Annotated in this window: 53 protein-coding genes and 2 pseudogenes (1 of these 55 only partly in view); 21 read left to right on the top strand and 34 right to left on the bottom strand. The window is 61.9% G+C overall.

Annotation, left to right across the window (positions count from 1 at the left end; translation table 11 throughout):
- On the top strand, positions 1–1,090 hold the 3' portion of the coding sequence (gene lysS, locus CO666_RS17295; RefSeq protein WP_097613322.1) for a lysine--tRNA ligase. It extends 404 nt beyond the left edge of the window; 1,090 of the gene's 1,494 nt are visible here — the last part of the coding sequence; the start codon falls outside the window, past its left edge; its stop codon occupies positions 1,088–1,090.
- 168 nt (positions 1,091–1,258) lie between these two features.
- On the opposite strand, the gene CO666_RS17290 is transcribed toward lysS, so the two are convergent.
- Positions 1,259–2,008, bottom strand: coding sequence for a hypothetical protein (locus CO666_RS17290; RefSeq protein ID WP_097613321.1), 750 nt, complete (start codon positions 2,006–2,008; stop codon positions 1,259–1,261).
- A 180-nt stretch (positions 2,009–2,188) separates the two neighbouring features.
- On the opposite strand from CO666_RS17290, the gene CO666_RS17285 reads away from it, so the two are divergent.
- The 7 genes from CO666_RS17285 (at position 2,189) to CO666_RS17255 (ending at position 9,070) form a co-directional block, all read left to right on the top strand.
- Entirely contained in the window at positions 2,189–3,097 is a 909-nt protein-coding gene (locus CO666_RS17285; protein ID WP_008533397.1) for a LysR family transcriptional regulator, read from the top strand.
- A gap of 119 nt (positions 3,098–3,216) precedes the next feature.
- Entirely contained in the window at positions 3,217–4,377 is a 1,161-nt protein-coding gene (locus CO666_RS17280) for an ABC transporter substrate-binding protein (protein WP_097613320.1), read from the top strand.
- Between the two features lie 212 nt (positions 4,378–4,589).
- Complete coding sequence (locus CO666_RS17275; RefSeq protein WP_097613318.1) at positions 4,590–5,576, top strand: ABC transporter ATP-binding protein; 987 nt, start codon at positions 4,590–4,592, stop codon at positions 5,574–5,576.
- Positions 5,573–6,535, top strand: coding sequence for an ABC transporter permease (locus CO666_RS17270; protein ID WP_097613316.1), 963 nt, complete (start codon positions 5,573–5,575; stop codon positions 6,533–6,535). Before CO666_RS17275 ends, CO666_RS17270 begins: the two co-directional genes overlap by 4 nt.
- Entirely contained in the window at positions 6,525–7,337 is an 813-nt protein-coding gene (locus CO666_RS17265) for an ABC transporter permease (RefSeq protein ID WP_097613314.1), read from the top strand. The genes CO666_RS17270 and CO666_RS17265 overlap by 11 nt, the downstream gene beginning before the upstream one ends.
- Positions 7,338–7,351: 14 nt before the next feature.
- Positions 7,352–8,779, top strand: coding sequence for a gamma-aminobutyraldehyde dehydrogenase (locus CO666_RS17260; RefSeq protein WP_097613312.1), 1,428 nt, complete (start codon positions 7,352–7,354; stop codon positions 8,777–8,779).
- 117 nt (positions 8,780–8,896) lie between these two features.
- Positions 8,897–9,070, top strand: coding sequence for a DUF1328 domain-containing protein (locus CO666_RS17255; protein WP_097613310.1), 174 nt, complete (start codon positions 8,897–8,899; stop codon positions 9,068–9,070).
- Between the two features lie 58 nt (positions 9,071–9,128).
- Here CO666_RS17255 and CO666_RS17250 read toward each other — a convergent pair whose 3' ends face one another.
- The 8 genes and pseudogenes from CO666_RS17250 to CO666_RS17215 all read right to left on the bottom strand — a co-directional run bounded on the left by CO666_RS17250 (position 9,129) and on the right by CO666_RS17215 (position 15,219).
- Positions 9,129–9,788, bottom strand: coding sequence for a DUF3313 domain-containing protein (locus CO666_RS17250; protein WP_097613464.1), 660 nt, complete (start codon positions 9,786–9,788; stop codon positions 9,129–9,131).
- A 165-nt stretch (positions 9,789–9,953) separates the two neighbouring features.
- Positions 9,954–11,326, bottom strand: a pseudogene (locus CO666_RS17245) (ATP-binding protein).
- The gene (locus CO666_RS17240) at positions 11,323–12,045 is read right to left on the bottom strand and encodes a response regulator (protein WP_179869702.1); all 723 of its coding nucleotides are present in this window, start codon (positions 12,043–12,045) and stop codon (positions 11,323–11,325) included. Before CO666_RS17240 ends, CO666_RS17245 begins: the two are co-directional and overlap by 4 nt.
- 156 nt (positions 12,046–12,201) lie before the next feature.
- Positions 12,202–12,480, bottom strand: a complete 279-nt coding sequence (locus CO666_RS17235) for a hypothetical protein (protein ID WP_097613307.1) — start codon at positions 12,478–12,480, stop codon at positions 12,202–12,204.
- A gap of 157 nt (positions 12,481–12,637) precedes the next feature.
- Positions 12,638–13,123, bottom strand: coding sequence for a hypothetical protein (locus tag CO666_RS17230; RefSeq protein WP_097613306.1), 486 nt, complete (start codon positions 13,121–13,123; stop codon positions 12,638–12,640).
- Between the two features lie 130 nt (positions 13,124–13,253).
- Positions 13,254–13,703, bottom strand: coding sequence for a DoxX family protein (locus CO666_RS17225; RefSeq protein WP_179869706.1), 450 nt, complete (start codon positions 13,701–13,703; stop codon positions 13,254–13,256).
- A 59-nt stretch (positions 13,704–13,762) separates the two neighbouring features.
- Complete coding sequence (locus CO666_RS17220; protein ID WP_179869705.1) at positions 13,763–14,227, bottom strand: tetratricopeptide repeat protein; 465 nt, start codon at positions 14,225–14,227, stop codon at positions 13,763–13,765.
- A gap of 17 nt (positions 14,228–14,244) precedes the next feature.
- A complete protein-coding gene (locus tag CO666_RS17215; RefSeq protein ID WP_097613303.1) occupies positions 14,245–15,219 on the bottom strand; it encodes an MBL fold metallo-hydrolase in 975 nt (324 codons plus the stop codon).
- 300 nt (positions 15,220–15,519) lie between these two features.
- On the opposite strand from CO666_RS17215, the gene CO666_RS17210 reads away from it, so the two are divergent.
- On the top strand, positions 15,520–16,272 hold the full coding sequence (locus tag CO666_RS17210) for a sigma-70 family RNA polymerase sigma factor (RefSeq protein ID WP_179869704.1): 753 nt from the start codon (positions 15,520–15,522) through the stop codon (positions 16,270–16,272).
- Positions 16,269–17,063, top strand: a complete 795-nt coding sequence (locus CO666_RS17205) for an anti-sigma factor family protein (protein WP_097613299.1) — start codon at positions 16,269–16,271, stop codon at positions 17,061–17,063. The genes CO666_RS17210 and CO666_RS17205 overlap by 4 nt, the downstream gene beginning before the upstream one ends.
- Positions 17,064–17,067: 4 nt before the next feature.
- Here the strand turns inward: CO666_RS17205 and CO666_RS17200 are convergent, their stop codons facing one another.
- The gene (locus CO666_RS17200; RefSeq protein ID WP_097613298.1) at positions 17,068–17,736 is read right to left on the bottom strand and encodes a DUF1345 domain-containing protein; all 669 of its coding nucleotides are present in this window, start codon (positions 17,734–17,736) and stop codon (positions 17,068–17,070) included.
- Positions 17,737–17,829: 93 nt separating this feature from the next.
- On the bottom strand, positions 17,830–18,795 hold the full coding sequence (tal, locus tag CO666_RS17195) for a transaldolase (protein WP_097613297.1): 966 nt from the start codon (positions 18,793–18,795) through the stop codon (positions 17,830–17,832).
- 421 nt (positions 18,796–19,216) lie between these two features.
- On the opposite strand from tal, the gene CO666_RS17190 reads away from it, so the two are divergent.
- Positions 19,217–20,242 (top strand): sugar-binding transcriptional regulator, encoded by a 1,026-nt coding sequence (locus CO666_RS17190; RefSeq protein WP_097613296.1) that lies wholly within the window; start codon positions 19,217–19,219, stop codon positions 20,240–20,242.
- A 19-nt stretch (positions 20,243–20,261) separates the two neighbouring features.
- Here CO666_RS17190 and CO666_RS17185 read toward each other — a convergent pair whose 3' ends face one another.
- Together CO666_RS17185 and CO666_RS17180 are read right to left on the bottom strand one after the other, a co-directional pair.
- Positions 20,262–21,134, bottom strand: a complete 873-nt coding sequence (locus CO666_RS17185; protein ID WP_097613295.1) for a methylated-DNA--[protein]-cysteine S-methyltransferase — start codon at positions 21,132–21,134, stop codon at positions 20,262–20,264.
- 200 nt (positions 21,135–21,334) lie between these two features.
- Positions 21,335–21,832 (bottom strand): DUF2244 domain-containing protein, encoded by a 498-nt coding sequence (locus CO666_RS17180; protein ID WP_097613293.1) that lies wholly within the window; start codon positions 21,830–21,832, stop codon positions 21,335–21,337.
- A 22-nt stretch (positions 21,833–21,854) separates the two neighbouring features.
- Here CO666_RS17180 and nth point away from each other — a divergent pair, with 22 nt between their 5' ends.
- Positions 21,855–22,637, top strand: coding sequence for an endonuclease III (gene nth, locus CO666_RS17175; RefSeq protein ID WP_097613292.1), 783 nt, complete (start codon positions 21,855–21,857; stop codon positions 22,635–22,637).
- Positions 22,638–22,669: 32 nt separating this feature from the next.
- Here the strand turns inward: nth and CO666_RS17170 are convergent, their stop codons facing one another.
- Positions 22,670–23,383: a sulfate transporter family protein gene (locus CO666_RS17170; protein WP_097613290.1), complete on the bottom strand. Its 714-nt coding sequence runs from the start codon at positions 23,381–23,383 to the stop codon at positions 22,670–22,672.
- Positions 23,384–23,617: 234 nt separating this feature from the next.
- Between CO666_RS17170 and CO666_RS17165 the strand changes: the two genes are divergently transcribed.
- Positions 23,618–24,472 (top strand): MurR/RpiR family transcriptional regulator, encoded by an 855-nt coding sequence (locus tag CO666_RS17165; protein WP_097613288.1) that lies wholly within the window; start codon positions 23,618–23,620, stop codon positions 24,470–24,472.
- Positions 24,473–24,475: 3 nt separating this feature from the next.
- Here CO666_RS17165 and CO666_RS17160 read toward each other — a convergent pair whose 3' ends face one another.
- From CO666_RS17160 to CO666_RS17120, 9 genes are all read right to left on the bottom strand, one after another.
- Positions 24,476–26,059, bottom strand: coding sequence for an FGGY-family carbohydrate kinase (locus CO666_RS17160; RefSeq protein WP_097613287.1), 1,584 nt, complete (start codon positions 26,057–26,059; stop codon positions 24,476–24,478).
- Positions 26,059–26,748 (bottom strand): HAD family hydrolase, encoded by a 690-nt coding sequence (locus tag CO666_RS17155; RefSeq protein ID WP_097613285.1) that lies wholly within the window; start codon positions 26,746–26,748, stop codon positions 26,059–26,061. The genes CO666_RS17160 and CO666_RS17155 overlap by 1 nt, the downstream gene beginning before the upstream one ends.
- A gap of 96 nt (positions 26,749–26,844) precedes the next feature.
- Positions 26,845–28,326, bottom strand: coding sequence for a mannitol dehydrogenase family protein (locus tag CO666_RS17150; RefSeq protein ID WP_097613284.1), 1,482 nt, complete (start codon positions 28,324–28,326; stop codon positions 26,845–26,847).
- Positions 28,327–28,410: 84 nt separating this feature from the next.
- Positions 28,411–29,409: an ABC transporter ATP-binding protein gene (locus CO666_RS17145; RefSeq protein ID WP_097613282.1), complete on the bottom strand. Its 999-nt coding sequence runs from the start codon at positions 29,407–29,409 to the stop codon at positions 28,411–28,413.
- Positions 29,410–29,428: 19 nt separating this feature from the next.
- Positions 29,429–30,259 carry a carbohydrate ABC transporter permease gene (locus CO666_RS17140; RefSeq protein WP_097613280.1) on the bottom strand — a complete coding sequence of 277 codons (831 nt, stop codon included), beginning with the start codon at positions 30,257–30,259 and terminating at the stop codon, positions 29,429–29,431.
- A 3-nt stretch (positions 30,260–30,262) separates the two neighbouring features.
- Positions 30,263–31,135 (bottom strand): carbohydrate ABC transporter permease, encoded by an 873-nt coding sequence (locus tag CO666_RS17135; protein WP_097613279.1) that lies wholly within the window; start codon positions 31,133–31,135, stop codon positions 30,263–30,265.
- A gap of 138 nt (positions 31,136–31,273) precedes the next feature.
- Positions 31,274–32,584 (bottom strand): ABC transporter substrate-binding protein, encoded by a 1,311-nt coding sequence (locus CO666_RS17130; protein WP_097613277.1) that lies wholly within the window; start codon positions 32,582–32,584, stop codon positions 31,274–31,276.
- 145 nt (positions 32,585–32,729) lie between these two features.
- Positions 32,730–33,683 carry a sugar-binding transcriptional regulator gene (locus CO666_RS17125; protein WP_085738458.1) on the bottom strand — a complete coding sequence of 318 codons (954 nt, stop codon included), beginning with the start codon at positions 33,681–33,683 and terminating at the stop codon, positions 32,730–32,732.
- 161 nt (positions 33,684–33,844) lie between these two features.
- Complete coding sequence (locus tag CO666_RS17120; RefSeq protein ID WP_179869703.1) at positions 33,845–34,423, bottom strand: exopolysaccharide biosynthesis protein; 579 nt, start codon at positions 34,421–34,423, stop codon at positions 33,845–33,847.
- A gap of 218 nt (positions 34,424–34,641) precedes the next feature.
- Here CO666_RS17120 and CO666_RS17115 point away from each other — a divergent pair, with 218 nt between their 5' ends.
- Positions 34,642–35,559: an ROK family protein gene (locus CO666_RS17115; RefSeq protein WP_097613276.1), complete on the top strand. Its 918-nt coding sequence runs from the start codon at positions 34,642–34,644 to the stop codon at positions 35,557–35,559.
- Here CO666_RS17115 and CO666_RS17110 read toward each other — a convergent pair.
- The 8 genes and pseudogenes from CO666_RS17110 to araH form a co-directional block, all read right to left on the bottom strand.
- Positions 35,556–37,448, bottom strand: a complete 1,893-nt coding sequence (locus CO666_RS17110; protein ID WP_097613274.1) for a beta-N-acetylhexosaminidase — start codon at positions 37,446–37,448, stop codon at positions 35,556–35,558. The two genes, CO666_RS17115 and CO666_RS17110, sit on opposite strands and share 4 nt — an antisense overlap.
- 218 nt (positions 37,449–37,666) lie before the next feature.
- The gene (locus CO666_RS17105) at positions 37,667–40,810 is read right to left on the bottom strand and encodes an efflux RND transporter permease subunit (protein ID WP_097613273.1); all 3,144 of its coding nucleotides are present in this window, start codon (positions 40,808–40,810) and stop codon (positions 37,667–37,669) included.
- A gap of 25 nt (positions 40,811–40,835) precedes the next feature.
- Complete coding sequence (locus tag CO666_RS17100; protein WP_097613271.1) at positions 40,836–41,975, bottom strand: efflux RND transporter periplasmic adaptor subunit; 1,140 nt, start codon at positions 41,973–41,975, stop codon at positions 40,836–40,838.
- Positions 41,976–42,025: 50 nt separating this feature from the next.
- Entirely contained in the window at positions 42,026–42,634 is a 609-nt protein-coding gene (locus CO666_RS17095) for a TetR/AcrR family transcriptional regulator (RefSeq protein WP_097613270.1), read from the bottom strand.
- Positions 42,635–42,875: 241 nt separating this feature from the next.
- Positions 42,876–43,307, bottom strand: a complete 432-nt coding sequence (locus tag CO666_RS17090) for an OsmC family protein (protein ID WP_097613269.1) — start codon at positions 43,305–43,307, stop codon at positions 42,876–42,878.
- A gap of 146 nt (positions 43,308–43,453) precedes the next feature.
- Positions 43,454–44,233 (bottom strand): SDR family oxidoreductase, encoded by a 780-nt coding sequence (locus tag CO666_RS17085; RefSeq protein WP_097613268.1) that lies wholly within the window; start codon positions 44,231–44,233, stop codon positions 43,454–43,456.
- A 3-nt stretch (positions 44,234–44,236) separates the two neighbouring features.
- On the bottom strand, positions 44,237–45,124 hold the full coding sequence (locus CO666_RS17080; protein WP_097613267.1) for an aldose 1-epimerase: 888 nt from the start codon (positions 45,122–45,124) through the stop codon (positions 44,237–44,239).
- A pseudogene (gene araH / locus CO666_RS17075) lies at positions 45,121–45,276 on the bottom strand (L-arabinose ABC transporter permease AraH); the annotation flags it as partial. The pseudogene araH and the gene CO666_RS17080, both read right to left, overlap by 4 nt.
- Before the next feature lie 107 nt (positions 45,277–45,383).
- Here araH and dgoD point away from each other — a divergent pair.
- From dgoD to CO666_RS17060, 3 genes are all read left to right on the top strand, one after another.
- Positions 45,384–46,532, top strand: a complete 1,149-nt coding sequence (gene dgoD, locus CO666_RS17070; RefSeq protein WP_097613266.1) for a galactonate dehydratase — start codon at positions 45,384–45,386, stop codon at positions 46,530–46,532.
- A gap of 95 nt (positions 46,533–46,627) precedes the next feature.
- The gene (locus tag CO666_RS17065) at positions 46,628–47,023 is read left to right on the top strand and encodes a DoxX family protein (protein ID WP_097613265.1); all 396 of its coding nucleotides are present in this window, start codon (positions 46,628–46,630) and stop codon (positions 47,021–47,023) included.
- 79 nt (positions 47,024–47,102) lie between these two features.
- Entirely contained in the window at positions 47,103–47,882 is a 780-nt protein-coding gene (locus CO666_RS17060) for an SDR family oxidoreductase (protein ID WP_097613264.1), read from the top strand.
- A gap of 18 nt (positions 47,883–47,900) precedes the next feature.
- On the opposite strand, the gene CO666_RS17055 is transcribed toward CO666_RS17060, so the two are convergent.
- Complete coding sequence (locus tag CO666_RS17055) at positions 47,901–49,118, bottom strand: adenylate/guanylate cyclase domain-containing protein (protein WP_097613263.1); 1,218 nt, start codon at positions 49,116–49,118, stop codon at positions 47,901–47,903.
- A gap of 65 nt (positions 49,119–49,183) precedes the next feature.
- Positions 49,184–50,209 carry a LacI family DNA-binding transcriptional regulator gene (locus CO666_RS17050; RefSeq protein ID WP_097613262.1) on the bottom strand — a complete coding sequence of 342 codons (1,026 nt, stop codon included), beginning with the start codon at positions 50,207–50,209 and terminating at the stop codon, positions 49,184–49,186.
- Between the two features lie 89 nt (positions 50,210–50,298).
- Between CO666_RS17050 and CO666_RS17045 the strand changes: the two genes are divergently transcribed.
- From CO666_RS17045 to CO666_RS17030, 4 genes are all read left to right on the top strand, one after another.
- The gene (locus tag CO666_RS17045) at positions 50,299–51,486 is read left to right on the top strand and encodes a phytanoyl-CoA dioxygenase family protein (protein WP_097613261.1); all 1,188 of its coding nucleotides are present in this window, start codon (positions 50,299–50,301) and stop codon (positions 51,484–51,486) included.
- A gap of 77 nt (positions 51,487–51,563) precedes the next feature.
- The gene (locus tag CO666_RS17040; protein WP_097613260.1) at positions 51,564–52,385 is read left to right on the top strand and encodes an SDR family oxidoreductase; all 822 of its coding nucleotides are present in this window, start codon (positions 51,564–51,566) and stop codon (positions 52,383–52,385) included.
- A gap of 94 nt (positions 52,386–52,479) precedes the next feature.
- Entirely contained in the window at positions 52,480–53,391 is a 912-nt protein-coding gene (locus CO666_RS17035) for an SMP-30/gluconolactonase/LRE family protein (RefSeq protein WP_097613259.1), read from the top strand.
- A 263-nt stretch (positions 53,392–53,654) separates the two neighbouring features.
- Positions 53,655–55,901 (top strand): glycoside hydrolase family 2 protein, encoded by a 2,247-nt coding sequence (locus CO666_RS17030; RefSeq protein WP_097613258.1) that lies wholly within the window; start codon positions 53,655–53,657, stop codon positions 55,899–55,901.
- Between the two features lie 43 nt (positions 55,902–55,944).
- Here CO666_RS17030 and CO666_RS17025 read toward each other — a convergent pair.
- Positions 55,945–56,655 (bottom strand): ABC transporter ATP-binding protein (locus CO666_RS17025; RefSeq protein ID WP_425352413.1); only part of this gene is annotated, 711 nt, incomplete at its 5' end.

The following is a 56,655-nucleotide window of genomic DNA, read 5'->3' as shown; positions in this document are numbered from 1 at the left end:
AATGCTGACCAAGTCGCTGCTGCCGATGCCCGAGAAGTGGCACGGCCTCTCCGACATCGAGCTGCGTTATCGCAAGCGCCATCTCGACATCATGACCAATGAGGATTCAAAGCTTCGTTTCCAGCAGCGCTCGAAGATCGTCTCCGGCATCCGCCGCTTCATGGAGAACGACGGCTTCATGGAAGTCGAAACGCCGATGCTGCAATCGATCTATGGCGGCGCCACCGCCGAGCCGTTCAAGACGCATCACAACACGCTGAAACTCGACATGTATCTGCGCATCGCGCCGGAACTGTTCCTGAAGCGCACGCTGGTGTCGGGCCTGACCGACAAGGTCTTCGAGATCAACCGGAACTTCCGCAACGAAGGCGTCTCCACCCGGCACAATCCCGAATTCACCATGATGGAATGTTACTGGGCCTATGCCGATTACGAGGACATGATGGACCTCGTCGAGCGGTTGTTCGAGGGTCTGGCGCTTTCCATTCACGGCACGACGGAATTCGACTTCGGCGACAAGCGCTTGTCGTTCAAGGGACCGTTCAAGCGCGTGCCGATGCCCGCCGCCGTCAAGGAAGCGACCGGCATCGATTTCCTTGCGATCAAGACCGACGAGGAAGCGCGCGCCGCCGCCAAGGCTGCCGGCTTTGCGGTCGAGAAGGATTGGACCTGGGGCGAATGCCTCGCCTTCATCTTCGAGGAAAAGGTTGAATCGACGCTGATCCAACCGTCGCACGTCACGCACTTCCCGAAGGACATCTCGCCCTTCGCCAAGGAAGTGCCGGGCGAGCCGCGCCTGGTCGAGCGCTTCGAGACCTATTGCAACGCCTGGGAACTCGGCAACGCCTTCTCCGAACTCAACGATCCGGAAGAGCAGCGCCGCCGCATGGTCGAGCAGCTCGAGCAGGCGCATGCCCGCGGTGAAAAGGAAAAGCAGCTGGACGAGGAATTCCTCGATGCGATCGACCAGGGCATGCCGCCGGCGGGTGGCCTCGGCATCGGCGTCGACCGCCTGATCATGCTTCTGACCAATGCGCCGTCGATCCGCGACGTCATCCTCTTCCCGGCCCGCCGCAACAAGGCCGACTGACGGAAGAAACATAAGAAAAACGAAGCGGAGTGTCGCTGCATAATTCCTTAAATCGGAATCGATTTAAGGATAAAATTATGCAGCCATTCAAAGTGCTAGAGCGTCCTTTGCGCGTCTGAAAGAGGCGCGGCGCTGTAGCCGGCGCTCCGCTTTTTTCATGCCGGTGCTTCAGTGAGTCTTGGCGCCTTCCGCCGGCGCCTCCGCCACCACATCGGCACCCGCGCCGTCTTTGGCTGGCGCAGCTTCCTTCGCTGGCGCGGCTTCGCCTTCGGCCGCCGGCGCTGCGCCATGCGCGCCGCCTGCGGCCTTCGTTTCCTTGCCCTTTTCGCCGTTCTTCGTCGAACCCACAGCGACCGGGTCGACGCAATCCTCAGGATCCTTGAAGGCGTTGCTGATCATCGCGATCTCATCGAGAGGCAACTCTATCCGCTCGCCGAAGAACAGCCCGTTCTCGCTGGCCTTGCCGTCATAATAGCGCGCCGTATAGGTCTTGTCGTCGAGGCCGGGAACGGCCTTGTCGGGATGCGGGATATAGACGACGTCGGCGCCGATGGCCCGGCCGCGGATGTCGGAGCGCAGGGTCGGGCCGTTCTCGTCGAGCACCACCACCTGCACCAGATCCGGCTTCTGCGCGGCATAAACGGCCTGGGCGACACGAAGCGCCGTCTTGACGCGTGTCATTCCGTCGGTCGGTTCGGTTTTAATGTATTTGCGCACCCAGACGTGATCCTGCTTCCGGATCGTCACCAGGTTGACGTCGCTGCATTCGAGCCCGTAGCCGCCACCGGCAGCACTCATCAGTCTGTCCTTGCCGACAAAGACGGCCGCACCGCCGGAAACGCCCGCCAGAAGAGCGACTCCACCGATGATCATTGCCAATTTCCGGGAAGGCCGGAACATGCGCAGTAAGGCCTTCACGCCAACTGCTCCGCCATCTGAAACTCCAACGCAGGACAAGTGCTGAGAACGTTAAGGAAATCACGTTTCCGAATGTTTAAGTGGGCGTGCGAAGCCTGCGCCCTTTTGAGAAAACACCAAAAAAGGTCCGCTTTTTTTCAGCCGCTTGCCAGGGGCTGTTGCGCCATGCTCTAAACGCTGATGGCCTTCACGCTTCGCCAGATCCAGTATTTCGTCGCTGTCGCCGAACAAGGGTCGGTGACGCGCGCCGCACAAAACCTCTCGATCTCGCAATCCTCGGTGACCGAGGCGCTGAAAGAGCTCGAAACCGACCTCGGCGTCGCGCTGTTCGAGCGCCATCCGCGCGGCCTGACGATCACTCACAACGGCCACCAGTTCCTGCGTCACGCCACGAAGATTCTCGCCTCCGTCTCTGACGCGCGTACCAGCTTCTCCGGCCAGCAGAGCGCCCTCTCAGGCACATTGAACATCGGCGTCACCTCTCTCGTCGCCGGCTACGTGCTCTCCGATCTCCTGGCGCGATATCGCCGCGCCTGTCCGGGCATCGAAGTCAGCGCCATCGAGGATAATGGCGGTTATCTCGAACATCTCCTGGTCGGCGGCGAACTCGATGTCGCCGTCATGGTGATATCGAACCTGCGCGACCGCATGGCGCTGCAGGCCGAGATCCTCGAAACCTCGCCCTACCGTCTATGGCTGCCGATGGGCCATCCGCTGGTATCGGCCGACATCATCTCGGTCGCCGATATCGCCCGTGAACCGCTGATCATGCTGACCGTCGACGAAATCGAGGAGAATACCGGCAAGCTGCTCTCCGCACTCGGCGCCCGCCCGCATGTCGCCTTCCGCACCCGCTCGGTCGAAGCGGTGCGCAGCCTGGTGGCAACCGGCGCCGGCGTGGCGCTGCTTCCCGATCTCGTCTATCGCCCCTGGTCGCTCGAAGGCGACCGTATCGAAAGCCGCGACGTCTCCGGCTCGCTGCCGGTCGTCCAGGTCGGCATGGTCTGGCGCAAGGGCTCCAGCCTGCCGCAGGCGGCGCGCGATTTCGTCGGCATCGCCGAAAGTCTGCGCTCCGGCCGCGTCCGCTGATATCGGATTTTCCGATATCGCCTTTCTGATAAATGAATTTGCGAAAGCGGCCTTTTCGCGTCACCTTCTTCACAGGGAACAAACGCCACAAAAGTGGCACCAAAACCGGGAGACGGATGATGACCAATCTCTTGAAATCCTGCACGGCAGCACTCGCCTGCCTGAGCTTCGCGACGCAGGGGATCGCCGCCGAAACGCTGAAGGCGCTCGGCAAAGGCGAAGGCGCGGTCAGCATCGTCGCCTGGGCCGGCTACATCGAACGCGGCGAAACCGACAAGAACTACGATTGGGTCACCGATTTCGAAAAGGAGACCGGCTGCAAGGTTTCCGTCAAAACCGCCGCCACCTCGGATGAAATGGTCTCGCTGATGAACGAGGGCGGCTTCGATCTCGTCACCGCATCGGGCGACGCGTCGCTGCGCCTCATCGCCGGCAAGCGCGTCCAGCCGATCAACACCGACCTGATCCCGAGCTTCAAGACCGTCGACGAGCGCCTGCAGAACGGCCCGTGGTATACAGTCGGCGGCGTGCATTACGGCGTACCCTATCTCTGGGGGCCGAACGTGCTGATGTATAATACCGATGCCTTCAAGGATAAGGCGCCGACCAGCTGGAACGTCGTCTTCGAGGAGGAGACGCTGCCCGACGGCAAGTCGAACAAGGGCCGCGTCCAGGCCTATGACGGCGCGATCTATATTGCCGACGCCGCCATGTATCTGATGGCGCACAAGCCGGATCTCGGCATCAAGGACCCCTACGAACTGACCGAGGACCAGTATAAGGCCGCCCTCGACCTTTTGCGCGGCCAGCGCAAGCTGGTCTCGCGCTACTGGCACGACGCGATGATCCAGATCGACGACTTCAAGAACGAAGGCGTCGTCGCCTCCGGCTCCTGGCCTTTCCAGGTCAACCTGCTGCAGACCGACAAGCAGAAGATCGCCTCCACCTTCCCGGAAGAAGGCGTCACCGGCTGGGCCGACACCACCATGCTGCATGCCGACAGCGAACATCCGAACTGCGCCTATATGTGGATGGAACATTCGCTGAAGGCCAAGGTCCAGGGTGACGCCGCCGCCTGGTTCGGCGCCGTGCCCTCCGTTCCCGCCGCCTGCAAGGGTAACGAACTGATGGGCGACGCCGGCTGCGCCACCAACGGCTTCGATCACTTCGACAAGATCAAGTTTTGGAAGACCCCGGTCGCCAAATGCGCGACGCAAAGCGAATGCGTGCCCTATCATCGCTGGGTGTCGGATTATATCGGCGTGATCGGCGGAAGGTGAGCCGATCCGCTCATATGCGTAAAATCCCCTCCCCAACCCCTCCCCACAAGGGGGAGGGGGCAAGAGTGGCACCGCCGAAACCTGCCGAAACGCCAAGGTATTTGCGAAAGGGTACGGCAGGTTAAGCCCCTCCCCCTTGTGGGGAGGGGTTTGGGGCGGGGTTTTTGAAACCAAGCCCTCTCTTGAATGACAGAGACCTGGAGCCGCCAACAATGACACCCGCCGTCCGTTTCCAGCAGGTATCGCGCCATTTCGGCCAGGTTCGCGCCGTCGACGGCGTCGACCTCGAAATCGCGCCGGGCGAGTTCTTCGCCATGCTTGGGCCCTCCGGTTCCGGCAAGACGACCTGCCTTCGATTGATCGCCGGTTTCGAGCAGCCGACATCAGGCCATATCCAGATCTTCGGCGAAACGGCCGACGGTGTTCCGCCCTATCGCCGCAACGTCAACACCGTGTTCCAGGACTACGCGCTGTTTCCGCATCTCAACATTCTCGACAACGTCGCCTACGGGCTGATGGTCAAGGGCGTCGGCAAGGCGGAGCGGATGAAGGCGGCGGGCGATGCGCTCGAGCTCGTCAAGCTGCCGGGTTACGGCGCCCGCCGCCCAGGGCAATTGTCCGGCGGCCAGCGGCAACGCGTGGCGCTCGCCCGCGCCCTCGTCAACAAGCCGAAGGTGCTGCTGCTCGACGAACCGCTCGGCGCGCTCGACCTGAAACTGCGCGAGCAGATGCAGGAAGAATTGAAGAGCCTGCAGCGCGCGCTCGGCATCACCTTCGTCTTCGTGACGCACGATCAGGGCGAGGCGCTGTCGATGGCCGATCGCGTCGCCGTCTTCAACGACGGCAACATCGTCCAGCACGGCACGCCGCAGGATATCTACCGCTGCCCGAAGACCCGTTTCGTCGCCGATTTTGTCGGCTCCTCGAACGTCATCGCCCCTGACCTGATGGCCTCGCTCGGCGGCGAGAAACGTTGGGCGAGCCTGCGCCCCGAGGCGATCCGGCTGGCCAGCGACGGCATCGAGGCGAAAGTCGAACATGCAAGCTTCCTCGGCGCGGCCACCCGTCTCAGCGTCGATCTCAAGGGCAACCGGCTGCATGTCATGCTGCCGGCAGGCGCGCCGGTGCCGGATGTCGGCGCCGGCATCCGTCTCGCCTGGCAGCCGGCCGATATCCACTACATGGACGACGCGGCATGACGGCGCTCACCATGTCAGACAGCAAAACATCGATCCTTCCGGGGCGTAGTGGGTTTTTCGGCCGAATGTCGGATGCCTTCTGGCGGCACCCGAAGCTCTTACTCTTTCTGATGCTGACGCCGCCGCTGCTCTGGCTCGGCATCATCTATATCGGCTCGCTGATCGCCCTGCTTCTGCAGAGCTTCTTCTCGATCGACGATTTTTCCGGGCTGGTGAATTACGAATTCACCCTTGCGACCTACGCCCAGCTTTTGAGCCCGACGAATTTCGACATCATCATCCGCACCGTCGTCATGGCGGCGCTGGTCACCGTCGCTTCGGCGCTGATCGCCTTCCCGATCGCCTATTATGCGGCCCGTTATGCGCAAGGCAAATGGAAGGTGCTCTTCTATCTCGGCGTCATGCTGCCGCTGTGGTCGAGCTATCTCGTCAAGATCTACGCCTGGAAGCTGATCCTCGCCAAGGAGGGCATCCTCACTTGGATCTTCGAGAAGCTCCATCTCTCCTGGCTGCTCGACGGCGTCCTGAACCTGCCCGTCGTCGGCGGCAATTCGCTCTCGGTGAGCTACCTCGGCACCTTCATCGTCTTCGTCTATGTCTGGCTGCCCTATATGATCCTGCCGACGCAGGCGGCCCTCGAGCGTGTGCCCGGCAACCTGATCGAGGCATCGGCCGATCTGGGCGCCACACCGCACCAGACCTTCCGCACCGTGCTGTTGCCCTTGGCGCTGCCGGGCATCGTCGCCGGCTCGATCTTCACTTTCTCGCTGACCTTGGGCGATTACATCATTCCGCAGATCATCGGCTCGTCCAGGCTGTTCATCGGCCAGGCCGTCTATGCCCAGCAGGGAACGGCCGGCAACGTGCCGCTCGCCGCCGCTTTCTCCGTCGTGCCGATCGTCATCATGGCGCTCTATCTCTCGCTCGCCAAGAAGCTGGGGGCTTTCGATGCGCTCTGATCTCAAGACCTCGCCGCTGCCGCTAAAGATCGCCGCTGCCGTCGGGCTGCTCTTCCTGCATCTGCCGATCCTCCTGATCTTCGTCTATGCCTTCACCACCGAGGAGAAGAGCTATCAATGGCCGCCGCCCGGCCTGACGCTGCAGTGGTTCGCTGTTGCCTGGAACCGGCCGGACGTCTGGGCGGCGCTCGGGCTTTCCGTGCAGGTCGCCGTCATCGCCACCGCGATCGCGCTCATCCTCGGCACGCTTTGCGCGGCCGCTGTCAGCCAGACGAAATTCTTCGGTCGCGAGGCAATCTCGCTGCTGGTCATCCTGCCGATCGCCCTTCCCGGCATCATTACCGGCATAGCGCTGCGTTCGGCCTTCAGCCTGTTCGACATCCCGTTTTCGGTCTGGACCATCGTGCTCGGCCACGCCACTTTCTGCGTGGTCGTCGTCTACAACAATGCGGTCGCCCGATTCCGCCGCACCTCCGGCTCGCTGATCGAGGCCTCGATGGACCTCGGCGCCGACGGCTTCCAGACCTTCCGTCATATCATCCTGCCGAATATCGGCACCGCCCTTCTTGCCGGCGGCATGCTCGCCTTCGCACTGTCCTTCGACGAGGTCATCGTCACCACCTTCACCGGCGGCCAGCAATCGACCTTGCCGATCTGGATGCTCGAAGAACTCATCCGCCCGCGCCAGCGCCCGGTCACCAATGTGGTCGCCATGGTCGTGGTGCTCGTCACCTTCCTGCCGATCCTGGCAGCCTATTACCTCACCCGCGACGGCGACCAGATCGCCGGCGCCGGCAAATAACAGGGAGAACATTCATGGATATCCAGATGCTGATCGGGTCCCGTTTCGAAAAAGGCACGGAGACGGAAGAGCACATCCTGAATCCGAAGACCGGCGAGACGGTGATCGACCTTCCAGAGGCCTCGCTCTCCCAAGTCGATGCCGCCGTCGACGCCGCCGAAAAAGCCTTCAAGAGCTGGTCGCAGACGACGCCGGGCGAGCGCTCCGCTTACCTGCTGAAGATCGCCGACGCGATCGAGAAGGACGCTGCCGGTTTCGCCGCGCTGGAAGCGTTGAACTGCGGCAAGCCGATCAACTCAGTGCTGAATGACGAAATCCCGGCGATCGTCGATTGTTATCGCTTCTTCGCCGGCGCCGTGCGCAACCTGCACGCGCCGGCCGCCGGCGAATATCTGCCCGGCCACACCTCGATGATCCGCCGCGATCCGATCGGCATCGTCGGCTCGATCGCGCCGTGGAACTATCCGCTGATGATGATGGCCTGGAAACTGGCGCCGGCGATCGCCGGCGGCAACACCGTCGTCTTCAAGCCTTCCGAGCAGACGCCTCTGACGGCGTTGAAAATGGCGAAATTGCTCTCCGACATCCTTCCCGAAGGCGTCGTCAACGTCATCCTCGGCCGCGGCGAAAGCGTCGGCAACGCCCTGATCAACCATGCCAAGATCGGCATGATCTCGATCACCGGCGATGTTGCCACCGGTAAAAAGGTGCTGCAGGCCGCCGCCAAGACGGTCAAGCGCACCCATCTTGAACTCGGCGGCAAGGCCCCGGTCATCGTCTTCGACGATGCCGATATCGATGCCGTCGTATCCGGCATCCGCACCTTCGGCTATTACAATGCCGGCCAGGATTGCACCGCCGCCTGTCGGATCTATGCCGATGCCAAGGTCTACGACAATTTCGTCGCCGACCTCTCCTCGGCCGTCGCGAGCATCCGCTTCAACCAGGCAGACGATACCGAAAACGAAATCGGCCCGCTGATCTCCAGACGCCAGCGCGACCGCGTCGAAAGCTTCGTCGCCCGCGCCTCCGAACACAAGCACATGGAGATCACCACCGGAGGCAAGGTCTCCGGCGACAAGGGTTTCTTCTTCACCCCGACCGTCATAGCAGGCGCCCTGCAGGACGACGAGATCGTCCGCCGCGAGGTCTTCGGCCCGGTCGTCTCGGTCACCCGCTTTTCCGATACTGACGACGCCATCGCCTGGGCAAACGACAGCGATTACGGCCTGGCCTCCTCCGTCTGGACCAAGGATATCAGCCGCGGCATGAAGACCGCCGCCCGGCTGCAATATGGCTGCACCTGGATCAACACGCATTTCATGCTGGCCAACGAGATGCCGCATGGCGGCCTCAAACAGTCGGGCTACGGCAAGGACATGTCGGCCTACGCGCTGGAGGACTACACCGCCGTGCGCCACGTGATGATCAATCACGGCTGATCGGGGAACACCCATCAGCACCGGGAGGGGCACGCGAAGATCAGTGCTTCCATTCCGACGACCGGGAACATTTTCCCGGTTGCCGCGTCTTCCCAGGCACAAGCAAAGGATGACGCCATGCTGAAATGGGCTCTGATATTCTTCGTGATTTCGATCATCGCCGGGTTCTTCGGCTTCACCGGCGTGTCCGCGGCCACCGCCACGGTTGCCCGCGTTCTCTTCGGCATCGCGCTGGTGATCTTCCTGATCTTCCTCGTCCTTGCGCTGATAGCCGGCCAGGCGATCTTGTAAGCGGAATAGTGCGGCAGCGAGCGTGGACGTGGAACATGTCCACGCTCTTTGACTCCGGCTATTTCAACTCCGCAAGGAGCGCATCGGCGCCTTTCCGCACGCCGACCATCGAGGCATCCATCGCCGTGAAGCTTGCACCGATATTCATCGCATTCGGATATTGCTTGGTGACGTAGGAAGACAGGAGACGGTTGCTCGCAGCATCATAGATCTCCACGGCATAATTCACCGAGCCGGTCATCGAGCCTTCGCGGCCGCGCACCGCTTGGACGGTGTTGTACAATCCGCCGGCAACGTCGATGCGCGTGACCGTTCCGAGCACCGCCGTCGTTGATTTCGCGCCCGTCAGCGTCAGATGCAATCTCAGCGTTGCCGGAGCAGGGGTGCTGACGACGGCAAAGCGCGTCTTCAATTTCTCCGTGAATTGCTCCTGCATATAATTGGCGAGGAAGATCCTGTCCTTTTCGGAGACCTTGCCGAACTGATTGTCAGGGCCGCTATAGACGGTGACCGGATCGACGATGATCCTGTTGTACTGGCTCCAGTTGACATTCGTCTGATAGCGATACGGCACGCGGCCGGTTTTATCCCCAGTGTTCGGTTGAAGCTGCGATGCCGAAGCAAGTCCGGCATACACCGTGGGGTCAGGGGTCGTGCATGCGGCCACGCTCAAGCAGGCGAGCAGCAATGTCGCACCGATTTTCAAACTTTCTATCAATGACTTGGCTCCAGCTTCGGAAATGCCGAACGGCATCGGCTGGCACCGGTTTTATGGAATTCGAATGTTGCTGTGTTTGTTATGATATGCGGAAATGTTCGTAAGCCGCCTTTGCGGCGAAGCGGCGCGGCGCGACGTGTGACAGCGCCATCGTCCGGCCGGCAGTCAGTGTGATGAAGAAACCGGCGGCGAGCCTTCGGCTTGGATCAGTTGAGGGGCGGAAGATCGATGACGACGATCAGGCCGCGTGGGTTCCCGTCCACCAATGTCAATTGTCCGTTGTGCGCTTTGGTGACGATCCCTTGGGCGATCGGAAGGCCAAGCCCAAGCCCCGAACCGCCTTTGGCGCCGATCTGCCGCGATTTGTCGGCTTTGAAGAATGGCTCCAAAACCTTCGCCTTCAGTTCGTCCGTCAGGCCGGGACCATTGTCCCTCACCTCTATCCTGATCCCGCCATCGGCACGGCATTGTAAATCGATTTCGACTTGCGTTGCGTAGCGGGACGCGTTTTCGACCAGATTGGTAATCGCCCGGGTCAGCGCCTGCGGTTTGCAGACAAATGCCAGTCGCCGCGGACCGGTGAACCGCGCATCGACGCCGGTGTCGGAGAAATCGGTCGCAATCGTCTGCAACAGGCTTGAGATATCGACCTTTCGATCGACCGCCCGCACCGACGGATCTTTGAAATAGGCCAGGCACTCGTCGATCATGAAATTCAAAGTGGCGATATCGGCGAGCATCAGGCTGCGCAGTTCCGGCTCGGAGGAACGCTCGGCACGCATCCGCAATCTTGTCAGCGGTGTCCTGAGATCATGCCCCACGCCGCTCAACACTCTTGTTCGATCTTCCGCCATGCTCTGGATGCGATCGCTCATGACATTGAGCGATTCCGCCAGGCTGCGGATCTCGGCTGCGCCATCCGGTTCGAAAGGCTTTTCCAGGCTGCCCTCTATGCTCGCGCGTTTGGCAGCGGCGGCAAAGCGCCTCAGAGGTTCGGTAATGAGCCGGCTGCTGAAATATGCGAGCAGCACCAACGGGATGACGATTTTCAAAAATCCGCTGGCAGCGGCCGGAACGAACCACAGATAACTGGGAAAGATCGGCAGTTGAAAGCTGAGAGCACGCTTCTCGTCAATTCCGACCGTCAGCACATCGGGATGCGATTGCCCCATGACGAACCGATGCAATGCCGTCAAAACATTGTCGGCGAGCATCGCGTCGATACGCGCCACGAGGTCGCCGGGAGACAGGCGTTGTTCCCTTGCGCGAGGCCGATCCGGGGACGTCCGTTCGACCGCAACGCCGAGTGCCGCAGCTCTCTCGAGGACGGCGTCTTCGTCTTGCGCCGAACCTGCCTGGGCAAATTGCTCCGCAATCGTCGCCGCTCTGGCAGCAAACAGGCCGTTTTGAAACCCGCGATCATGACGGCCGTAAATATAGGGCTCCATCGCGGTCGCCACCACGGAAACCAGCACGACAAGAAAGGTCGCCAGGATGAGAATCTGGTTTTGGATCGAAGCGCGCCGAAAATTTCTCACGAGAGGCGCTCCACCTTGGATGCGAAAAGATAGCCCCCCAGCCGCACCGTCTTGATGAACGTCGGGTCTTTCAAATTAGGCTCTATCTTTTGCCTGACCCGGCTGATGTGGGCGTCGATGCTGCGCTCCACCGGCCCCGCCGATCCGGCATGTGTCATCGACAGGAGCTGTTCGCGCGTCAGAACCTTGTTCGGATTGCAGCAGAAGGCCAGGAGAATATCGAACTCCGCCGTTGTCATCGAAACCTGGGCGCCGTCCGCATCGAGAAGTTGACGGCTTTTGGGATCGATGCGCCATCCCGAGAAGGTCATCGGCGCAAGCGTTTCCTCGTGATGGTGGGCATAGGACGATCTGCGGAGAATGCTCTTGATCCGGGCCAAGAGCTCGCGGGAGTTGAAGGGTTTCGTCACATAGTCGTCCGCACCGAGCTCCAGACCCAGAATACGGTCGATATCCTCCTGGAGCGCCGTCAGCATCAGGATCGGCACCGAGCCCGACGTACGAAGCCGCCTGCAGATGCTGAAGCCGTCCTCCCCCGGCAACATCGCATCGAGGACGATGAGATCGAATTGCTGCCGCGCCATCATCCGGTCCATCGCCGCGCCGGTCTCCACCGACGAGGCCGCGAAGCCGCTGCTCCGCACAAGATCCACCAGCATGCCGGCGATCGCCGGATCGTCTTCGACGATGAGAATATGAGCCTGATTGGGAACTGCCATTTCATACGCCATCGTCGTTCACTCGTGCCGGAAGATATCCCGTCGGCGCGCAACTATCACATTTCACCGCGCCGACACGGCTCCGCCTTCAGGATATCAACGATCGTGCAATGCTACATTTCATAATGTTGCGATATGTTGCGGGCAACCGTCCGGTCAAAACTGGCTTCGGGGGTCGCCGCTGATTTTCACATCATGATCTCCGATCGCGCTATCGATGATGACGGTGGCGATGAAACACATCCGAATGACCAGCAGGCAAAAGAACATCAAAGAGACGGCCGCCATCGTATAATGTTTCAAAGCCGAGCGCTTGGGGAGCCGTGCGGTGAGCGTATGGAGAGCGTTTCTGATCAGCCGGCCGATTGCCACGAACAGAAACAATGCCGTGATGATATACCCGCTTGCCGCGGCCGCCCCGAGCAGCTGGAACATGAAAAGACACCCGCACCACGTAAAAATTTCCGGCTTCGGAATAATGCTTTCAAGCCGACGTAATCCGGACAGACGCAGGGCGGGCGGGCGAAGAGACCGGGCCGGATCATCTGAATCCGGCAAAGACTGGTCCGTCGGCGATGGGGATGCCGCCACGCTAATCGACCCTTTCCGCACTGGGCGCGGCACGGCGGCTGAGAAGAAGCGATGTGGCAGCGCGCCAGCGGGATGCCTTCGCCGCGCCTGCCATTGTTGCCTCACCGACCGCCGGGGTCGTCTGCACTGCAGGAATCCTGTTCGCCCTTGTTTCGCTCAGCGCGCCGATCCTTCTCAGAAACGCGTCGCTGTCGAATTCCTTCGAAGAGGAAACCGACTTTGCAGTCGATTGGACGGAATGGAAGAACACCTCGATATTGACGACCGGTATCGTCTTGATCTTCCGGATCATATCGATATCCGATCGCATCGTTACCGCCAGGAAATATCGATCCGACCGCAGCGCGTCGAAAAGCTCCGGCACCGAGGATACGGCCGTTGCGGCATGGCCGTTCTCATTCAGTTGCGAGACGATGTCGCCGGCGGCGCCTTTTGCGAGAAAGACGAGGATCGGCTTTTGCTGTTTGCTTTGCACATAAGACGTCATAGCTACACTCCTGACCTGTCGCCGGAAGTCTAGCGCGCATCGACGCTTCGGTTTGTTCGGTTTTATTCGATTTTATTGCGCCGGGGCGTTCACCGGCGCCCGCCCTCGAAGGCGATAAAACTCGCTCGCATCACGACAACACCGCCCCCAGCCAGGGATGCATTCGGTCTGCCCGCTTTCTCAGCAGCCTGTCGATCGATATCGACCCCGCCCCTGAAGCCGAAAGCACGAACATGCCGCCGGCAATCGCCAGGTCCTTTTCGAAATGCAGCAGTTCGTTCTGGCTGGCAAAATTCGTGTGAAAGAGCAAGGCCGTCGCCAGGCAGAAGAAGGCCAGCGCCACTGCGCCAAGCCGGCAGAAGAAGCCTGTCGCCACGCAAAGACCGGCGCCGATCTGAAGGGCGATGACGGCAAGCGCCACCGGCGCCGACAGCCCCAGTTTTGCGAAAGTGTCGATCGTTGCGGTGATATCCGAGGCGAGCACCGAGCCTTCGTGCAGGAAGATCAGCGACAAGAGCAGCCTGCCCAGGAGAAGAATGAGATCGGCCGGTCGGAGCCGGCTTGGGGCATTTTCCATCATATCCTCCCGCTTGAAGAGAGCAGGCGGTTCGGCCACCTGCTCTTGCGTTTATATGCTCGTCAATTGCCATTCTTGGCCGTGATGGCCTTTTGCAGGTCTTCGAGCTCTTCGCAGCCGCTCGGGCAAAGCTGCTTCAGCGATGCCACCTGCTCCTCAGCCTTCGCCATCTCGCCTGTTTCGACAAAGAGTTCGCCGAGATACTCACGTGCCGCCTTGTGATCGGACTGAAGCTCCAGGGCCTTGGTGTAGTAGGTCAGCGACGTTTTGTAGTCACCGGTCTTGCGCAGCGTATATCCCATCAGATTATAGACATCTGCCTGCTGATTGTCCTCGGCGAGGCCGCGAAGCTCCGCTAGGGCGCCGACGTAATCCTTGGCATCGATCTTGGCGCGCACCGACCTCAGGTCGGGAGCATCCGTCGATTGCATGTTGTCGACGGCAAAGGCCGGAAACGCCGTCACCGCGGAAAAGCCGGCGGATATGGCACAAAGCCAGATGAATCCGAGAATTGCATATTTCATGATGATCTCCTTTCGAACTTTCAGGCCTGGATTGTCGGTGTGAAGCCATAGGCGCTTCCGTCCTTGACGAAGGTGCCCGAGCCGGGGAAGGGGAAGTGCGAGCCGCAAATGGCGATATTATCGGCAATGATGCGGTCGATGAGACGGCGCCGCGTGTCGATTGCCATCGGCCCGTCCTGGTCGTAGCTGCCCTGCCATTCGGGATGGGGCGCAAGCAGCGCCGGCACATACATGATATCGGCCGAGACTAGCAGTTGCTTGCTGCCCGAGATGACAAGATAGGTCGAATGACCCGGCGTGTGGCCGGGCGCGGCAAGAAGCCGTATTCCCGGTGCAACCTCGGCCCCGTCATCCACCAATCTCCAGTTCTTCCATTTCGGAAAGACGTCGGCGATGCGCTTGCCGGCCGGCTTGCGGCCTTCGGCAAGCTTCTCGACCCGGCCGGGCTCCGTCCACCAGTTATATTCGACGGCGTTGACGATGAGTTCGGCGTTCGGGAAGACAGGATCGTTCGTTCCCTTTTCCATCAAGCCCCAGACGTGATCCGGGTGGAAATGCGAGAGCATAATCGTGTCGATCTTCTTGTAGTCGATGCCGGCGGCTGCCATGTTCGCCGGGAGGTGCGTGGCATTCGCCTGCCACTGACCGACGCCCGAGCCGGCATCCATCATGATTAAGCGGTCGCCGAGCTTCAGCACGACCACCGTCAGCGGGATCGGCATGAATTCGGTCGTCAACCCCGCCTTGGAAAGCGCCTCCTTGGTGTCTTCGATCGAGGCGTTCTTGATGAAAGTCGGGTCATGCGGTTTTTTCCAGATGCCGTCGTAGATCGCAGTGACCTCGACATCCCCGACCTTGTATTTAAAGAAGCCGACCATCGGCTCCAGCGGCGCTGCGGCGAGCGCCGGCATGACGAATTCGAGCTTCGACGACAGGCCGAATGCCGCCGCAGCAGCAGCCGAGCCCAGCACGGCGCGACGTGACATGGTGAACATGAATATGCCTCCTCTTGTTGATGGCATTTCCGGTCGCGAAGACAGCAATTGCTCAGATGTCCTCGCTGACGAACTAGATCGCCGGCGAAGAGCGCTTATTCCCGACCCCTGGCGCCTTTCCTTCAAGCAATTGAAACTGCTTCATCATTTCTCTTGAACGTGACCGATGCCCATCGGCGCGCAAATAAATTGGCGTCGACATGGAATAAAATCGCGCGCCGACCGGTCTAGACGGCAAGGGACCGCATTGCAGAACTGCGGGTCTCACGCCTAAATTCGGCTGCTCTTGAGGCAGGTAGGATCATGACAAACGCTCAGATCGCCTATCCAGTCGCATCGAACGACTGGTCGTTGCCGGCCCGGCAGGGGTCGCAGCTTCGCATTCGACCCTCACTGCTGGCAGTGCTTCTCGGCGGCGCGGCACGGCTGTTCCATCTCATGGTCTCGGAAAAAACAAACGGCGATCGGGTCGCTCGAGCAGCCGGTGCGACTGCGCAGCACGAGTCCCTACAGCGCTTCCAGCACATGATCGTTCCGCATCTTGACGCCGCCTATAATTTTGCTCGGTTCCTCAGCCGCGACGCCGATGCCGCGCAGGACATTGTTCAGGAAGCGTTCCTTCGCGCCTACCGCAATTTCGAAACCTACCGCGGTGGCGACCCGCGCGCCTGGCTCTTTGCCATCGTCAGGAACTGCTGCCATGCCTGGCGCCAGCAGGATCGGCGCAAAGCGCGGTTCGAGCGGCATCTCGGCGATGACGGTGATGCCCATCTCGACGAAGTCGAAGGGTACCAGGTCGCCTCGGAAGAGGATTCGCCGGAGACGGCGACAATCCGGCGAAGCGAGCAGCAGCGCGTGCGCACTGTTATCAGCCGGCTTCCGGAAGCGATGCGGGAAATCCTCGTCTTGCGCGAACTTGAGGATCTTTCCTATCGGCAGATCGCCGAAATCATCGATGCGCCGATCGGCACCGTCATGTCGCGGCTTGCCAGGGCACGGCGTGAATTTGGCGAAGCCTGGGATGCTTGCAGCAAAAGCGAGACAGCGGGATGAGTGAGGCCCAACAGAACGGCTGCCCCGAATGGCGCGTCATGCTGCACGGCTTTGTCGATGGCGAACTCGATTCCATCAGTGCCGCGCAATTCGAAGATCATCTTGCCACCTGCGCGAATTGCAGGGCTGAGATGGAAGGGGTCCGTGCCGTGAAAAAAATCATCGACCAGGATGGTGTCAAATGGCGACCGCCGGAGGCGCTGCGTTCGCAGGTCTTGTCAATGCTGTCTTTCGAACAGATGGCAACGGCATCCAGCCTGCCGCGCCAGCCGACCGTCTGGCGCCGTGCCCTTGATTTTATAAGGCAATGGAGCTTCGTGCCTTCGCTTGCGGTTCTGGCAACGGGCGCCTTTCTGTTCGCCAACGCACCGTCGCAGACCCTGCTTTTGCAGGACCAGATCATGGCAAGCCATGTCAGATCGATGATGGCCGATCATCTGACTGACGTGCTGACCTCCGATCAGCACGCCGTAAAGCCCTGGTTCAACGGCAGGATCGATTTTTCCCCACCGGTGAGCGATCTCGCCAAGGACGGCTTTCCGCTGGTCGGCGGGCGTGTCGATTATATCGATGGCCGTTCCGTCGCGGCCCTGGTCTACCGGCGCCACGGTCACGTCATCAACCTGTTCATCTGGCCGGCGGCATCGACCGCGCAGGCGACCACCGCGCATGACGGCTACAACATGAAGCGGTGGTCTGATGGCGGGCTGGTATTCTGGGCGATTTCCGATGTCGCCGCGGGCGATCTGGCCGAGTTCGAGTCCTTTTTCAGGGCGGCGGCGAGAGCATGATGATCTAAAGCAGGCTCGCCCCGACGTTGATCGCCAGTGCCAGGATCGTCGTGTTGAACAGGAAGGACAGCACGGCATGCAGCAGCGTCAGCTTGCGCATGCTGGTCGAACTGACCGCAACATCGGCGGTCTGGGCGGCCACGCCGATGGTGAAAGAGAAATAGAGGAAGTCCCAGTAGCCGGGCTCTTCGATCCCGTCGGGAAATTTGAGACCGCCCTCCTCGTCCGCCCCGCCATAGAAATAATGGGCATAATGGATGGTGAAGAGCGTATGAAGGAAGATCCAGGAGATCAGGATCGTCAGCACCGCCGCACCCGCCCGCGCCAGCGCAACGTCGGGCGCCGCCTCCTTGATCGAATGAAGCTCGATGCCGATGCCGGCGATGCTGGCAATGGCAGCGCCGATCGAAAGAGCCAGCAAGACGGTGTCGGAAAAATCGAGATCCGCGGAGCGTTTCCGGATGCTTTCGACCGTCGCCCACAACATCTTGCGCCAGCTGAGCACGACAAAAATGCCGGCGCTGACATTCCAGCCGAACAGGATGTTGCCGGCGCTGACCTCCCGCGAGGTCGCAGCCAGGAAGATCACCAGTCCGGCAACAAGGGCAATGATGAAGCTCGCATGCTTATCGGCAAATGCCGCAAGCGAATTTGCCCGTTCCTCATCCGCCATATCGGTCTCCGACAGCATATGCCCTTGATAACAGCACGAAAAAGGCGCGCCTGCCAGCCGGCAGCCGCGCCTCCGATTCTATGCCGTGCCTTATCAGGCGGCGGCGAGTTGCAGTTCCTTCTGCACCATGGCGCGCAACGTTCCGAGATCCTTGGCGAAGGCGCGGATACCTTCGGCGAGCTTTTCCGTCGCCATCGCATCTTCGTTCATCAGCCAGCGGAAGGTCTTCTCGTCGACCGAGACCTTCGGATCCGGCTTGCGGCTTTCCGGCGAGAGCTTGCGCTCCAGCTTGCCCTCATCCTTGGCGAGCTCGTCGAGCAGGTTCGGGCTGATGGTCAGGCGGTCGCAGCCGGCAAGGGCTTCGATTTCGCCGGCACTGCGGAAGGAGGCGCCCATGACGATCGTCTTGATGTCGTTGGCCTTGTAGTAGTTGTAGATGTCACGGACGGAGATGACGCCCGGATCTTCCTCGGGGCCGAATTCCTTGCCGGTTGACTTCTTGTACCAGTCGAGGATACGGCCGACGAAGGGCGAGATCAGGAATACCTTGGCGTCGGCACAGGCGATCGCCTGGGCCTTGCTGAAGAGAAGCGTCAGGTTGCAGTCAATGCCTTCCTTCTGCAGCACTTCCGCCGCGCGGATGCCTTCCCAGGTGGAAGCGAGCTTGATGAGGATGCGGTCCTGATCGATGCCGCGATCCTTGTAGGCAGCGATGATCGCCCGCGCCTTGGCAAGCGAAGCTTCGGTATCGAAAGACAGATCGGCATCGACTTCGGTCGAGACGCGGCCCGGGACGAGCTTCACAAGTGCTGCGCCGACGGAGATGGCGAGACGGTCGGCAACGGCGGAGGAAACGGCTTCGGGATTGCCGCCCTGCTTTTTGCCCCAGGCGACGGCTTCCTTGATGGCGTCGGCAAACATCGGCGTGCCCAATGCCTTCAGCACGATGCTCGGGTTGGTCGTGCAATCCACAGGCTTCAGGCGGGCGACGGCTTCGATGTCGCCGGTATCGGCGACGACGGTGGTAATCTCGCGGAGTTGGTCAAGCTTGGATGTCATGGTCAATAATCCTTGTTGAACTTGGGCTGCGACCGGTGCGAGTTCCGCCCGGCAAAGGTGATCTACCGAGAGGTAGTTTGCATGCTGCAGGCGAAAATCCGCGCATCCGTCACGGCTGATTCAGAAACGCAAAGGACAGTGGCGGTGTTCCGGCGAACAAACGTCCGCTCGAACGCAGACAACGCCTGCGGCTGGAAGGCCGGTCGTGACTTTCGGCATGCCCGCACTATGTCCTCCTCGGACGGACAGAACGACTTCGTGTCGCCAGGACTATCGCCGTTCGCCCGAGGGAAAGTCAAGGACATTTGTGCATTTCAATTGACATAAGTGTCACACCCGTCATTATCCCCTTCAACAAACGCGCCGCGACAGCCGTTCATCCCAAAAGGGATTTGGGGCCGGGAATTCGGCTGGAGGAAATGTGGTCAAACTCAAACGCGGCACGCACACGGCCTATTCCGAGGCATCCTCACTGCGGCTGAGGGCGGCGTGGCTCTATTACAATGAGGGCCTGACCCAGAAGGACGTCGCCGAACAGCTCGGCATCAGCCGCACCACCGTCATCCGCCTGCTCGACGAGGCGATGAAACGCAGCGAAGTGCAGATCTGGATCAACGATTCGATCGGCGACTGCGTCGAACTGGCTGTGAAGCTGGAGCGCGCCTACGGCCTCGACGAGGCGATCGTGGTGCCGGCATCGATCCATGGCGATGTCAATTCTCTGGCGAGGAATGTCGGCCTGGCGCTTGGCCAGTTCCTTTCCGAAGCCATCCCCGACGACTATACCATCGGCGTCGGCTGGGGCCGCACCATGACCGCCTCGCTGTCGAGCTTCCGGCCGCCGCGCCGCGCCAATTGCAAGGTCGTTTCGCTCTTGGGCGGTATCGTCGCCGTGCACCAGACGAACCCGATCGATTACACATGGCGGCTGGCCAATCAGCTCGGCGCCGAATGTTATATGTTCCTGGCGCCGCTTCTCGTCGATTCCATCGAGACCAAGCGCAATCTGATCGAAAAATGCGGTCTGGACACGATCTACCGTCTGGCCGAGAACCTCGACCTGGCGATCGTCAGCTGCGGCGATATCGGCCCGCATTCGACCTCGCTGTCGGAGGGCTGGATATCGAAGGCCGAGTTGCAGGAGCTGATCGATGCCGGCTGCGTCTGCGACACGATGTTCAACTTCCTCGACAAGGACGGCAATTCCGTCGACCACTCGATCAATCGGCGCGTCATGTCCGTCGATCTCGATACGCTGAAGGAAGCCAAGCACATCGTGCTCTCCTCCGGCGGCGCCCATCGCGCCATCGCCATCCGCGCCACGATCAAGCGCATCGGCTGCAACACGCTGATCACCGATGAAAGTGCCGCCCGGGCCTTGCTGGATTTGGCCGAAACATCACCGCCGGCCTCATCGCCCCAGCGGGGAGAAATGCCGGAGCGATAAGCGACGAACGATCCCCCGCTCAGGCCTGTGCCGATTCCCAGCCAAGCATCGCCCGTTTGCGGGTGAGGCCCCAGTGATATCCGGTCAAAGCGCCGTTCTTGCCGAGCGCCCGGTGGCAGGGCACGACGAAAGAGATCGGATTTGCCCCGACCGCAGCCCCCACGGCGCGCTGCGCCGTCGGCCGGCCGATATCGTTGGCGATATCGGAATAGGTGACCGCCTTGCCGAACGGGATCTTCAGCAGGCTCTGCCAGACACGCACCTGGAAATCGGTGCCGATCAGCACAACGCGCAACGGCTGCTCGGAGGACCATCTGCCGGGTTCGAAAATGCGGGCGGCATAGGGAAGCGTCGCCTGCAGGTCTTCGACATAACAGGCATTCGGCCAGCGGCAGGTCATATCCTCGAGGCATGCCCGCTCGTCGCCGGAATCGCTGAAGGCAAGGCCGGCAAGGCCGCGGTCGGTCACCATGATCAGCGCCATGCCGAAAGGGCAGATGTGGAAACCGTAGCGGATGGTGAGACCGCCGCCCTTGGCTTTCCATTCGCCGGGCGACATCGCTTCGTGGGTAACGAAGAGATCGTGCAGCCGGCTCGGTCCGGAGAGGCCGACCTCGATCGACGTCTCGAGCAATGGCATGTCTTCCTTGCGCAGCAGCCGCTTGGCATGGTCGAGCGTCACCGCCTGTAGGAAGCCCTTCGGCGACAGGCCGGCCCAGCGGGTGAAGGTCTTCTGCAGCTGCGTCGGCGACTGATTGAGCCGCGCGGCGATCGCCTCCAGCGAAGGCTGGTCGCGGTAGTCCTCGGTGATGAGTTCGATGACCCGACGGACGATATCATAATCAGGGCCGTCAGGCGTGATGTCTGTCTGCAGGTTCGCAATCATATCCATGGTCTTTCTCCTTGTCACAAGGAGATAATCAATAGGGGGTGAGCAAACCACCCGATTCTTGCACATCCGCCCGATAGAGCAATGCCAGGAAAAGTGCGAAGCGGTTTTCCCAGGCAAAGCGTGAAACGCTTTTGCCGGGAATTGCGTAAAAACAAAAGCTAGAGCGGTTCTGCGCCTCCGGGAAGAGCTGAACCGCTAGCTCAGATCCGCTGCTTGACCGTCGCCAGCGCCCCCTTGAAGGCCTTGGCGAAGCTTTCGCGATCGTCGGGATTGAGGAAGGAGCCGATATCCGTGCGTCGGCCCTCGCCGAAAATATGCATGGAGAGGATGCCTATCTCCTGGTGGCGGCGAACGCGGAAGCGCGCCCAGAACGGATTGAAATGATGCTCCACCATCCGCCCCGAGGGCGCAAACTTGCGCACCGAAACATCCGTGCGCGACACCGTGACCTCCTCGCGCGCCCTGCCGGAGCGGTAGCTCAGCCAGAAGGCGCCATAGAGAAGCGCGAAGTCCAGACCGAAGAAGAAGCCGATCGGCCAGGCGCCGGTGGCGATGAAGAACATGCCGTAGAGGAAGCAGACGGCACCCGACAAGGCAAGCAGCACCTTGAATCCCCGGCGCCCGAGCGACCGGTGGGGAAAGAGTTCGGCGGCGAAAACAGGCTGCTCGTTGAAGCTGTCGGCGTTGCTTTCCATCATAGCCGGCGAGTATAGATTCCCCATGGCGAATCCGAAACTTAAATCCGTTGGCAAACCGTCGCAAAACTCGAATGTGATCGCCCGCCACAATCCGGCGGCGGCAGTGAAGACCGCTTATTCGCCGGCCGAGCGTGAGGAGATCTTCCGCCGCTTCTCGGTGCAGCGGCCGGAACCGAAGGGCGAACTCGAGCATAGCAACCCCTTCACCCTCGTCGTCGCCGTCGCCCTATCGGCGCAGGCGACCGATGTCGGCGTCAACAAGGCGACACGCGCCCTCTTCAAAATTGCCGATACGCCTGAAAAGATGCTGGAACTCGGTGAGGAGAAGGTTCGAGACTACATCAAGACGATCGGGCTTTATCGCAACAAGGCAAAAAACGTCATTGCACTGTCGCAGATGCTGGTCGATCAATTCGGCGGCACGGTGCCGGAGACGCGCGACGAACTTGTGAGATTGCCGGGCGTCGGCCGCAAGACCGCCAATGTCGTGCTGTCCATGGCCTTCGGCCAGCCGACGATGGCCGTCGATACCCACATCTTCCGCATCGCCAACCGCATCCGGCTTGCCCCCGGCAAAACGCCCGACGAAGTCGAGGCGCGGCTGATGAAGGTGATCCCGAAACATTATCTTTACCACGCCCATCACTGGCTGATCCTGCACGGACGCTATACCTGCAAGGCACGCCGCCCGGAATGCGAGCGCTGCGTCATCGCCGATATCTGCAAATCGCCGGAAAAGAGCTGGGATATGGCGGCGCCGCTCGTCGAGCTACCGCCGCAGGTGATCGGCGAGGCCGTCGAATAGGGCGGGGCGTCTCCGCCCTGCCCGGCTGAACCTCAGGCGCGCACACCGGTTTCACGCGCGGAAATCAGCTTGTGCAGATGCACCATCATGCCGGCGGCAAACAGCGGCGTGAGAAGATTGACGAACGGGATCGCCAGAAACAGCGCGATCACCAGCCCGCCAAGAAAGACGGTGGAGGCGTGTTTGGCGCGGAAGAGCCGCGCCTCGTCCGGCGAACGGAAGCGCATGGCGGCGAATTCGAAAAATTCCCGTCCGAGCAGATAGCCGTTCACCAGAAAGAAGGCGATCAGATTGACGCCGGGGATGAACAGCAGCAGCAAGGCAACGATATTGCCGAGGATCACCACGCCGAGGAACTTGATCGAGCTTGCCATCGCCGGGCCGAGCGGCATGGCAGTGCCCGGCGCATCCGCGGGATAGTCGCGTTTTTCGACGACTTCGGCGACATCATCGAGAAACAGGCCGGCGATCAGCGCCGTCACCGGCGAAAGCAGCAGCGCCAGCATCAGCGCAAGGCCGATACCGGCAACGATCGCGAAGATGAAAGCGAGCCATCCCGCCCAATCCGGCACATCGGGAAAGAAGCTCGTGAGCCAGGGAAAGAGGAAAGCCATGAAGGCCCCGCGCAGCGCGAACCACAGACCGACCAGCACGAGGACTGTCAGGCCGAGCACTTTCCAGAAGACTGCGCGTGTTTCCGGCGCGAACAAATTGGCGAGGGATAGGCGAGCGGCGTCAAGGATCATGTCTCGGGCGTCTCCGGTTGCGCGGAAGATGTAGGAAAGATGGAGACCACCCACAAGAGAGAATAAAATTGCAGGTGATAATAGAAAACTTGTCGAAAATTAAATGCTAATATAGTATTGTCGCGTATCAAATATGCATGAGCCTGAGAAGCAGCTTCCGAAATAGTTGCAAAGACGAGGGGTCGCAACAGCGCGTCCGCGGAACGCCTCTGAGGAAAAACGGGGGAGGCTGATGTGGAAGACTTTGTGCAAAAGCTCAGGCAATACGTAAAAACCGGCACGCCGGCCGAACGCCGTATCGCGAAATATTTTACCGAACATTTGAATGACCTGCCATTCGAGACAGCGGCGTCCGTCGCCGACCGGCTGGATTTGTCGCCGATGACCGTCGGGCGCTTCCTGCGCGCGCTCGGCTATCAGGGATTGGACAGTGTCAAAGTGGAAATTCGCGAGACGGTGACGACATCGCCGGCGCAATTGCAAAGCGCCATGAGCGAACTGCATCACGACGCCGCCGAGGGCAAACCGCTTGCCGTGCTGGTTGCCGAACAGATCCAGGCGCTCCACCATATCTATCATCTGACGGCGCAGCCGCACTGGTCAGAAGCCGTCAGCCTGATCAGCACGGCCCGCGAGGTGTCGATCGCCACGCATGCCCGGCTTGCGAGCCTTGCCCACCATTTCTGTCAACGGCTGACGCAAGCCCGTGACGGCGTGCGCACGCTCGACGGCGCCGACAACCGTTTTGCCGAACTCTTCGCCCGGCTGGCGGTCGACGACGCGCTGCTCGTCATTATCGATTGTCGCCGCTTCGCCAAGGCACGCCTGCTTGCCCGAACCGCACGGCGCTACGGCTATAAGGTCGTGCTCATTTCACCGCAGCAAGCAGATTGGATGGCCGACCAGTCGAATGTCATGCTGCCCCTGCCGCCGGCGCGCGCGCCCGATCTCGACAATCTTCCGCCGCTGATCGCGCTGCTTGATTGCCTGTCGGAATCCGTCATCCTTGAAGTCGGAGAAGAGGCAGGACTTCGCCGCCGCCGCATGATGGAATTCGCGACCGTCCTTGGCGAAACCGCCAATCACTGAAGACTACTCCATCGCCTCCAGCTCGGCGCGATGGCGGTACATCGCGAGAAGGCGGCGATAATCGCGGTCGTAGAGGGCCTGCTTCGCCGTGTCGGGAAGCCGTTCCTCGCCGCCCGGATACATCGCCTCGCCGGCGGCCGCCAAATCCCTGTGCATGCCGCAGGCGACGGATGCGGCAATGGCCGTGCCGAGCAGCACCGCCTCGTTCATCTTCGGCACCACGACCTTACAGCCGGTGGCGTCGCTATAGAGCTCCATCAGCACCGGGTTTTTCACATGCCCGCCGGCAATATGCAGCGTATCCGGCACGTAGCCGTATTCCTTCATCTTCTCCAGGATGTGGCGGATGCCGAGCGCAATCGCCACCGCCGTGCGCCAATAGAGCGCGCAAAGCCCATCGAAAGAAGCATCGAGCGTCAGCCCGCTGACGACGCCGACGGCATGCGGATCGGCCAGCGGCGAGCGGTTGCCGTGAAAATCCGGCAGTACGAAAATCCGCGCGCCGAAGCCATCACCCTCCTCGGCCCGCAATTCGGCGATGCGCGCGACGATCTTTTGATGCAACGCCGAGGTCGGCTCGCCGCCCGCCGCATGCATGCGCACGATGTGATCGAGCAGCGCACCCGTCGCCGATTGCCCGGCCTCGACCAGCCAGCATTGCGGGAAGACCGCCTCATAATAGGGGCCCCACATGCCATGGCTCGGCTTGCGCTCCTGCGAAAAGGCAACGATGCAGCTCGACGTGCCGGCAATCAGCGCCAGCTGGTGTTCGCGTTTGACAGGATCGGCGGCATAACCGCCGAGTGAGCCGAGCGCCCCTGCATAGGCGTCGATCATCCCGGCTGAGACATGGCAGTCCGTGGTCAGCCCGAGCGCTTGCGCCGCATCCGCTGTCAACTGGCCGACACTGCCTCCGACAGCGATCGTCTCATCCGGCAGGTGGCCGCGCGCCTGAAGGTCCTCGAGGCCGATCCGCTCCAGGAAATCCTGCTGCCAGCCCTTTTCGAGATGGGCGAGATAGTTCCATTTCGCCGTCAGCGTGCAGCGCGAACGGGCAAGCGATTCGGTCGACTTCCACGTCATGAAGTCGGCAAGGTCGAAGAAATAACCGGCCTTCTCCCACGTGGTGGGCAGTTTTTTCTTCAGCCACATCAGCTTCGGCATTTCCATCTCGGGCGACATGACGTGCCCGGAATGCTCGAGCACCCGGTGCTCCGTCGCCGTGCAGAAGTCGGCCTCCTTCAGCGCCCGGTGATCGAGCCAGACGATCGTGTCGAAACGGTTCTCGCCGCCTGTGGAAACACTGATCTGCCGCGCCTCGACGTCACGCACGACGAGCGAGCATGTGGCATCGAAGCCGATCGCGCCGACCGAGGCTGGAGCAACACCGGAATGCTCCATCGCCCTACGCACGGCCGTGCAGGCGGCGGACCAGATATCTTCGGAATCGTGCTCGGCATGGTTTTCGCGCGGCCGGTTCATCATGATCGGATGTTCGGCCTTGGCGAGCAGGCGGCCGCGTGCATCGAAGACGCCGGCGCGCGCACTGCCCGTGCCGATATCCACCGCAACCACATGATCACGCATCAAATCTTGGTCCCGTCCAGCTTATGGTTGCGGACAAGGTGTATCAAATCCGGCATGGCGTCAAACACCACGTCAGGCGAAAGACGATCGAGTTCGGCGCGATATCCGGCGAAGTTGGCGTGCGATCCGCCGGTGAAGGCAAAGACCGTCATGCCGGCCGCCTTGGCGGCGGCAATGCCGGCCGGGCTGTCCTCGACGACGAGGCAATGCGCCGGCTCGACCTGCATTTGGCGCGCCGCATGCAGGAAGAGATCGGGCGCCGGTTTGCCGCGCTTAACCATCGTCGCGCTGAAGATGTCGGGCAGCCTGTCGAGGAGCCCGGTCACCGACAGCGACAGCCGAATCCGCTCCATCTGACTGGACGAGGCGACGCAGCAGGGGACACCGAGCCCGTCGATCGTCGCGGCGATACCGTCGATCGGCTTCAGTTCGGTGCGAAAACGAGCGTAAAGGTCGGTGCGAATGCGCTCGAGAAATTCCTCGCTGGCATGGACGTTGAATTCTATTTCCAGCGTATCGATGAGGGTCGACAGGCTGCGGCCGAGAAAGCGCTCATAGGCCTGATCCTCGGTGATCGAGACGCCGAGATCGTTCATCGCCGCGACCAGCACGCTGATCGAGATCGGCTCGCTGTCGACGAGCACGCCGTCGCAATCGAAAATGACCAGCCGTGGTTCAGCATCAGCCATGAAAGACCCAACCTGAGTTCAATTCGCACGCAACCGTCCCGCTTCGCTCGCAAGGCTGGACGGCTGACGGCAGCGCATGCCGCCATCCGGATTCCCTTACACTGCGAGCTTGCCGTCGAGATAGAGTTGCAGGGTTTCCCGCGTGCCCTTTTCCCACAGGCTTTTGAGGGCATGGGCAAAACGCTTGCGGAAAAGGTCTGATTTCGCCACCTCGCCGAAAATATCGTCGAAGGCGAGGAAGGCCGATGGATCGTCCTTTGCCTTCAGCGCCGCCGCATGCAGACGATCGGCGCTGGCGTCGTTGAAGACGATATCCTTGCCGCTGTCGGTCTTGCCGGCGAAATAGCGGCACCACAGCGCCGAGACCAGCGCCAGGCCGACGACATCCCTGCCCTGGCGCAGATTGTCGAGCGTCGACGGCAGAATGAACTTCGGCTGGCGGTTCGAACCGTCCTGCGCCAGACGCGGAATGGTGTCGGCAATTTTCGGATTGAGCAGGCGATGTTCGATCAGCGCGAAATAATCCGTCAGCGACGTGTTCGGTACCGGCGGCACGATTGGGATGATCTCGTCTTTCTCGAGCTTGGCGAGGAAGGCACGGATGAGCGGATCTTCCATGGAATCGTGAACGAAATGAATGTCCATCAGCGCCGCCGGATAGGCGATCGCCGCATGACCGCCGTTGAGGATGCGGATCTTCATATGCTCGTAGGGCGTGACGTCGGGCACGAAGGTCACGCCGACCTTTTCCAGCGCCGGGCGGCCGGCGGTGAATTTGTCCTCCAGCACCCACTGCTTGAATTCCTCGCAATAAACAGGCCAGTTATCTTCGATCTCAAAATTGTCTTTGAGGAAATCGATCTCGCGCTGGCCGGTCGCCGGCGTGATGCGGTCGACCATGGCATTCGGGAAGGCGACGTTTGCCCGGATCCACTCAGCAAAACCGGGATCTGAAAGGGCGGCCGTGCCGACCACCGCATTGGCGGTGACGACGCCGTTATGGGGAATATTGTCGCAGGACATGACTGTGAACGGACCGATGCCCCTAGCCTTGCGGGCCTTCAGGCCGGCAACGATCAGTCCGAAAACCGTCTTCGGCGTATCGGGGCTCTTCCCGTCGGCGGCAATTGCCGGATGGGCCGGATTGAACGTGCCCGATGCATCGATGAAATAACCACCCTCGGTGATCGTCAACGAGACGATGCGGATTTCGGGATCGGCGAGCCTGGCGATGATCGCGGCGGGATCGCCGACCGGCAGGATGTCGATCATCGGCGCGGTGACACGCGCCGCCGTCTTGTTGTTGTCCTGCTCGACCACTGTCGTCAGGAAATCCTGGGCCGCAAGCTTGTCGCGCATGGCGGCATCGGACGGCAACACGCCGGCGCCGACGATTGCCCAGTCGTGATCCGTGCCGGCGTTGAACAGATCGTCGAGATAGATCGCCTGGTGGGCGCGGTGGAAGTTGCCGACGCCGAAATGCACGATGCCGGCTTTCAGCGACGCCCGGTCATATCCGGGGATGGCGGCAGTGCGCGCTGCGTCCGAAAGCGTTGCCAGCGATAGTTTGCACGTCATGTTTCAGTCCTCTTGAAGGTCTTGCCGAGACGGCCGGGCGCCATCGTCCGGCTCGCATGCCTGCCCCCAGCCCGGCAGTCCGCCTCAGATGGCAAGACCGCCCTCGTTGAATTTGTGGATACGCGAACGGTCCGGCGTCAGATAGACGATATCGCCCGCCTTGGCGGCGAAATCGCCGCTGCCGCGCGCCGTCACCATGCCGATACCATCGGCGTCGATATGCAGGAAGGTATCGGAGCCGAGATGTTCGGCGACCACCACCCTGCCCTTCCAGTCACCGCTCTCCATCGACAGCAGCATGTGTTCGGGACGGATGCCGATCGTATGGGCGCCGAGCTGGGCGGCGTTCTGACCCTTGATGAAATTCATCTTCGGCGAGCCGATGAAGCCGGCGACAAAGACGTTGCGCGGGCGGCTGTAGAGTTCGAGCGGCGAGCCGACCTGCTCGATATTGCCCCGGTTCAGGACGACGATCTTGTCGGCCATGGTCATCGCCTCGACCTGGTCGTGGGTGACATAGACCATCGTCGTCTTCAACTGCTGATGCAGCTCGCTGATTTCGAGACGCATATTGACGCGCAGCGCCGCATCAAGGTTCGACAGCGGTTCGTCGAACAGGAAGGCCGAAGGCTGGCGCACGATGGCGCGGCCGATCGCCACACGCTGGCGCTGGCCGCCGGACAGCTGGCGCGGCTTGCGTTCGAGATAATCGGTGAGATTGAGCACGCGGGCGGCATCCGTCACCTTGCGGTCGATTTCCGCCTTGTCGACGCCTGCCATCTTCAGCGGGAAGGCGATGTTGTTGCGCACACTCATATGCGGATAGAGCGCGTAGGACTGGAACACCATGGCAAGGCCGCGCTCCGAGGGCGCCTTTTCGGTGGCGTCCCGGCCGTCGATGACGATCTTGCCGTCGGAAACGTCCTCGAGCCCGGCAATCAGCCTGAGCAGCGTGGACTTGCCGCAGCCCGACGGGCCGACGAAGACGACGAACTCGCCGTCCTTGATGTCGAGATCGATCGAAGGGATGACCTTGGCTTCGCCGAAGACCTTGGAAACCTTCTGAAGGGTAATGCTGCCCATGTTTCTCTCCCTTTATCTCTTATTTCACTGCGCCGAAGGTCAGGCCGCGGACAAGTTGTTTCTGGCTGAACCAGCCGAGGATCAGGATCGGCGCGATCGCCATTGTCGATGCCGCCGAGAGCTTGGCATAGAACAGGCCCTCCGGACTGGAATAAGAGGCGATGAAGGCCGTCAGCGGCGCCGCCTTGGAGGCGGTGAGATTGAGCGTCCAGAACGCCTCGTTCCAGGCGAGGATGATGTTCAATAGCAGCGTCGAGGCAATGCCGGGCACCGCCATCGGCGTCAGCACATAGACGATCTCCTTCATCAGCGATGCCCCGTCCATGCGGGCCGCCTCGAGGATTTCGCCGGGGATTTCCTTGAAGTAGGTGTAGAGCATCCAGACGATGATCGGCAGGTTGATCAGCGTCAGCACGATCACCAAGCCGATGCGCGTATCGAGCAGGCCGGAATTGCGGAACATCAGATAGATCGGGATCAGCGCGCCCACAGGCGGCATCATCTTGGTCGACAGCATCCACATCAGCACGTCCTTGGTCCGCTTGGTCGGCGAAAACGCCATCGCCCAGGCGGCCGGAATGGCGATGATCAGGCCGATCAGCGTCGAGCCGAAGGCGATGATCACCGAGTTCATGAAGTGGCTGAGATAATTCGACCGGCTCTGAACCTCCGCGTAGTTCTCCGTCGTCCAATGGAAAAACAGGAACTGCGGCGGCGAGGCGATGGCGTCGGCCTCCGACTTGAAGCTGGTCAGGAAGGTCCAGAGAATCGGGAAGAAGATCAGGATGCCGAGCGTCCAGGCAATCGCGGTGACGATGACCTTGTGCCGAGTTGTGACTTTTCTGGCCATCTCTCAAGCCTCCAGATTCTTGCCGACAAGGCGGACAAGGAAGATCGCGACGATATTGGCGAGCACGACCGCGACGATGCCGCCCGCCGAAGCGCCGCCGATATCGAACTGCAGCAGCGCCTGGGCATAGACGAGATAGGTGAGGTTGGTGCTGTCGGTGCCCGGCCCGCCATTGGTGGTGACGAGGATTTCGGCGAAGACCGAAAGCAGGAAGATCGTCTGGATCAGGATCACCACGGTGATGGCACGCGCCATGTGCGGCAGGATGATATAGATGAATTTCGAGATCGGCCCGGCGCCGTCCATCTCGGCTGCCTCCTTCTGCTCCTCGTCGAGCGACTGCAGCGCCGTCAGCATGATGAGGGTGGCAAAGGGCAGCCACTGCCAGGCGACGATGAGAATGACGGAAAACAGCGGCGCATTCGCCAGCCAGTCGATCGGCTGCAGGCCGAGCGCCTTGGCGAGATGGGCAAACAGGCCGTTGACCGGGTTCATGAACATGTTCTTCCAGACGAGCGCCGCCACCGTCGGCATGACGAAGAACGGCGCGATCACCAGGATGCGCACGATGCCCTGGCCGTACATCGGCTGGTCGAGCAGCAGCGCAAAGGCGATGCCGCCGATGACGGTGATCAGCAGAACGCCGGCGACGAGCAGCAGCGTATTGATCAGCGCCGCGAAGAAGGCCGGGTCGGAGAGGAAATATTCGTAGTTCAGGAAACCGACGAAGCTCTCCATGCCCGGGCTGAGCAGATTGTAGTTCAGCAGCGAGAAATAGATCGTCATCGCCAGCGGGACGATCATCCACGCAAAGAGCAGCAGCACGGAGGGCGCAATCATCAGGCGCGCAGCGGAGCGGGTATGTAAGGTTGCCATGGCAATCACCGATCTGGACTGAAGCGGGAAGCGGCCGCAGGAAAGCTTTGTCTGAAAAAGGAGGCCGCCGATGCAGTTCGGGCAATCGGCGGCCCAGAGGGGCGGAGTGTCAAGGATCCGCCCCTTGCTCGGGAGGCTTTATTTGATGTAGCCGGCCTTGGTCATTTCGCGGGTTGCCAGCTGCTGTGCGCTCTGCAGGGCCTGGTCGACCGAAATCTGGCCGGCAAGCGCTGCCGAGAACTGTTGGCCGACCGCCGTACCGATGCCCTGGAATTCCGGGATCGCCACGAACTGGACGCCGACATAGGGGACCGGCTTGACGGTCGGCTTGCTCGGGTCGGCCGAGTTGATCGAGTCGAGCGTCGTCTTGGCGAAGGGAGCGGCCTTCTGGTACTCCGCATTCGCATAGAGCGAGCTGCGGGTGCCGGGAGGTGCGTTCAGCCAGCCTTCCTTCTCGGCGACAAGGTTGGTGTAATCCTTGCTCGTGGCCCAGGCGACGAACTTCTCGGCGGCTTCGGCCTTTTGCGAACCTGCCGGGATGGCGAGGCTCCAGGCCCACAGCCAGTTGCCGCGCTTGCCGAGGCCCTTGTCCGGAGCGAGCGCGAAGCCGACCTTGTCGGCAACGGTCGATTCCTTCGGATTGCTGACGAAGGATGCGGCAACGGTCGCATCGATCCACATGCCGCATTTGCCGGTCTGGAAAAGCGCCAGGTTCTCGTTGAAGCCGTTCGAGGAAGCGCCCGGAGGGCCGGCGTCCTTCATCAGCTTGACGTAGAAATCGAGCGTGTCCTTCCACTCGGGCTGATCGAACTGCGGCTTCCACTTTTCATCGAACCAGCGCGCGCCGAAGGAGTTGGACATGGCCGTCAGGAAGGCCATGTTCTCGCCCCATCCGGCCTTGCCGCGCAGGCAGATGCCGTAGACTTCCTTGTCCTTGTTGGTGATCTTGCGGGCGGCATCCGCAATGAAGTCCCAGGTCGGGGCGTCGGGCATCTTCAGGCCGGCGGCGTCGAACAGGTCCTTGCGGTACATGACCATCGAGCTTTCGCCGTAGAACGGCGCCGCATAGAGCTTTCCATCCAGGGTCAGGCCGCTGCGGATCGCCGGCAGCAGGTCATCGACGTCGTAGCTGGCGCCGAGATTGTCGAGCGGCACCAGCCAGCCCTGCTTTGCCCAGATCGGAACCTCATAGGTGCCGATCGTCAGAACGTCGTACTGGCCGCCCTTGGTCGCGATGTCGGTCGTGACCTTCTGGCGCAGCACGTTCTCTTCGAGGGTGACCCATTCAAGGTCGATGCCGGGATTCTTCGCCTTGAAATCATCCGTCAGCTTCTGCATCCGGATCATGTCGCCGTTGTTCACGGTTGCGATTGTCAGCGTCTCGGCCGAAGCCATGCCGGCAAACGCCAGCGCTGAGCAGGCGCCCAGCAGAAAAGTTCTCAATGTCATATCTTCCTCCCAGAAGACGGGGTGTGAGCATTCGCTTCGCTCATGGGCAATTACTCACCAAGCGGCGAAAAATGTCAATCGGCAATCGTTGCTGCAATGCCGAAGGCTGCACCTATATTATTGATTTAAAATATGAATTTTTTGCTCAATTCCTGAGCAAAAACTCAGCCGTGTCTTCGTCGGTGATCAGTCCGTTGATCTGATGACCGACAACGGCCGCCCTGATCGCCTTGAACTTCCGCTTGCCCTTGGCCAGCCCAATCACCATCGACGCGTCGCGGGATGGGATCGGCGCCGATGCGACGCGCTCGTTGATCGGGTTGTCGAGCAGCCTGCCATCGACATCGAAGATCCAGCCGCAGATCTCGCCGACGGCGCCCCCGCGCATCAGCCCCATCATCTCGTCCTTCTCGAGAAAACCGTCGACGCAGAGCGGACCGTCGATGCCGAGTTCGCCGATGCCGACGAAGGTGACATCGGCCTGGGCGCTGATGTCGAGCGTCGAGCGCACCAGTTGCTGGCCGTGCAGCAGCTCCCGCTCCTCGGCCGAGGTGACGAGCACCGGCAGCGGCATCGGAAAATGCCGCGCCTTCACCGCATCCGCCATGCTGAAGATGACGTTGTAATAGGCCGCCGATCCGTCCGGCGCAATATTGCCGGTCAGCGAAACGATGCGGTGGTTGGGACATTCGATCGCCGGCAGCTGGTCGACGGCCGCCTTCAGCGTGCGGCCGGTGCCGACCGCAAGCACGATCGGCTCCGCCCGCTTCAGCCAGCGCTCGATTTCGGCTGCTGCCGCCTCGGCGATTCCGACGGTGGTCGACGAGGAAGCCGGATCGCTCGGTACCACCTCGACATGTTTCAGGCCGAATTTTCGCCGCAACTGATCGGCGAGTTCAAGACAGGCAGCGATCGGATGATCGAGCCGCACCTTGATCAGACGTTCGGCGACGGCAAGCGACACCAACCGCTGCGCCGATTGCCGCGAGATTCCCATCGAGGCGGCGATTTCATCCTGGGTGCGCCCGGCGACGTAATAAAGCCAGCCGGCCCGCGCCGCATCGTCGAGCCGTGCAGGAGTCTCGGATCTTTTTGCCATTGAATGCCTACCGCGCAAAGTGAGCCGGCTTGCCGCCGCCGACCATGATGTGAATCTGTATCGCGCCAGATCAAAACAAAATTCGGGCAAATGTCGAGCCCGTTGAAAAGGCCGCCGCCAAATAACCGCAGCCGCTCGGGCAAACCCTGCTCAGCCCCGGCTCAGGCAAACCATTGCACGACGAGATAGACCCCGGCCTTCACCAGACCGTAGATCACGCCGCCGGCGATGCCGAGCGACACCGCGGTCATCGCGAAACCGCCGAGCGCAAAGAGCCCGTCACGGCCCATGATGCCGAAGGCGAAGACCGAGATGGTGATCGCCGGCAGCATGTTGCCGAGCGGAACCGGCAGCAACAGCACGATCGACAGCAGCAGGCAGGCGAGGCCGGCCAGATATTCCGCCGGCGGCTCGGCGAAGATCGCCAGCCTCGGCTTCAGCATGCGCTCCGCCCAGGCGAGCCAACGGTGGATGCGGCCGACAATGGTTTCGAAATCCTCCCGCCGCATCGAACGGTCGGCAATCACCCTTGGCAGCCAGGGTTTCAGCCCGAAGGTCAGCTGCACCGCCAGGAACACCAACGGCGCGCCGAGCACGGCCGACGTACCGGGCGGCGTGGGGAAAGCGTTCGGCAGCGCGAAGATCAGCATCAACGCGCTGATCGCCCTGTCGCCCATTGTTTGGAACAGATCGCCGATCGAAATCCGCTCCCGGCTCTGATCGGCGGCCATCTGCCGCAGGATGGATGAAAGACGACGGCCTTTGGGACGTGGCCTTCGGTTTCTGCGTCTGTCGGTGTCGGCGTTTTCGATTGTCATGAATCCGGGGAACTGATGGAAGGTAGGGCTGAATTCTGGCGATGCAATATGCCAATTGAATGACTTGATGGATGAGCGCTTGAAATTCCCCGCCAACAATGCAAGCAGACGCGGGAGACCAGAGAAATGGCGGAGTGGCAATGATCATTTCATTCGACATCGGCGGCTCCGCCATCAAGGGCGGCATCGCCCGCTCCGAGACGGATATCGTTCCCCTCGGCCGCCGCCCGACGCCGAAGGATGATTTCGCCGCTTTCGTCGAGACGCTGCGCGCCATCATCGCCGAGACCGGCGAACAGCCGAGCCGCATCGCGCTGTCCATCGCCGGCGTCGTCGATCCCGATACGCAGCGACTGATCTGCGCCAACATTCCCTGCATCCACGACCGCACGCTTGCGGCCGATCTCGAAGCTGAACTCGGCTTGCCCGTACTGATCGCCAACGACGCCGACTGTTTTGCCATGGCCGAAGCCAGCCTTGGCGCCGGCCGCGGCCACCGCATCGTCTTCGGCGCCATCCTCGGCACCGGCGTCGGCGGCGGCCTTGTCGCCGACGGGCGCCTCGTCAACGAGGCAGGCGGCTTTGCCGGCGAATGGGGGCACGGCCCGATCATCGCATCCGCAGCCGGTAATCCGCCGGTTGCCATCCCCGCCTATGCCTGCGGCTGCGGCCAGAAGGGCTGCGTCGACACCGTCGGCGGCGCCCGCGGCCTGGAGCGGCTGCACCAGACGCTGCACGATCTCGACCTTTCCAGCGAGGAAATCATCGCTCAATGGCAACATGGCGAGGAAAAGGCGACACGGACGATCGACGTCTATGTCGACCTCGTCGCCTCTCCCCTGGCGCTGACCATCAACATAACAGGCGCGACCATCGTGCCGGTCGGCGGCGGACTTTCCAATGTCGAGCCGCTGCTGGCCGAACTCGACCAAGCGGTGTGCGCCCGCATCCTGCGCAAATTCGACCGCCCGCTGGTGGTGCGCAGTCAATGCCGCATCGAACCCGGCCTGATCGGCGCGGCCCTTCTGGGACTGAAGGCCGAAGCCCTCGCTCTCTAAAGCACCGGCCACATCCGCACGATCGCGGCGAACCGATCCCAATCCTTGCGCGTCAGAGGCGTCCACGCCGCTTCGGCGATGGCCGAGAGGCGTGGGAAGACCAGTCGGTTGAATTGGGCGCGCGAAGCGATGTTGCCACTCCAGATACAGGCCTGGATGCCGCGCATCTTGCCCTTCAGGGCCTCCGGCAGCTCGGCCTCGGCCTCATAAGCATAGGCGCGCTCGGGCGGCGTAAAACCTGCCCAGCTTGCGCCGGGCTCGGCCCATGCTTCGGCCTGCGCCATGTCGAGATAATAGGCTTGCCCCGGCGTCATCACCACGTCGTAGCCTTCCTTCGCCAGCTCGAGGCCGAGTTCGGGCTTTTCCCAAGCCATCAGCAGCGTGCCGTCGCGGTCGACGCCGCCGCCATGCGAGACCTCGTTCCAGCCGGCGAGCTTCCTGCCGCGTTCCGACAGCACGGTCTTGATGCGCTTCAGGAAATAGGATTGCAGCTCGGCCGTGCCGGCAAGTTTTTCCTGCTTCATCAGCGCCTTGCAGGCCGGCGAGGAGAGCCAGGCCCCCTGCGCCACCTCGTCGCCGCCGATATGGACATACTCGCCGGGAAATAGCGCCACCATTTCGTCGAACACCTTGCCGAGGAATTCGTAGGTGAATTCGACCGCCGGATTGAGCGCGTTGTTGGCATAGCCCTGCGGCGAGCGATAACTGTCCGGCGGCTCCTGGCGATCGGTGAGATCGGGCAGCGCCGACAGCGCCGCCGCGCTGTGGCCGGGAATGTCGATTTCCGGCACCACCTCGACATGCAGCGAGGCGGCATGCGCGACGATGCGCCTGACGTCATGCTGGCTGTAGCGGACGGCGGGCGCTTCCGGCCCATCGCCGAACGCCGGTATAGGCGTTCCGTGCGTTTCCGTCAGTTGGGGATAGGCCGTGATCTCCAGCCGCCAGGCTTCGTCGTCGGTCAGGTGCCAGTGGAAGATATTGAGCTTGTTCCAGGCGAGGATATCGATCAGCCGCATGACGTCTGCCACCGGATAGAACCGCCCCGACACATCGAGGTGGCAGCCGCGCCACGCATGGCGCGGCTGGTCGGCGATCGTGCCGAAATTGGGAAATTGGAAGCGCTCGCGATCGGCGCGGGCGCCGTGCAGCATTTGCGCCAGGCTGATCAGCCCGTATTGCCGCCCGGCTGCATCCGCACTCGAAAGCACGACCTCATGGGCGGAGAAACGCAGTTCGTAAGCGAAGGCGGCAATCGACGATTCGGTGACGAAACGAATGGCCCGCCCGCCTTTGACGGCAGCGAGCGAGAACGGCACACCATCGGCCGGATAGAGCCGCTGGTAAAGCGCAAGAACCAGAGAAAGCGCCTTGATCGCATCGGGCCGGGTTCTTTCGACGGGATAAAGGACGACCGGCAGATTTCCCGCTTTCAGACCGAGCGACAGCGGCCAGGGCAGCAGCGCATAGGGTTCCTCGATCCGCCCTGGCGGCAGAAGCGGCGGCGCCACACCGCCATCCCGGCCTTCGAGCATGAGATCGCCGAAACCGATTGCGAGGTGACGGCCATCAGCGAGCCTCAAATGGGCCGATCGGATGCCGTCGGTCCGATGCTTGGGTTCGTCGGCCAGTCCCTCGACGGTGAAGCGCCAGTGCCCGCCCGTGGCAATTCTCAGCCCCTCGGGCGGCTGGAATTCATGGAAATTCGCAACCTGTCGCATCAGGCTGGCGCCATCGCAGATGTATTTGTCGGCAACCCGCGTCTCCGACGTATAGGCGAGCGAAAAGCCGGAAAGCGGCTCGGCCGAAAGGTTGAACAGCGTGAAGGTCAAGCGCCCGAAGCTGCCCTCGATCGGGCGCCAGCTTGCTTCCAGATGGTAATCGGCCATGGTCGTGCCCTGCCCGTTCGATGAGTGGCCGGCATCGCGGCTGGCCTCCCGGCTTGCTGTCCCAGCTTAGCTTTTTTGAGGCGGCAATGGAATCGGCGCGCAGATTCGGACGGCGGTGATGAGAGCCGGTTGCCAAGCCCCCGCGTTCAGCAGTGGCGCGTTCTAATCGGGGCCGGCGACCCGCGAAGGAAAACGGCGCGGCTTTCGCCGCGCCGCCTTCACTCGGCTGCCAACGCCGGCGGATGTCTGTCATCCGCCTCTTCCTGGATGGCGTCGGCATCCCTGCCCGGCTCGTCCTTCGCCTTCGGCTCCCGGCCGAAGAAAAGGGCGTAACCGGCGGGCAGAACCAGAATGGTCAGCACGGTCGCAACCAGGATGCCGCCCATCATCGCGTAGGCGAGCGGACCCCAGAAGACGCCGCGTGAGATCGGAATCAGTGCCAGTACGGCGGTCAGCGCTGTCAGCATGATCGGCCGGAAACGCCGCACGGCCGCGCCGACGATCGCTTCCTGCCGGTGCATGCCGGCTTTGATATCCTGGTCGATCTGGTCGACCAGGATGATCGAATTGCGCATGATGATGCCGAGCAGCGCGATGACGCCGAGGATCGCCACGAAGCCGAAGGGCGCGCCGCTGATCAGCAAGGCGGCAGCAGCACCGATGATGCCGAGCGGCCCGGTGGCGAGCACCAGCATCGCCTTGCCGAAATGCTGCAGCTGGATCATCAGGAGCACGATGATGACGGCGAGCATGATCGGCGCCTTGGCGGCAATCGACATCTGGCTTTCCGCCGCGTCCTCGGCGCCGCCCTGGATCTCGACATTATAGCCCGCCGGCAGGCTGTCGCGCAGATCCTTCATGTCGGCATACATCTTCATGACGACGTCGTTCGGCTGCACGCCATCCGGCAGCGTCGCGCGCACGGTGATCGTCGGCAGCCGGTTGCGCCGCCATTCGATGCCCTGCTCCATGACAGGCACGACCTTGGCGACCTGCGAGACCGGCACGAAGCCGCCGAAATCCGTCGGCACATAGACCGAATTGACCGCCGAGAGCAGCGAGCGGCTGGAATCCGGCTCACGGGCGACGATCGAGACCGTCTCCTCGCCGTCGCGGAAATCGTCGAGCGGCGCCCCCGCCATGGCGGTCTGCAGCATCTGACGCACGCGCTGCGAGGTGACGCCGAGCGCCCGGGCGCGATCCTGATCGATCACCAGCTTCATCGCCGGCACCGGCTCCAGCCAGTCGTCATGAATGGCGCCGAGCATCGGATTGGCCTCGAAACGCGCCTTCACCTGATCGGCGATCGCTCGCACTTCCCCGCGCTCCGGCCCCATGACGCGCATCTGCACCGGCCAGCCGGTGGGCGGGCCGAGGAAGAGGCGGTCGACCTTGCCGCGGATCGAGGGGAAGTCTTCCGCCAGAATGGTGCGCAGCTTGACGATCAGCCGCTCGCGCGCCGGTTCGTCCTTGGCCATGACGAGAAGCTGGGCGAAGTTCGGATTGCGCAGCTGCTGGTCGAGCGGCAGGAAGAAGCGCGGCGCGCCTTCGCCGATGTAGGTGGCGATGAACTTCTTGTCGGGATCGTCCATCATCCTGGCTTCGAGCGCCTTTGCCTGGACCTCGACTTCTTTGATGCTGGTGCCTTCAGGCAACCAAAGATCGACGAGGATTTCCGGCCGCGAAGACTGCGGGAAGAAATTCTGCGGAATGAACTGGAAAGCCCAGAGGCTGGTGACGAAGGTGCCGAGCGTCAGGAGCAGCACGATGACCCGGTGACGCACCGCCCAGCCGACCGTACCGCGCAGCCGGCGATAGAAGCTCGTGTCGAAAGCGTCGTGATGCTCGCCGGCGTGATGGCGCTGTTTGAGAATCATGTAGCCGAGCCACGGCGTGAAATAGACCGCGACGAACCACGAGGTGACGAGCGCGATGCCGACCACGTAGAACAGCGAACGGACATATTCGCCGGCCGTCGATGCGGCAAAACCGACCGGAATGAAGCCGGCGGTAGTGATCAGCGTACCCGTCAGCATCGGGAAGGCGGTCGAGGAATAGGCAAAGCTTGCCGCCTCGATCTTGACCAGCCCCTCCTCCAGCTTTCGCTCCATCATCTCGACGACGATCATCGCATCGTCGACCAGCAGGCCGAGCGCGATGATCAGCGCGCCGAGCGAAATGCGCTGCAGATCGATGCCGAGTTCGTACATCAGCGCGAAAGTGGCGGCGAGCACCAGCGGAATGGCGATGGCGATGACGAGGCCCGAGCGCCAGCCGATCGACAGAAACGAGACGACGAGCACGATAACAAGGGCTTCGCCGAGCGCATGCATGAATTCGCTGACCGCATCCGTCACCACGTCCGGCTGGTTGGCGATCTGATCGACGGCGACGCCGTAAGGCAGCGCCTCCTCGAAGCGCTGGTAGGTCGCCTCGACCCCCTTGCCGACATCGGTGACGTTGAAGCCCTTGGCCATCACCACGCCGACCTGGACGCTGTCATGGCCGTTGAAACGGTACTTGCGCTGATAGGGGTCTTCGAGACCGGAACTGACGGTGGCGATATCGCCGAGCCGCGTCACCTGGCCGCCGGCGCGCAGGCTGAGCTCGCGAATATCGACCGCCTTCTTCACGTCGCCTTCGACGGAGATGCGCACCGAGCGCAGGCCGGTATCGACGGAGCCCGCTGCATCGACATTGTTCTGGCCCTTGATGGCGTTCTGCAGGTCGAGGATCGTCAGGCCGCGCTCGGCGAGCGCCTTGGACGAAACGTCGATATAGATCTTCTCGGGCTGGTCGCCGATGATGACGGCCTTCTCGACGCCCGGCGTCGTCAGCAGCATGTCGCGCGCCTGGATCGCGAATTTCTTCAGTTCTGGATAGGAATAGCCGTCGCCGCTAATCGAATGCAGCGTGATGAAAGTATCGCCGAACTCGTCGTTGAAATAGGGGCCGAGCAGGCCCTGAGGCAATTCGCTGGAGATGTCGCCGACCTTCTTGCGCACCTGGTAGAACGCATCAGCCACGTCCTTCGAATTGGTGTCGCCCTTGACCTGCAGGGTGATGATCGCGCTGCCTGCCCGCGTATAGGACTTGACCCAGTCGATATGCGGGGTTTCCTGCAGCTTGCGCTCGATCTTGTTGACGACCTGATCTTCCATCTCTTGGATGGAAGCCCCCGGCCAGATCGCCTGCACGACCATGACGCGGAAGGTGAATTCGGGGTCTTCGCGCTGACCCATGCGCATCAGCCCGAGCACGCCGGTGATGATGATCAGCCCGAAGAGGAAGCGTGCGATGCTCGGATGGCCGATCGCCCAGCGCGACAGATTGAAGGGCCGCTTTTCTGTGGTGGCGTCCATGGTTCTGTTCCCTTTTACGACGCGATCAACGCACGGTCTGGTCGGTATCGGCCAGAGCCGACTGCTGCGCCGGCACCTTCACCTTCAGGTTTTCGCTCATGAACTGCGTGCCGGCCGAAACGACGAGATCGCCGATGTCGAGGCCTTCGATCACATGCACGCCGTCGCCGGTGAAATCGGCGACTTTGATGTCGCGGCCATGCACGGTCGCCGAATCGCGATCGACGGTCCAGACCATCTGCTTGCCGTCCTTCTCGGCCAGCGCGCTGAGCGGGATCGAGATATAGCTGTTGCCATTGCTGACGTCGGCCTCGATCGTCGCCGTCATGCCGAGCAACACCTGAGGATCGTTCGGCAGGCTCACCCGGACTGCAAAGGTCCGTGACTGCTGGTCGGCACTGCCGGAAACCTCACGCACCTTGCCGTCGAGCACCAGTCGGTCGTCGGCCCAGAAGCTAGCCTTGACCGTCTTGCCGGGCTTGAATTCGGCAATGTCGTTTTCCGGAACGGCAATCTGCACTTCCTTCTCACCGTCGACGGCAACGGTGACGACGGCGGTGCCCGAGGCGACGACCTGGCCGACATCGGCATTGATCGTGGTGACAATCCCGTTGTAGTCCGCCTTCAGCTCCGCATAACTCACCTGGTTCTTCGCCTGATCGAGTGCCGAGGCGGCGGCATCGCGGCTTGAAACGGCCTGGTCGTAACTGAGCGAGGCCTGCTCGAGCTGGGATTTCGGCGAAACATTCTTGTCGAACAGCTGCTGATTGCGCTTGTTGACGAGATCGGCGGTTTCGACGCCTTTTTCAGCGGCTGCGAGATTGGCTTCCGCCGTCTTGACCGCCAGCTGGTAATCGGTGGAGTCCATCCGGGCGAGCACGTCGCCCGGCTTCACCTTGTCGCCGATATCGACGAGGCGTTCGGTGATCTTGCCGGCAACGCGAAAGCCGAGATTCATCTCGGTGCGCGCCTTGACCGAGCCCGAATAATCGAGCTTGCGCGTGTCGCCGGCCTTGGCGATTTCGACGACCTTCACCGGCCGGACGACTTGCTTGACCTCGGCCTTCTCTTCCGAGCAAGCGGAAACGCCGATGCCGATGGCGCCGACGAGCACGAGGCTGGCGGCGGACGGCATGCGATGGCTGAGGGTCTTGAGCGAAAACATCGTCCGCACTCCTGGATCGTTTCGGGGTTTTCGACGGCGGCCGCCGTCCGTTATTTCTTCAGCGCCCTGATGACATAGTCGATCAGTTCGTCGACGCTTGCGCGGTTGGTCTTGGCAAGACATTGCGCCACCATCTGCGGATGGCAGAGCGTGTTCGTCGCCGCGCCGAAGCAGCGCGAGGCAACGACCGGATCCTGCTCGGCGAACTCGCCGGCGGCAATGCCTTCGGCGATGATTTCGGCGATGAGGTCGTGAATGCGGTCGATGTGTTTTTCGATGACGTGCCAGTCGCGCTCGATCGCGACGATGATCATCTCGTGCACTTTCATCTCGTCGAGCATCAAATCCAGCGTCAATTGATGCTGGCTCTCGACATAGCGGCGCAGCCGCTCGCTGGCGCTGATCGGTTGGTGGCGGATGTCGTAGGCGATTTGATAAGCGGTGGCGAGCATGCGCCCGCAAAGCGCCTGATGGATTTCCACTTTCGATGCGAAGAAGCGATAGATATTGGCCGGCGACATGCCGAGATCGCGGGCAATATCGGCCACTGTCGTCTTGCTGTAACCGTAGTGCCGAAACAGCCGTTCGGCCGCTTCGAGAATGCGCGTGACATTCTCTTGCCGGGTGACCTCGAGCGTGTTGTCCGCGATGTCGTCCATGAATTCCCATGCCTCGAATTACGACTGACGAATTTTGAATTTCGTCAGTCGTAAAATATCAGGCGTCACTTGTCAATACATAAGGGCGCAACGCTGCGGTCTCAAGGAACCGGCGGCGCAGCCTATGCGTGTTTGTTTGGTAGATATCAGGAACTTCGTCAAGCGGTCGAAGGATATCGAAAGCGAACGAAAGTGCCGCGACGCGAAACGCGCGCGGCACATCGCCGTAGTCAGCAGCAGATCAGCCGAGCTTGACGTCGAGCGTGATCGGAACGGCGGCGAGCGCCTTGGAAATCGGGCAGCCGGCCTTCGCCTTGTTGGCAAGCTCGGTGAAGGTCGCCTCATCGGCGCCGGGAATACGGCCGGAGAGCGAAAGATGGATGGCGGTGACGGCAAAGCCGCCCTCGACGCTTTCGAGCGTCACCTTGGCCGAGGTTTCCATGTGCTCGGCGGTGAAGCCGGCTTCGCCAAGGATCAGCGACAGCGCCATGGTGAAGCAGCCGGCATGGGCAGCACCGATCAGTTCTTCCGGGTTGGTGCCGGGAATGCCTTCGAAGCGGCTGGCAAAACCGTAGGGATAATCCTTCAGGGCGCCGCTCTGCGTCGAGATCAGGCCCTTGCCGTCCTTGAGGCCGCCGCTCCAATGAGCCGAAGCCGTGCGATTGATCTGCATGCCGTCCTCCTGTTTGCGATTGTGTCTTCAGGAAGCGGCAGGGCGCCGCTCCAGGCCTGTGGGAGATCGGATCGCTCCCCGATGGGCAATATAATGCTCTATCTCCAGAAGACGACAGGCTTGTAAAAATCAGCCGCCAAGGCGCCTCAGACAGGATGCTGCAGCACGCTGAGGCCGCCGTCGATCGTCAGGCAGGTGGCGTTGATGAACGGGCACTCGTCCGAGATCATGAACACCGCCGCCATGGCGATTTCTTCCGGCGTCGCGATCCGCCCGCCGGGATGCAGCCGCATCGTCTCGGCCTTGGCCGCCTCCGGATCGGGGAATCCGTTCCAGTAATCGATCACCTTCTGCGTCGCGACATAACCCGGCGCCAGCGCGTTCACCCGGATATTGCGGGCGGCATATTCGAGGCCCAGCGATTTCGTCATCCCGAGCAGCGCGTGTTTTGCCAGCGGATAGGGAAATGTGTGCGGGATGATGGTGAAAGCATGCGTCGAGGCGATATTGAGAATGACGCCGCCGCCCTGTTCGATCAAGCCGGGCAGCACCGCCTTGCAGCAGTTCCAGGCGCCCTTGAGATTGAGGTCGAAGCAGCGGTTCCATTCCTCGTCCGTCGTCTCGAGCGGCTCGGCAAAGACATTGACCCCGGCATTGTTGACCAGCGCGTTCAGCTGGCCGATCTCTTTGCTCGCCCGCGCGACCGCCGTCGCGATCGTTCCGGCATCGGTGATATCGGCCGGCAGATAACCGAGCCGGCCGCCGCCGCTCGCAAGCTCTCCTGCTGCCCGCGCCAGCAGCGCCCCATCGCGGTCGATGAGAAAGACGGCGGCATTCTCCCGGAGGAACGCCTTGGCGATCGCAAGGCCGATCCCCTGCGCAGCACCTGTGATCAGAATGTTCTTGCCCTGCAGGCGGCTGCCCATCTTTCAGCCCTCCGTTTGAACCGGCAGCGACGACATCCGGATCGTCACTGTGCCGGCAAGAACCTCGCCCGGCGCCAGCGGCTTCAAGCCCCCGAAACCAGGCAGGTGATGCCCGTTCGGCAGGTGGCTCATCGGTTCGAGGCAGAAGAAGTCGCTGCGATTGACCGGCATATAGATCATGAAGCGATCGAGCGCGCCGTCGGCTTCCAGCGCTGCCTGAATTCCAAGCTCCGGCCAGGCGATAATGGCCCGCCCATTCCAGCCCTCAAACGCGTTGTTCATCCACATCTGCGGCAATAATTTTTCGGATCTGAAATCGAAGTGGTCAGGCACAGGACCGGGCATGTCGGGGAGATTGTCCGGCCGCTCGCTCCAATAACGATCAGCCGCAACCGTCAGCCTCGTCTTTGGCGTCCGCGCAAAGAAGGGATGTTGACCGAGCCCGAAGGGAAGCGCGGTTTCGCCGCGGTTTTCCACCGAAAGCCTCAGCACCACAGCGTCGCCGGCAAGACGGATCTCCTGCCGGGCCAGATAGGCATAGGGTGAAACCTTATCGGCGCTGCGGGAAAAGCAGAACTGCGCATGCTCCATGCCGGCCTCTTCTATCTGCCAGAGGCCGAGCCAGCCGTCGCCGTGCCGATAGAGCGGATCGGAGGTATTGGCCTGAAAGGCATAGTCGCGTCCGGCAAAGGACATGGCGTTGCCTTCCACACGATTGCCGAACGGCACCATCGCAAAATTCGCCATCGCACCATCCGGCCCGCCGGCCGCCACGAGAAAGGGCGTCTCCCGATAGGTGGCGGCGGTGACGGCTGCGCCCCGCGGGCTGACCCGGACGGCGAGATCGCCATGCCTCAGCTCGATTTCATCCGCAGCCCATCCTTGGTTCATCCGCGTCGCCCCGCAGCCGAAGATCTCAAATTGTCGAGCAGCACCGCGATCAGCAGGATCAGCCCGCGCACGACATACTGATAGAATGCCTGGATGTTCAACAGATTCATAACGTTTTCGGCAATGCCCATGATCAAAACGCCGACGACGACACTACCGAAACGCCGGCAGGAAGCGTCGTAAAGCGGATCGAATTCGGATAATGAAGTTCAGCGGCAATACCCGCCGATCGCCCCCAGGAAGAGACCCAGGAACCACGATGAAGATCACCAAACTCACCACCTATATCGTTCCGCCGCGCTGGCTGTTTCTGAAGATCGAGACCGATGAGGGCATCGTCGGCTGGGGCGAACCGGTTGTCGAAGGCCGTGCACTGACCGTCGAGGCCGCTGTCCACGAACTGGAAGACTATCTGATCGGCAAAGATCCCTTCCTGATCGAGGACCATTGGACCGTGATGTATCGCGGCGGCTTCTATCGCGGTGGCGCCGCCCATATGAGCGCGATCTCCGGCATCGACCAGGCGCTCTGGGATATCAAGGGCAAGGCGCTCGGCCAGCCGATCCATTCGCTGCTCGGCGGGCAGCTGCGCGACCGCATCAAGGTCTATTCCTGGATCGGCGGCGACCGTCCTGCCGATGTTGCCAACAACGCCAAAGACGTGGTCGCCCGCGGCTTCAAGGCGATCAAGCTCAATGGCTGCGAGGAGATGCAGATCGTCGACACCAACGAGAAGGTGGAGAAGGCCGTCGAAACCATCGCCGCCATCCGCGAGGCGATCGGCCCGCATATCGGCATCGGCGTCGATTTCCACGGCCGCGTCCACAAGCCGATGGCCAAGGTTCTCGCCAAGGAACTCGACCCCTACAAGCTGATGTTCATCGAGGAACCGGTGCTTTCCGAAAACAAGGAAGCGCTGCGCGATATCGTCAACCATACCGCCACACCGATCGCGCTCGGCGAACGGCTCTTTTCGCGCTGGGACTTCAAGCAGGTGCTCGCCGACGGCTATGTCGACATCATCCAGCCGGATCTTTCCCATGCCGGCGGCATCACCGAATGCCGCAAGATCGCGGCGATGGCCGAAGCCTATGACGTGGCGCTGGCGCCGCATTGCCCGCTCGGCCCGATCGCGCTCGCCGCCTGCCTGCAGGTCGATGCCGTCAGCTACAACGCCTTCATCCAGGAACAGAGCCTCGGCATCCACTACAACAAGGGCAACGACATTCTCGACTATATCTCCAACAAGGAAGTGTTCCATTATGCCGATGGTTTCGTCTCGATTCCTCAAGGGCCCGGTCTCGGCATCGAGGTCGATGAAGCCTATGTCGTCGAGCGCGCCAAGGAGGGCCACCGCTGGCGCAACCCGATCTGGCGGCACGCCGATGGCAGCTTTGCCGAGTGGTAACAGATAAGGGTCGCGCAAGCGGCCCTTTTTCATGCATCGTGTCGGACATCGAGCCTCTTATCCGTCATAGGAGAAGCTCAAGAGGAGGTTTCCATATGGCCAGAGCGATCGCAATCATCCTTGCCCGCATCATTTTCAGTTTTATCTTCTTCATGGCGGCCGGCTTCAAGTTCGCCGGCATCGGGACGACGGCGGACTACATCGCTGCCGCCGGTTTTCCGATGGCGACATTCCTGGCCTGGATCGCCGCTTTCTTCGAGATCGCGCTGGCGCTTGCTTTCATAACAGGCGCCTTCTTCACCGAGGCGAGCCTTCTGGCCGGCATCTACGTGATCTTCCTCGCCTTCGCCTTCCACGGGCCATCCCATTGGCAGCAGAGCCAGGCCGAAATCGGCTTCTTCATCGATCACTTCACCTTCCTCGCCGGCCTGCTCTTTGCCGCCGTCCACGGGCCGGAGAAATGGGCACTTCGGCACAGTCTTCTTCGATAGCTCCATCGACGCGCGCCCTTCGGAACCAACAGCCGTGCCGAACATTGGCCTACCGGCAAACGGCAAGGAGAGACCGCTCATGGAGCTGAAGGGAAAGGTCGCATTGGTCACAGGTGCCGGTTCGGGCATCGGCAAAGCCGCCGCCTTGCGGCTCGCCGCCGAGGGAGCAGAGGTCGCCGCTCTCAGCCGCACCGCCGAAGAAGTCGAAAAGAGCTGCGCCGAAATCAACGCCGCCGGCGGCCGGTCGATCGCCTTGACGGCCGATACCAGCGACGAAGCGCAAATGCGAGCCGCGGTGAAGACACTGACAGAGACCTTCGGCGGCCTCGATATCGTCGTCGCCAATGCCGGGATCAACGGCGTCTGGGCACCGATCGACGATCTGAAGCCTGATGAATGGGACAAGACGATCGCCGTCAATCTGCGCGGCACCTATCTGACCCTGCATCTGACGGTGCCGCACCTGAAGCGCCGCGGCGGTTCGATCGTCGTCGTCTCCTCGATCAACGGCACCCGCACCTTCACCACCCCCGGCGCCACCGCCTATACCGCCACCAAGACCGGCCAGGTCGCCATGGTCCAGCAGCTTGCCCTCGAACTCGGCCGTCACGGCATTCGCGTCAACGCCGTCTGCCCGGGTGAGATCGAGACCAGTATCGGCGCCAATACCGACAGCCGCCATCACCAGGAGACGGAGGTTCCGGTCATCTGGCCGGAAGGCGATATCCCGATTGCCGGCGGCAAGGCAGGCAAGAGCGAGGATGTCGCCGAAACCATCCTGTTCCTGGCCTCCGAGCGGGCCCGGCACATCACCGGCACGCCGATCTGGATCGACGGCGGCCAGGGCCTGCTGCGATAGCGCTTAATCCTTCCAGGCTCAGCTGTTCAGCCGGGCGCCGTCGAGCGTGTAGAGTTCCTGCGCGCGCTGCACGCCCCGCAGCGCATAACGTCCGACGCAGGCAAGCACCGCACGCTGGTCTTCCGGAATCGCCGCGGCGAAATCGGAGGAGATCAACAGGTTGAGATCGACCGAACGGCACATCGAGGCGATGCGGCTGACCTCGTTGACGGCAGGACCGATGACGGTGAAATCAAGCCGGTCCTGGCTGCCGATATTGCCGTAGAAGACATCGCCGATATGCAGGCCGATATAGACGTCGGTCGTTGGCCTGCCGTCGGCCGCCCGCGCAGCGTTCAGCGTGGCGAGCTTTTCCCGCAGCAGCGATTCGGCGGTAAGCGCCGCACGGCAGGTCTCGGCCGGCACCTCGCCCTTGAAGATGGCGAGCACCCCGTCGCCGATCAGCTTCAGCACGTTGCCGCCGGCCGCATGGACCGCCGAGATCGCCACCTCGCTGTAATCGTTGAGCAGCGGGATGATTTCCTCCGGCGGCACACGGTCGGAAATCTTGGTGTAGTTCAACAGATCGGAAAACCAGAGCGCGGCGGAAATCCGCTCCGATTTGCCACGGCTGATCTTGCCTTCCATCACCTGGCGGGCCGCATCCTCTCCCAGATAGACCTCCGCAATGGTGCGCGCGATACGCCCGAGCGCGATGCACTTGATCGCCAGCCCCAGCACCGGCACGAGCTTGCGCAGGATGGCGAGATCGTGGTCGGAAAAGCCCTCGGGATGTCTGGTTGCGAAATGCGAGAAAAAGCAATCCATTTCACCGATCGTGCCGGCTTCGCTGAAACGATGCATCATCGCCACGAAATCGGTGTGGCCAGCTTCCGCGATCTTGTCGAGCATGGTGAAATCGATCGGATCGCCGAAGCCGATGCGTCGGCGCACCTCCCGCTCGTTGCCCGACCAAAGGTGGTAGAAGGCCGAACGCTGCCAGCTCGACGCCGCTTCGCCCGAACCCGTCGGGCCATATTCGAATTCCGTCTCTATCTCCTCCACGCTGTCCCAACGGAAGGCGCGGCCTTCATGCACGGGGTGCAGGGTGTCCATCAGCGCCATGCCGCGATCGAGCGGCAGGCCGGCATCCCGACAGGCCGCGCAGAAGCCGGTCATGAGCTCGGCTTCCGAAGCGCCTTTCAGCCCCTGCTCCGTGACCCAGGCTGCGATACTGCTGACGTCGCTGTAATCCATGACGCTCACCTTCACTCGTGTCTAAGCTGTAGCGCGAATTCCGCGCTGAAGGAAAGCCAATCGGCTCAATCGCCTGTCGGTATATTGTAGGGCGTGACGATTTCGACGGAGGAAAGCGAGGCCGCAACCGTGCGTCCCGATCTTTGTGCTCGGCTCATGATCGCCCGGAAGGCAGAGCGCGCATCGGTTCTAAGATCGTGATGCAACACGAAGCCGATCAGACGTGCGGCGAGCAAGGCGCGGTTATCGGCGTCCAAATCATGGGCGACAAAGACGCCGACCGGGCGCCTGGCCGCATCGAAGGCCGAAAGCACCGCCCGGTTGCCGCCGCCGATCGAATAGACGGCGTTGATCGTGGGATCGGCCGCAAGAGCTGCCGCCGCCAACGTTCCCGTCGCCGCATCGGCGCCGTGCCCCTCGCTGATTTCGCTGATGCCGATCTCGGGATAATGGGCGCGAATGATGCGGCGAAAGCCGATTTCGCGCTCCTCCTCGCCGCGAAACCGCCCGCTCGACAGCGTCACCAGCACCTTGCCGCCCCGGTTCCCGAGCACTTCGCCGATGAGATAGGCCGCCGTCTCGCCCGCCGCCCGATTATCGGCGCCGGCATAGGCGATCCGCGCCGAATTCGGCAGGTCGGTCACCAGCGTCACCACAGGAATGCCGGCCGCAGCCAACCGGGCGACGGCGGCAGCCACTTCGGCGACATCGGGCGCCTTGAGCACGATGCCATCAGTGCCGCGCAGGCGGATGCGGTCGAGAAGCTGCACCATCTCGACCGGCTTCATCACTTCGGCGAAATGGAACCGGCAGCGGAAGACGCCGGGTAGGAAGGCCGCCATCTCCGCCTCGAAGGCGGCGCGCACCGCATCGCTGAACCGCTGCGGCGTCTCCATGACGATATCGATCGCCAGCGTTCGGCCGCTGCCCATCGCGCCGGCCTGCTGCTTCTCCAGCTCGGCGATCGCCGCCTTCACCCGCATCTCGGTCTGCCGTCGCACGCCCGGCCTGCCGTTCAGCACCCGGTCGACGGTCGCCGTGCTGAGGCCTGCCTGGAAGGCGATGTCCTTGACGAGAAAGAGATGGGCCATGGTTCGATCTGATGGTTTTTTGATGGATTCTTGATCTATATCACCTGAGATCGCGGCGTATAGTGCCCGGGAAAGAGGAGGAGCCCGCCATGAAAACCGATAACCCGCAGAAACTGCGCGCCGACCGCGTCTGGCTGAGCGAAGAGGCCTGCGATCTCGACGATTTCCGCAGCCTTGCGAAAAAGACGACTGTGCTTGCCGATTACCCCACGGCGTCCGCGGTCGAAAAAAACGTGCTGATCTATGAAAGCCGCAAGGTGATGGCCGCCGCCGCGACACCGGAAGGCCGCCGCGCTGTATTGGCCGAAATCTGCGAGGCCTTCGGTGAAGGCCCCGGCGTCGTTGTGTTCAAGCGCGCTTACGAAGACACTGGCATCATCGACCGCGCCAGCGCGATGTTCGACGCGATCATCGAAGAACAGCACCGCACCGCCACCGGCGGCGGCGATCACTTCGCCAAGCCCGGTGCCAACGACCGGATCTGGAATTCGCTGGAAAAACATTGCCTCGCCGACCCGGCGAATTTCGCCGAGTATTACGGAAACGCCATTATAGCACTCGCAAGCGAAGCCTGGCTCGGCCCGAGCTACCAGATGACGGCGCAGGTCAACCGCGTCAATCCGGGCGGTGCGGCGCAGTCGGCTCATCGCGATTATCATCTCGGCTTTCAGTCGTCTGCGGTGATCGAGCAATTTCCGGCGCATGTGCACCGGCTTTCGCCGGTGCTGACGCTGCAGGGCGCGGTCGCCCATTGCGACATGCCGCTCGAAAGCGGCCCGACACTCTTCCTGCCGCACAGCCAGACCTATGTGCCGGGTTATCTCGCGCTCAAGCGGCAGGAGTTCCGCGATTATTTCGAGGCCAATCATATCCAGCTGCCGCTCGAAAAAGGCGACGTCGTCTTCTTCAATCCCGCCCTTTTCCATGCCGCCGGCACCAACCGCTCCGCCGACATCAAGCGCGTCGCCAACCTGCTGCAGGTCTCCTCCGCCTTCGGCCGGGCGATGGAAACCGTCAACCGCGAGAGGATGAGCGCCAGGCTCTTTCCGGCCTTGAAGAGCTTGCAGGCCAGACTCTCGCCCAACGCAATCGCCAATGCCGTCGCCGCCTGCGCCGAAGGCTACTCCTTCCCGACCAACCTCGACCGCGACCCGCCGCTCGGCGGACTGGCGCCGAAGACGCAGGCACAGCTGATGCATGAGGCGTTGCGCGATGGCTGGAGCGACGAGGCCTTTACGGCAGCGCTTGCCGAGCAGGCGAAAAGGAAGCTGAGCTAGGGAAGTTGGAGCCCCACACGGCACAGCCATAAAATTCTCCCGCACCCGCAGGAGGCACATCACCAAGGAGGAACCACATGAGCACAGACCACGGCCGCCTCGACGGCAAGATCGCCATCGTCACCGGCGGCACGCAAGGCTTGGGCGCCACCATCGCCCGCCTCTTCGCCGAACGCGGTGCGGAGGGCGTCGTCATCTGCGGCCGCAACGAAGCCAAGGGCAAGGCGAAAGCCGCGGAGATTTCGGCCGCGACCGGCGCCAGGGTCGTCTACGTCAAGGCCGACCTCGGCAAGGTCGAAGACGCCAGGAATGTCGTCCAGGCCTGCGATCAGACCTTCGGCCGGGTCGACGCGCTGGTCAATGCCGCGGCCATCACCGATCGCGGCACGATCCTCGACACCAGCCCGGAACTCTTCGACGCCATGTTCGCCGTCAACGTACGCGCGCCGTTTTTCCTGATGCAGGAGGCGGTGAAGGTGATGCGTCGCGAACAGACCGAAGGCACCATCGTCAATATCGGCTCGATGTCGGCCAAAGCGGGTCAGCCCTTCATCGCCGCCTATTGCGCCTCCAAGGGCGCTTTGGAAACGCTGACGAAGAACACTGCCTATGCGCTGTTGCGCAATCGCATCCGCGTCAACGGCCTCAATATCGGCTGGATGGCCTCCGAGGGCGAGGACCGCATTCAGCGCGAATATCACGGCGCGCCCGCCGACTGGCTGGAGAAGGCGGCGGCAGGCCAGCCTTTCGGCCGCCTCGTCGATCCGCATGAGGTGGCGCGCGCCTGCGCTTACCTCTCCTCTTCCGAATCCGGCCTGATGACCGGCTCGGTCATCTGCTTCGACCAGTCGATCTGGGGCGCTTATGACGGCTCGCCGCACCCGGTCGCAGCCCTCTAGGAAAAGCAGAGCCCGGCAATTCCGTTGCCGGGCTCTGGCACCTCCAGATTTTTGCCGCTAGGAAGAGGCGGCAGCATTCAGGGAGGAAACTGGCGTGGCCGACAATCCGCTTTACGACATCCGCGACGAGCGTTTCAGCGCCCTGGTCATCGGCAGCGCCGCACTTGAAGAGCTTTATTCCGGCTGCCGCTGGACGGAAGGCCCGGTCTGGTTTTCCGACCTGAACTGCCTTCTCTGGAGCGATATCCCGAACGAACGCATGATGCGCTGGACGCCTGACGGTACGGTCTCCGTCTTCCGCTCGCCCTCCAATTATGTCAACGGCAATAGCCGCGACCGGCAGGGCCGCCTCATCTCCTGCGAACATGGCGGCCGCCGCGTCACCCGCACCGAGCCGGACGGCGCGATCACCGTTCTCGCCGACAGCTACAAGGGCAAACGACTGAACTCGCCGAACGACGTCGTCGTGCATTCCGATGGCGGGATCTGGTTCACCGACCCCACTTACGGCATCCTCTCGGACTACGAAGGCCACAAGGCCGAGCCCGAGCAACCCACGCGCAACGTCTACCGCATCGACCCCGCAAGCGGTGCGATCGAAGCAGTCGTCGAGGATTTTATCCAGCCGAACGGCCTTGCCTTCTCGCCCGACGAGACGAAGCTCTATATCGCCGATTCCGGCTCGGCAAAACATGACGTGCCGCGCCACATAAGAGTTTTCGACGTCGTCGACGGCAGGAGGCTGACGAACAGCCGCTATTTCTGCAGCCTCGACGTCGGCAATCCTGATGGCTTCCGCTTCGATGTCCAAGGCAATCTCTGGACGAGCGCCGGTGACGGCGTGCACTGCTTTTCGCCTGACGGCACCCTGCTCGGCAAGATCCGGGTGCCGCAGACGGTGTCCAACCTCACCTTCGGCGGCCCTAAGAAAAACCGGCTCTTCATCACCGCGACGCGTTCGGTCTATTCGATCTATACCAAGACCAACGGCGCTCAATATCCGTAGGAATTGGACGCGGCGCCCGGTACTCGACAGGCACAGCTGACGATATCGTTATCGTCGGCTGAAGCAATTCCAGCAAAAGTCTGCAGCGGTTCCGGATGACGGCATGCCTGAAAAAAGCTAAAGCGCGTCTCATGAATCAAATTCAATGGGACGCGCTTGCGCGGCTCGCACCATATGCATCAAGGAGGAATACAAGATGACCCGATCTTCACCCGCCGAGAGGCACCGCACCGTTGCTGATGCCATCACCGGGAGAGCCTGAGATGCGGTCCGTCGTTTCCTTCAACGAAGGCTGGAGTTTCCACGAGAGCTTCGGCCAGCGTCTGCTCGAAAGCTTTGATGCCGCCAAGTCGGTCAGTCTGCCCCATACTGCTGTCGAACTGCCCTTCAACTATTTCGACGAGACCAGCTACCAGCGCGCCTTCACCTATCAGAAAGTGCTGCGCTGGCTGCCGGAATTCGAGGGCCGCGAAATCTCGCTCGTCTTCGACGCCGCCATGGCCGACAGCGTCGTCTACTTGAACGGCGAAGAAATCATCGCCCATAAGGACGGCTACACCCCTTTCGAAGCCCGCCTCACCGGCAGGCTCGTCAAGGGCGAGAACCTCGTGACCGTGAAGATCGACGGCAGCGAGAACCCCGCCATTCCGCCCTTCGGCGGCCGCATCGATTATCTCACTTATGCTGGCATCTACCGCGACGTCTGGCTGAAGGTCACCGACCCTGTTTCGATCCGCAATCTCAAGATCGAAACCGCGGACGTTCTTGCACCGGAGAAGTCGGCAACCATCCGTGTCGATATCGCCAATCCCGAGAGCCGCAGCTTCTCGGCGACGGTCACCGCGACGCTGAAGCAGGCGGACGGCACGGTGATCGCCACCGCCGCAACCGAAACGATCGGTGACCGTGCCCGGCTTTCCTTCGGCGGCCTGACCGGCATCGCGCTCTGGGACATTGCCGATCCCAGCCTCTACGAGGTCACCGTCGAACTCAGGACCGAGCACGGCTCCGACCGTATCTCGACCCGCTTCGGCTTCCGCACCGCCGAATTCACGCCGGAAGGTTTCCTCTTGAACGGCAAGGCGCTGAAGCTGCGCGGCCTCAACCGTCACCAGGCCTTCCCCTATGTCGGTTATGCCGCCGGCCGCTCCGCCCAGGAGCGCGACGCCGACATCATGAAGAGCGTGCTGAAGTGCAATATCGTCCGCACCTCGCATTATCCGCAGTCGAAATGGTTCCTCGACCGCTGCGACGCGATCGGCCTGCTGGTTTTCGAGGAAATCCCCGGCTGGCAGCATATCGGCGATGCCGACTGGCAGAAGGAATCGATCGAAAACGTCCGCCGCATGATCGAGCGCGACTGGAACCATCCGTCGATCATCATCTGGGGCGTGCGCATCAACGAGTCCCAGGACAGCCACGATTTCTACGTCGAGACCAACCGCCTGGCCCGTGAACTGGACAGCACCCGCCAGACCGGCGGCGTGCGTTATATCACCGAGAGCGAGCTGCTCGAAGACGTCTACACGATGAACGACTTCATCCTCGGCAATGAGGAACTGCCGGGCTCCAACCGCCCGCGCACCGCGCTGCGCGGCCAGCAGGAAAACACCGGGCTTTCCACCAAGGTGCCGTACCTCATCACCGAGTTCAACGGCCACATGCACCCGACGAAGATCTACGATCAGGAGCAGCGCCAGGCCGAGCATGTGCGCCGTCACCTGGATGTGCTGAACGCCGCCTATGGCGATCCCGATATCTCGGGCGCCATCGGCTGGTGCATGTTCGATTACAACACCCACAAGGATTTCGGCTCCGGCGACCGCATCTGCTATCACGGCGTCATGGACATGTTCCGCGAGCCGAAATTCGCAGCCTATGCCTATATCAGCCAGTGCGATCCGTCCGACGAGATCGTCATGAAGCCGGCAACCTTCTGGGCACGCGGCGAACGCAATATCGGCGGCGTGTTGCCGCTGATCATTCTGACCAATTGCGACGAGGTGGAGCTGCAATATGGCGCGCTTTCCAAGCGCATCGGTCCGGACCGCGAGAATTATCCGCATCTGCCGCATCCGCCCGTCGTGCTCGATCATCGCCACTTCACATCAGACGAACTCGGCACTTGGGGTCTCGAATGGATCGACGGCACTCTGACCGGCTATATCGACGGCCAGCCGGTGGCGAGCCTGATGCTGGCGGCCGATCCCTTGCCGACGACGCTTGAGATCGTTGCCGACAGCCAGACGCTGAAGGCCCGCGAACGCGACAGCACGCGCGTCATCATCCGCGCCCTCGATCAGTGCGGCCAGCGCCTGCCGTTCATGAACGACAGCATTTCGCTGAAGGTGCATGGCCCGGCGAAAGTTGTCGGCCCGGCCAATGTGCCGCTGCAGGGCGGCACTGCGGGCTTCTGGCTGGAGGCGACAGGATTTACCGGGGAAATCACCGTCGAAGCGGTCTCCTCGCGTTTCGCGCCGGTAACGCTTGCAGTGACGGCCGTCGCCTAGCGTAGGCACAAGGGATTAGAGCGCCTTCGCGCTCTAATGGCCGTCACACGATCCTGGCCTGGCTCTCGGGATCGAAGAACACGGCCTTGTCGAGGTTGAAGGCAAGGCGCGTGCTTTGTCCGGGCGCGATGCCGGCATCGGCGCGCAGGCGGGCGACGACGGATTTGCCGCCGAGCTTGGTGACGGCGAAGGTGTCGGAGCCGGCCGGTTCGACCACCTCGATCAGGCAGTCGCCCTCGGTGAGCATGCGCGCCTTGCGGTCGGCGCCGTCCGGATCGGTCAGCGCCTCGGGGCGGATGCCGAAGATCACCGGCTTGCCGGTATAGCGGGTCAGACCATTATTGCCTGCCATGACCGGCAGCTTGAGCGGGGCGGCATTCGGCCGCTCCAGCGAGACCTCCAGCCCGCCGGCGCCGTTCTCGACGGTGGCGTTGAGCAGGTTCATCGCCGGCGATCCCATGAAGTCGGCGACGAAGAGATTGGCGGGGCTGTTATAGATCTCGGCCGGCGTGCCGAACTGCTGCAGCACGCCGTCCTTCAGCACGGCGATCTTGGTCGCCAGCGTCATCGCCTCGATCTGGTCATGGGTGACATAGACGAAGGTGGTGCCCATGCGCTGGTGCAGCCGCTTGATCTCGGTGCGCATGTCGACCCGCAGCTTGGCGTCGAGGTTGGAGAGCGGTTCGTCGAACAGGAAGACCTGCGGATTGCGCACCAGGGCTCGGCCCATGGCGACACGCTGGCGCTGGCCGCC

Source organism: Rhizobium chutanense (assembly GCF_002531935.1).
GTDB classification, from domain to species: Bacteria; Pseudomonadota; Alphaproteobacteria; order Rhizobiales; family Rhizobiaceae; genus Rhizobium; species Rhizobium chutanense.
The sequence above is the reverse complement of the archived record's forward strand: the minus strand, read 5'-3'. Positions and strand labels throughout refer to the sequence as shown.

Bases quoted from the DNA above. Each gene is read 5' to 3' on its own strand.
- CO666_RS17085 (WP_097613268.1), bottom strand. From the start codon at position 44,233: ATGGGCAGCCGCCTGCAGGGCAAGAACATTCTGATCACAGGTGCTGCG.
- CO666_RS17145 (WP_097613282.1), bottom strand. From the start codon at position 29,409: ATGGGCAGCATTACCCTTCAGAAGGTTTCCAAGGTCTTCGGCGAAGCC.
- CO666_RS17045 (WP_097613261.1), top strand. From the start codon at position 50,299: ATGAAAACCGATAACCCGCAGAAACTGCGCGCCGACCGCGTCTGGCTG.
- CO666_RS17170 (WP_097613290.1), bottom strand. From the start codon at position 23,383: ATGATCCTTGACGCCGCTCGCCTATCCCTCGCCAATTTGTTCGCGCCG.
- CO666_RS17180 (WP_097613293.1), bottom strand. From the start codon at position 21,832: ATGATGGAAAGCAACGCCGACAGCTTCAACGAGCAGCCTGTTTTCGCC.
- CO666_RS17285 (WP_008533397.1), top strand. From the start codon at position 2,189: ATGGCCTTCACGCTTCGCCAGATCCAGTATTTCGTCGCTGTCGCCGAA.
- CO666_RS17265 (WP_097613314.1), top strand. From the start codon at position 6,525: ATGCGCTCTGATCTCAAGACCTCGCCGCTGCCGCTAAAGATCGCCGCT.
- CO666_RS17030 (WP_097613258.1), top strand. From the start codon at position 53,655: ATGCGGTCCGTCGTTTCCTTCAACGAAGGCTGGAGTTTCCACGAGAGC.
- CO666_RS17200 (WP_097613298.1), bottom strand. From the start codon at position 17,736: ATGGCGGATGAGGAACGGGCAAATTCGCTTGCGGCATTTGCCGATAAG.
- CO666_RS17140 (WP_097613280.1), bottom strand. From the start codon at position 30,259: ATGGCCAGAAAAGTCACAACTCGGCACAAGGTCATCGTCACCGCGATT.
- CO666_RS17040 (WP_097613260.1), top strand. From the start codon at position 51,564: ATGAGCACAGACCACGGCCGCCTCGACGGCAAGATCGCCATCGTCACC.
- CO666_RS17225 (WP_179869706.1), bottom strand. From the start codon at position 13,703: ATGATGGAAAATGCCCCAAGCCGGCTCCGACCGGCCGATCTCATTCTT.
- CO666_RS17255 (WP_097613310.1), top strand. From the start codon at position 8,897: ATGCTGAAATGGGCTCTGATATTCTTCGTGATTTCGATCATCGCCGGG.
- CO666_RS17125 (WP_085738458.1), bottom strand. From the start codon at position 33,683: ATGGCAAAAAGATCCGAGACTCCTGCACGGCTCGACGATGCGGCGCGG.
- CO666_RS17270 (WP_097613316.1), top strand. From the start codon at position 5,573: ATGACGGCGCTCACCATGTCAGACAGCAAAACATCGATCCTTCCGGGG.
- CO666_RS17150 (WP_097613284.1), bottom strand. From the start codon at position 28,326: ATGACGTGCAAACTATCGCTGGCAACGCTTTCGGACGCAGCGCGCACT.
- CO666_RS17110 (WP_097613274.1), bottom strand. From the start codon at position 37,448: ATGGCCGATTACCATCTGGAAGCAAGCTGGCGCCCGATCGAGGGCAGC.
- CO666_RS17185 (WP_097613295.1), bottom strand. From the start codon at position 21,134: ATGGATATGATTGCGAACCTGCAGACAGACATCACGCCTGACGGCCCT.
- CO666_RS17065 (WP_097613265.1), top strand. From the start codon at position 46,628: ATGGCCAGAGCGATCGCAATCATCCTTGCCCGCATCATTTTCAGTTTT.
- dgoD (WP_097613266.1), top strand. From the start codon at position 45,384: ATGAAGATCACCAAACTCACCACCTATATCGTTCCGCCGCGCTGGCTG.
- CO666_RS17090 (WP_097613269.1), bottom strand. From the start codon at position 43,307: ATGCAGATCAATCGCACGGCTTCGGCTCATTGGAGCGGCGGCCTCAAG.
- CO666_RS17205 (WP_097613299.1), top strand. From the start codon at position 16,269: ATGAGTGAGGCCCAACAGAACGGCTGCCCCGAATGGCGCGTCATGCTG.
- CO666_RS17105 (WP_097613273.1), bottom strand. From the start codon at position 40,810: ATGGACGCCACCACAGAAAAGCGGCCCTTCAATCTGTCGCGCTGGGCG.
- CO666_RS17275 (WP_097613318.1), top strand. From the start codon at position 4,590: ATGACACCCGCCGTCCGTTTCCAGCAGGTATCGCGCCATTTCGGCCAG.
- CO666_RS17230 (WP_097613306.1), bottom strand. From the start codon at position 13,123: ATGACGTCTTATGTGCAAAGCAAACAGCAAAAGCCGATCCTCGTCTTT.
- nth (WP_097613292.1), top strand. From the start codon at position 21,855: ATGGCGAATCCGAAACTTAAATCCGTTGGCAAACCGTCGCAAAACTCG.
- CO666_RS17160 (WP_097613287.1), bottom strand. From the start codon at position 26,059: ATGCGTGATCATGTGGTTGCGGTGGATATCGGCACGGGCAGTGCGCGC.
- CO666_RS17130 (WP_097613277.1), bottom strand. From the start codon at position 32,584: ATGACATTGAGAACTTTTCTGCTGGGCGCCTGCTCAGCGCTGGCGTTT.
- CO666_RS17155 (WP_097613285.1), bottom strand. From the start codon at position 26,748: ATGGCTGATGCTGAACCACGGCTGGTCATTTTCGATTGCGACGGCGTG.
- CO666_RS17095 (WP_097613270.1), bottom strand. From the start codon at position 42,634: ATGGACGACATCGCGGACAACACGCTCGAGGTCACCCGGCAAGAGAAT.
- CO666_RS17115 (WP_097613276.1), top strand. From the start codon at position 34,642: ATGATCATTTCATTCGACATCGGCGGCTCCGCCATCAAGGGCGGCATC.
- CO666_RS17235 (WP_097613307.1), bottom strand. From the start codon at position 12,480: ATGTTCCAGCTGCTCGGGGCGGCCGCGGCAAGCGGGTATATCATCACG.
- CO666_RS17135 (WP_097613279.1), bottom strand. From the start codon at position 31,135: ATGGCAACCTTACATACCCGCTCCGCTGCGCGCCTGATGATTGCGCCC.
- tal (WP_097613297.1), bottom strand. From the start codon at position 18,795: ATGACATCCAAGCTTGACCAACTCCGCGAGATTACCACCGTCGTCGCC.
- CO666_RS17280 (WP_097613320.1), top strand. From the start codon at position 3,217: ATGACCAATCTCTTGAAATCCTGCACGGCAGCACTCGCCTGCCTGAGC.
- CO666_RS17100 (WP_097613271.1), bottom strand. From the start codon at position 41,975: ATGTTTTCGCTCAAGACCCTCAGCCATCGCATGCCGTCCGCCGCCAGC.
- CO666_RS17260 (WP_097613312.1), top strand. From the start codon at position 7,352: ATGGATATCCAGATGCTGATCGGGTCCCGTTTCGAAAAAGGCACGGAG.
- CO666_RS17060 (WP_097613264.1), top strand. From the start codon at position 47,103: ATGGAGCTGAAGGGAAAGGTCGCATTGGTCACAGGTGCCGGTTCGGGC.
- CO666_RS17050 (WP_097613262.1), bottom strand. From the start codon at position 50,209: ATGGCCCATCTCTTTCTCGTCAAGGACATCGCCTTCCAGGCAGGCCTC.
- CO666_RS17215 (WP_097613303.1), bottom strand. From the start codon at position 15,219: ATGTTCACCATGTCACGTCGCGCCGTGCTGGGCTCGGCTGCTGCTGCG.
- CO666_RS17240 (WP_179869702.1), bottom strand. From the start codon at position 12,045: ATGGCAGTTCCCAATCAGGCTCATATTCTCATCGTCGAAGACGATCCG.
- CO666_RS17080 (WP_097613267.1), bottom strand. From the start codon at position 45,124: ATGAACCAAGGATGGGCTGCGGATGAAATCGAGCTGAGGCATGGCGAT.
- CO666_RS17055 (WP_097613263.1), bottom strand. From the start codon at position 49,118: ATGGATTACAGCGACGTCAGCAGTATCGCAGCCTGGGTCACGGAGCAG.